This is a genomic window from Corynebacterium pseudodiphtheriticum DSM 44287 (genome assembly GCF_000688415.1).
Classification (GTDB): Bacteria; Actinomycetota; Actinomycetes; order Mycobacteriales; family Mycobacteriaceae; genus Corynebacterium; species Corynebacterium pseudodiphtheriticum.
Genome location: NZ_JIAH01000009.1, coordinates 57,370 through 115,040, shown reverse-complemented (window position 1 = coordinate 115,040; position 57,671 = coordinate 57,370). Strand labels below are relative to the sequence as shown.

43 protein-coding genes and 2 pseudogenes (2 of these 45 only partly in view) are annotated in these 57,671 nt (G+C 55.7%); 23 read left to right on the top strand and 22 right to left on the bottom strand.

Annotation, left to right across the window (positions count from 1 at the left end; genetic code table 11):
• The 6 genes from trpCF to hutH all read right to left on the bottom strand — a co-directional run.
• Nucleotides 1-548: the beginning of a bifunctional indole-3-glycerol-phosphate synthase TrpC/phosphoribosylanthranilate isomerase TrpF gene (trpCF, locus tag O146_RS11560; RefSeq protein ID WP_035000678.1), read on the bottom strand. Its footprint begins 970 nt before the window's first position; the window shows 548 of its 1,518 coding nt (coding positions 1-548); it begins with the start codon at nucleotides 546-548; its stop codon lies beyond the left edge, outside the window.
• Complete coding sequence (gene trpD / locus O146_RS0107970; RefSeq protein ID WP_244266823.1) at nucleotides 538-1,668, bottom strand: anthranilate phosphoribosyltransferase; 1,131 nt, start codon at nucleotides 1,666-1,668, stop codon at nucleotides 538-540. Before trpD ends, trpCF begins: the two co-directional genes overlap by 11 nt.
• Nucleotides 1,668-2,321, bottom strand: coding sequence for an anthranilate synthase component II (locus O146_RS0107965; RefSeq protein ID WP_238632714.1), 654 nt, complete (start codon nucleotides 2,319-2,321; stop codon nucleotides 1,668-1,670). Before O146_RS0107965 ends, trpD begins: the two co-directional genes overlap by 1 nt.
• Nucleotides 2,321-3,928 (bottom strand): anthranilate synthase component 1, encoded by a 1,608-nt coding sequence (locus O146_RS0107960; RefSeq protein ID WP_027018144.1) that lies wholly within the window; start codon nucleotides 3,926-3,928, stop codon nucleotides 2,321-2,323. The genes O146_RS0107965 and O146_RS0107960 overlap by 1 nt, the downstream gene beginning before the upstream one ends.
• 109 nt (nucleotides 3,929-4,037) lie before the next feature.
• Nucleotides 4,038-5,243: an imidazolonepropionase gene (gene hutI, locus O146_RS0107955; RefSeq protein ID WP_027018143.1), complete on the bottom strand. Its 1,206-nt coding sequence runs from the start codon at nucleotides 5,241-5,243 to the stop codon at nucleotides 4,038-4,040.
• A 210-nt stretch (nucleotides 5,244-5,453) separates the two neighbouring features.
• Nucleotides 5,454-7,040: a histidine ammonia-lyase gene (gene hutH / locus O146_RS0107950; RefSeq protein WP_051619349.1), complete on the bottom strand. Its 1,587-nt coding sequence runs from the start codon at nucleotides 7,038-7,040 to the stop codon at nucleotides 5,454-5,456.
• A 289-nt stretch (nucleotides 7,041-7,329) separates the two neighbouring features.
• Here hutH and hutG point away from each other — a divergent pair, with 289 nt between their 5' ends.
• Both hutG and O146_RS0107940 read left to right on the top strand, forming a co-directional pair.
• A complete protein-coding gene (gene hutG, locus O146_RS0107945) occupies nucleotides 7,330-8,286 on the top strand; it encodes a formimidoylglutamase (RefSeq protein ID WP_027018141.1) in 957 nt (318 codons plus the stop codon).
• A 57-nt stretch (nucleotides 8,287-8,343) separates the two neighbouring features.
• Entirely contained in the window at nucleotides 8,344-9,711 is a 1,368-nt protein-coding gene (locus O146_RS0107940) for a Na+/H+ antiporter family protein (protein WP_023018676.1), read from the top strand.
• 44 nt (nucleotides 9,712-9,755) lie between these two features.
• Here O146_RS0107940 and O146_RS0107935 read toward each other — a convergent pair whose 3' ends face one another.
• On the bottom strand, nucleotides 9,756-11,201 hold the full coding sequence (locus O146_RS0107935) for an alanine/glycine:cation symporter family protein (RefSeq protein ID WP_027018140.1): 1,446 nt from the start codon (nucleotides 11,199-11,201) through the stop codon (nucleotides 9,756-9,758).
• 99 nt (nucleotides 11,202-11,300) lie between these two features.
• Between O146_RS0107935 and O146_RS11555 the strand changes: the two genes are divergently transcribed.
• The 11 genes from O146_RS11555 (at nucleotide 11,301) to O146_RS0107880 (ending at nucleotide 29,000) form a co-directional block, all read left to right on the top strand.
• The gene (locus O146_RS11555; RefSeq protein WP_021353350.1) at nucleotides 11,301-12,227 is read left to right on the top strand and encodes an ABC transporter ATP-binding protein; all 927 of its coding nucleotides are present in this window, start codon (nucleotides 11,301-11,303) and stop codon (nucleotides 12,225-12,227) included.
• The gene (locus tag O146_RS0107925) at nucleotides 12,224-13,891 is read left to right on the top strand and encodes a hypothetical protein (protein WP_027018139.1); all 1,668 of its coding nucleotides are present in this window, start codon (nucleotides 12,224-12,226) and stop codon (nucleotides 13,889-13,891) included. Before O146_RS11555 ends, O146_RS0107925 begins: the two co-directional genes overlap by 4 nt.
• Before the next feature lie 266 nt (nucleotides 13,892-14,157).
• Nucleotides 14,158-16,962 carry a choice-of-anchor M domain-containing protein gene (locus tag O146_RS11550; RefSeq protein ID WP_051619348.1) on the top strand — a complete coding sequence of 935 codons (2,805 nt, stop codon included), beginning with the start codon at nucleotides 14,158-14,160 and terminating at the stop codon, nucleotides 16,960-16,962.
• A 161-nt stretch (nucleotides 16,963-17,123) separates the two neighbouring features.
• Nucleotides 17,124-19,808, top strand: a complete 2,685-nt coding sequence (locus tag O146_RS11545) for a choice-of-anchor M domain-containing protein (protein ID WP_027018138.1) — start codon at nucleotides 17,124-17,126, stop codon at nucleotides 19,806-19,808.
• Between the two features lie 6 nt (nucleotides 19,809-19,814).
• Entirely contained in the window at nucleotides 19,815-21,731 is a 1,917-nt protein-coding gene (locus O146_RS0107910; RefSeq protein ID WP_081820614.1) for a TIGR03773 family transporter-associated surface protein, read from the top strand.
• A gap of 31 nt (nucleotides 21,732-21,762) precedes the next feature.
• Nucleotides 21,763-23,358, top strand: coding sequence for an anchored repeat ABC transporter, substrate-binding protein (locus O146_RS11540; RefSeq protein WP_021353345.1), 1,596 nt, complete (start codon nucleotides 21,763-21,765; stop codon nucleotides 23,356-23,358).
• Nucleotides 23,359-23,373: 15 nt separating this feature from the next.
• Entirely contained in the window at nucleotides 23,374-24,285 is a 912-nt protein-coding gene (locus O146_RS0107900) for a choice-of-anchor M domain-containing protein (RefSeq protein WP_081820613.1), read from the top strand.
• Between the two features lie 2 nt (nucleotides 24,286-24,287).
• Nucleotides 24,288-25,022 (top strand): anchored repeat-type ABC transporter ATP-binding subunit, encoded by a 735-nt coding sequence (locus O146_RS0107895; protein ID WP_027018135.1) that lies wholly within the window; start codon nucleotides 24,288-24,290, stop codon nucleotides 25,020-25,022.
• Nucleotides 25,015-25,905 (top strand): anchored repeat-type ABC transporter permease subunit, encoded by an 891-nt coding sequence (locus O146_RS0107890; RefSeq protein WP_021353342.1) that lies wholly within the window; start codon nucleotides 25,015-25,017, stop codon nucleotides 25,903-25,905. Before O146_RS0107895 ends, O146_RS0107890 begins: the two co-directional genes overlap by 8 nt.
• Before the next feature lie 105 nt (nucleotides 25,906-26,010).
• A complete protein-coding gene (locus O146_RS0107885; RefSeq protein WP_027018134.1) occupies nucleotides 26,011-27,474 on the top strand; it encodes a choice-of-anchor M domain-containing protein in 1,464 nt (487 codons plus the stop codon).
• Nucleotides 27,475-27,776: 302 nt separating this feature from the next.
• The gene (locus O146_RS0107880) at nucleotides 27,777-29,000 is read left to right on the top strand and encodes a Fic family protein (RefSeq protein ID WP_027018133.1); all 1,224 of its coding nucleotides are present in this window, start codon (nucleotides 27,777-27,779) and stop codon (nucleotides 28,998-29,000) included.
• Between the two features lie 36 nt (nucleotides 29,001-29,036).
• Here O146_RS0107880 and O146_RS0107875 read toward each other — a convergent pair whose 3' ends face one another.
• Nucleotides 29,037-29,516, bottom strand: coding sequence for a molybdopterin-binding protein (locus O146_RS0107875; RefSeq protein WP_023018687.1), 480 nt, complete (start codon nucleotides 29,514-29,516; stop codon nucleotides 29,037-29,039).
• A 228-nt stretch (nucleotides 29,517-29,744) separates the two neighbouring features.
• Between O146_RS0107875 and O146_RS0107870 the strand changes: the two genes are divergently transcribed.
• From O146_RS0107870 to narI, 5 genes and pseudogenes are all read left to right on the top strand, one after another.
• Nucleotides 29,745-31,070 (top strand): MFS transporter, encoded by a 1,326-nt coding sequence (locus tag O146_RS0107870; RefSeq protein ID WP_027018132.1) that lies wholly within the window; start codon nucleotides 29,745-29,747, stop codon nucleotides 31,068-31,070.
• Between the two features lie 37 nt (nucleotides 31,071-31,107).
• Nucleotides 31,108-34,842 carry a nitrate reductase subunit alpha gene (locus O146_RS0107865; protein ID WP_021353336.1) on the top strand — a complete coding sequence of 1,245 codons (3,735 nt, stop codon included), beginning with the start codon at nucleotides 31,108-31,110 and terminating at the stop codon, nucleotides 34,840-34,842.
• Entirely contained in the window at nucleotides 34,842-36,434 is a 1,593-nt protein-coding gene (gene narH, locus O146_RS0107860) for a nitrate reductase subunit beta (RefSeq protein WP_027018131.1), read from the top strand. Before O146_RS0107865 ends, narH begins: the two co-directional genes overlap by 1 nt.
• A 27-nt stretch (nucleotides 36,435-36,461) precedes the next feature.
• Complete coding sequence (narJ, locus tag O146_RS0107855) at nucleotides 36,462-37,295, top strand: nitrate reductase molybdenum cofactor assembly chaperone (protein WP_018120625.1); 834 nt, start codon at nucleotides 36,462-36,464, stop codon at nucleotides 37,293-37,295.
• Between the two features lie 24 nt (nucleotides 37,296-37,319).
• Nucleotides 37,320-38,100, top strand: a pseudogene (gene narI, locus O146_RS11535) (respiratory nitrate reductase subunit gamma).
• 830 nt (nucleotides 38,101-38,930) lie between these two features.
• Here narI and O146_RS13160 read toward each other — a convergent pair.
• The 3 genes and pseudogenes from O146_RS13160 to O146_RS12215 all read right to left on the bottom strand — a co-directional run bounded on the left by O146_RS13160 (nucleotide 38,931) and on the right by O146_RS12215 (nucleotide 39,991).
• Nucleotides 38,931-39,130, bottom strand: a pseudogene (locus O146_RS13160) (hypothetical protein).
• Between the two features lie 28 nt (nucleotides 39,131-39,158).
• Nucleotides 39,159-39,548 (bottom strand): fluoride efflux transporter FluC, encoded by a 390-nt coding sequence (locus O146_RS0107840; RefSeq protein WP_081820612.1) that lies wholly within the window; start codon nucleotides 39,546-39,548, stop codon nucleotides 39,159-39,161.
• Nucleotides 39,545-39,991 (bottom strand): CrcB family protein, encoded by a 447-nt coding sequence (locus O146_RS12215; protein WP_051619347.1) that lies wholly within the window; start codon nucleotides 39,989-39,991, stop codon nucleotides 39,545-39,547. Before O146_RS12215 ends, O146_RS0107840 begins: the two co-directional genes overlap by 4 nt.
• Before the next feature lie 69 nt (nucleotides 39,992-40,060).
• Here O146_RS12215 and O146_RS0107830 point away from each other — a divergent pair, with 69 nt between their 5' ends.
• Entirely contained in the window at nucleotides 40,061-40,702 is a 642-nt protein-coding gene (locus tag O146_RS0107830) for a methylated-DNA--[protein]-cysteine S-methyltransferase (protein WP_027018128.1), read from the top strand.
• On the opposite strand, the gene O146_RS11525 is transcribed toward O146_RS0107830, so the two are convergent.
• From O146_RS11525 to O146_RS13110, 3 genes are all read right to left on the bottom strand, one after another.
• Complete coding sequence (locus O146_RS11525) at nucleotides 40,694-41,005, bottom strand: DUF2283 domain-containing protein (protein WP_081820611.1); 312 nt, start codon at nucleotides 41,003-41,005, stop codon at nucleotides 40,694-40,696. The genes O146_RS0107830 and O146_RS11525 overlap by 9 nt on opposite strands.
• 383 nt (nucleotides 41,006-41,388) lie before the next feature.
• Nucleotides 41,389-42,411: a S1 family peptidase gene (locus O146_RS0107820; protein WP_027018127.1), complete on the bottom strand. Its 1,023-nt coding sequence runs from the start codon at nucleotides 42,409-42,411 to the stop codon at nucleotides 41,389-41,391.
• Nucleotides 42,411-45,401: a fibronectin type III domain-containing protein gene (locus tag O146_RS13110; RefSeq protein ID WP_155896252.1), complete on the bottom strand. Its 2,991-nt coding sequence runs from the start codon at nucleotides 45,399-45,401 to the stop codon at nucleotides 42,411-42,413. Before O146_RS13110 ends, O146_RS0107820 begins: the two co-directional genes overlap by 1 nt.
• A gap of 544 nt (nucleotides 45,402-45,945) precedes the next feature.
• On the opposite strand from O146_RS13110, the gene O146_RS0107810 reads away from it, so the two are divergent.
• Together O146_RS0107810 and O146_RS0107805 are read left to right on the top strand one after the other, a co-directional pair.
• Nucleotides 45,946-47,085, top strand: coding sequence for a sensor histidine kinase (locus O146_RS0107810; protein ID WP_126849965.1), 1,140 nt, complete (start codon nucleotides 45,946-45,948; stop codon nucleotides 47,083-47,085).
• Nucleotides 47,085-47,759, top strand: coding sequence for a response regulator transcription factor (locus O146_RS0107805; protein ID WP_035000676.1), 675 nt, complete (start codon nucleotides 47,085-47,087; stop codon nucleotides 47,757-47,759). Before O146_RS0107810 ends, O146_RS0107805 begins: the two co-directional genes overlap by 1 nt.
• Nucleotides 47,760-47,880: 121 nt before the next feature.
• On the opposite strand, the gene O146_RS0107800 is transcribed toward O146_RS0107805, so the two are convergent.
• The 5 genes from O146_RS0107800 to O146_RS0107780 all read right to left on the bottom strand — a co-directional run bounded on the left by O146_RS0107800 (nucleotide 47,881) and on the right by O146_RS0107780 (nucleotide 52,500).
• Nucleotides 47,881-48,531, bottom strand: a complete 651-nt coding sequence (locus O146_RS0107800) for a hypothetical protein (protein ID WP_126849964.1) — start codon at nucleotides 48,529-48,531, stop codon at nucleotides 47,881-47,883.
• Between the two features lie 99 nt (nucleotides 48,532-48,630).
• Nucleotides 48,631-49,377, bottom strand: a complete 747-nt coding sequence (locus tag O146_RS0107795) for a hypothetical protein (protein WP_027018122.1) — start codon at nucleotides 49,375-49,377, stop codon at nucleotides 48,631-48,633.
• On the bottom strand, nucleotides 49,367-50,263 hold the full coding sequence (locus tag O146_RS11520) for an ATP-binding cassette domain-containing protein (RefSeq protein ID WP_051619346.1): 897 nt from the start codon (nucleotides 50,261-50,263) through the stop codon (nucleotides 49,367-49,369). The genes O146_RS0107795 and O146_RS11520 overlap by 11 nt, the downstream gene beginning before the upstream one ends.
• 13 nt (nucleotides 50,264-50,276) lie before the next feature.
• On the bottom strand, nucleotides 50,277-50,510 hold the full coding sequence (locus O146_RS0107785; protein WP_027018121.1) for a hypothetical protein: 234 nt from the start codon (nucleotides 50,508-50,510) through the stop codon (nucleotides 50,277-50,279).
• 958 nt (nucleotides 50,511-51,468) lie between these two features.
• On the bottom strand, nucleotides 51,469-52,500 hold the full coding sequence (locus tag O146_RS0107780) for an LLM class flavin-dependent oxidoreductase (RefSeq protein WP_027018120.1): 1,032 nt from the start codon (nucleotides 52,498-52,500) through the stop codon (nucleotides 51,469-51,471).
• Nucleotides 52,501-52,732: 232 nt separating this feature from the next.
• Between O146_RS0107780 and O146_RS0107775 the strand changes: the two genes are divergently transcribed.
• Complete coding sequence (locus tag O146_RS0107775) at nucleotides 52,733-54,124, top strand: aldehyde dehydrogenase family protein (RefSeq protein ID WP_035000696.1); 1,392 nt, start codon at nucleotides 52,733-52,735, stop codon at nucleotides 54,122-54,124.
• Here the strand turns inward: O146_RS0107775 and O146_RS12210 are convergent.
• The 3 genes from O146_RS12210 to O146_RS0107765 form a co-directional block, all read right to left on the bottom strand.
• A complete protein-coding gene (locus tag O146_RS12210; RefSeq protein WP_051619345.1) occupies nucleotides 54,121-54,540 on the bottom strand; it encodes a helix-turn-helix transcriptional regulator in 420 nt (139 codons plus the stop codon). The genes O146_RS0107775 and O146_RS12210 overlap by 4 nt on opposite strands.
• A 5-nt stretch (nucleotides 54,541-54,545) precedes the next feature.
• Nucleotides 54,546-55,442 (bottom strand): ATP-binding protein, encoded by an 897-nt coding sequence (locus tag O146_RS11515; protein ID WP_051619344.1) that lies wholly within the window; start codon nucleotides 55,440-55,442, stop codon nucleotides 54,546-54,548.
• Between the two features lie 240 nt (nucleotides 55,443-55,682).
• Complete coding sequence (locus O146_RS0107765; protein WP_027018118.1) at nucleotides 55,683-57,428, bottom strand: alpha-keto acid decarboxylase family protein; 1,746 nt, start codon at nucleotides 57,426-57,428, stop codon at nucleotides 55,683-55,685.
• A 61-nt stretch (nucleotides 57,429-57,489) separates the two neighbouring features.
• On the opposite strand from O146_RS0107765, the gene leuS reads away from it, so the two are divergent.
• A protein-coding gene (gene leuS, locus O146_RS0107760) for a leucine--tRNA ligase (RefSeq protein WP_027018117.1) crosses the window boundary here: on the top strand, nucleotides 57,490-57,671 show its 5' end (the start). Its footprint extends 2,704 nt past the window's final position; only the first 182 of its 2,886 coding nucleotides appear in the window; its start codon is at nucleotides 57,490-57,492; its stop codon lies beyond the right edge, outside the window.

Here is a 57,671-nt window from a genome sequence, read left to right as displayed (position 1 = left end):
ATCTGTGCACCCAAGCGCAACGCGCGGGCAACCTCGTCCTCATCGATGACTTCCGTGAGCACGTCCAGGCCCAAGTCGCCGGCAAGCGTAGACAGTCGTGCGTACTCGTCATCGTCGAGCACCGAGAGCATCAACAAGATCGCGTCGGCACCGTAATAGCGCGCAGCATAGAGCTGCACGGGGTCGATAATGAAATCCTTGCACAACACCGGAAGGTGCGTGGACATGGCGACGGTTGCTAGGTGGTCATAGTCACCACCGAAATGCTCTGGTTCGCACAATACGGAAATTCCGGCAGCATAACGCGAATACACCCGCGCCAACTCGCCGGGCTGATAATCTGCCCGAATCAGGCCCAGTGACGGTGATGAGGACTTGCACTCCATGATGAATGCCTGCGGGCGCGCCCTGAGTGAATCGTACAAACTGCGTTGTGAGCGTGGCAGCTGTGCACGGTTAACGTGTGTGATTCGCTCGGTGATGGCTGGCAGGTGCGTACGACGCTGGGCAACGATATTTTCTAGCACCGTGGGTAATTTAGCGTTCACCGTAATCGGCCTCCTCGTGGGTAGCTAACCAACGCTTCGCGGTGCCGTCGTTAATGATTTGAGTTGCCAGCGCGGTTCCTTCGGCAATGGAATCTACCTTGCCGATGACGTACAGCATTGCTCCGGCGTTGACGGCGACGGCGTCGTGGTGTGCCTGTGGTGCCGTGCCTTCGAAGATAGCCCGGATTGCAGCGGCATTCGCAGTACCATCTCCGCCTTCCAAGGCAGCTAATTCGTGGCGGGTTACACCGAAATCTTCTGGGGTGAGCTCGTACTGTGCAATTTCGCCGTCGCGCAATTCCCAGATCGTGGTCGGGCCATGCACCGCTACTTCGTCAGTACCGGAGCCATGCACGACGAGTGCTCGTTTGCGGCCGAGCTCGCGGAATACCCGGGCGATGGTTTCTCCGATTTCTGGCCGGGCGATACCCATCATCTGAAACTCTGGACGTGCCGGCGACAACAAGGGGCCCAAGGTATTGAACAGGGTGGGAACCTTCAGTGCCTTGCGCACAGGCATCACGTGCGCAACCGCCGGATGATACGCCGGGGCGAATAAGAAGGTGAAGCCAGAATTCTGGAATTGGGTAACTGCACGATCCACATCCAAGTCCAGCGGGATATTGAGGGCTTCCAGGACATCGGCGGAACCGGAACGTGACGACACCGAACGGTTGCCTCCTTTCACCACCTTTGCTCCCCCGGCGGCGGCAACCAGCGAAGCCGCAGTAGAAATATTAATCGTGTTGGTGCCATCACCACCCGTGCCGGCGGTATCCAGCAAACCGGCACCGGTAATCGGGAACGGGCGCGCGGCATTGATAAACGCTTGCGCGGCACCGGCGATGTCGGCGAAGGTCTCACCACGGGTGCGGATCGTGGCCAGCAGAGCCGCAATGTGTACGTTCTCGTACTCGCCAATGGTCAGTGGCTGGAAAACTTCCCGGGCTTGCTCGACTGTCGGGTCATGATTGTCCAGATAGGCCAGCAGCCGGTCCAGCGGCGCGGGGTTCGCGTCAGCGTTGTCGGAGCCGTGGTCCGCGTTGGCGTTTTCAGCGTTGGCGTTTTCCGCAACGGTGTTTTCAGTGGTGGTTTTTCCGGTGGTGCGCTGGTCAGTCATCAGCACTCCCCTTTCGTCAAAAAGTTGATGCAGCGATTCAACAAGACTGGCCCCTTCGGGCTCAAGATCGACTCCGGGTGGAACTGCAAGCCCATGCACGAGCCATCGGGGGCATAAGCCGCCATGGCCACATCGCCTAAGTCAGTCTTTGTCGTTGCAAGTACCTGTAGCTGTTCCGGCGGGTTCGCGCATCCCAACGAGTGATAGCGAGCCACCGGCACCAAACGGCCGACGTGCTCTGGTTTATCTGGTTCCTCGTCGATTGCCAGCCCAGCAAACAGCGGATGGTGCGCGCCAGCATCCGTCAGCGTCATAGGTACGGAGCGGCCGTGCACCGGTCCACACGGTTCCACTGTGCCGCCGTAGTGTTCCAGGAGGGCTTGGAATCCCAGACAAATTCCAAGCACCGGTATTTCACCATGGATGGCGTCGAGAAGCTCCATCATGTTCCCGGTTTCCCGTGGGTGCCCCGGCCCCGGTGAGAACAACAGCAAATCCGGCTTGGCGGCTAACACCGTCTCCACATCGACCGTGTTGCGGAAAACTGTGCAGTGGTGCCCGCTCAGCGCGTCGACCAGGTTGTAAATGAATGAATCGCGGTTATCAATCACCACGACGTGCGGCTGTGCTGTCATGTGCGGTTGTGCAGTCATTATCGTGCCACCTCCACTGGCGCCCCCAGCGCGACGGCATCGAGCACCGCATACGCTTTGTGTACTGTCTCGTCGGCCTCCGCCTGCGGAATAGAATCCCGCACAACGCCGGCACCGGCCTGAATGATCGTTTCCCCGTTACGAACGAAGGCACTGCGAATGACGATGCAGTTATCCATGCGTCCGTCGCCACCGAGGTACCCGACCGCGCCGCCGTAGGAACCGCGGCGCTTGCCTTCCACCTCCCGTAGCAGGTCCACCGCACGCAGTTTTGGTGCACCAGTCAGCGTGCCCATGTTCATGCACGCGCGGTAGGCATCGAGGGCGTCGAAATCCTCGTGCAAGGTGGCGGTGACGCGGGAGACGAGGTGCATCACCCGCGAATATCGGTCCACTTGCAACAGCTCCGCGACTTTACGCGTGCCAGGTACTGCGACGCGGGCGAGATCGTTACGTGCCAGATCCACCAACATGGTGTGCTCGGCCAGCTCCTTGTGGTCGGTGCGCATCTCCAACTCGTTGCGGATATCGAGTTCGTGATTGACGCTGCCGTCCGGGTTTAAGCCGCGCGGGCGCGTTCCTGCAATCGGATACAGCTGGACTTCGCGCGTATCCGGGGAGAATTTCAGGTTGGATTCTGGCGAGGCGCCAAACAACTCGTAGTCTTCGCCGCGGAAGTAGAACATATACGGTGATGGGTTTGTCTGGAGTAGGCGTCGGTAGGAAGCGAAGGCATCGGTGCACGGCGCGCGGAAGGTGCGCGCGGGCACGACCTGATAAATATCGCCCTGATAAATATTGCCTTTGAGCTGCTCGACGTGGCTGCGGAATTGTTGGTCGTCGATATCTGTGCGGACCCGCAGCGGTTGGCTCTTGTCGACGCCCTGCTCCGGTGGAGCCAGTGGTGTGATCTCAGTTTCGGCTTTCGTGGCATAGGCAGTAAGCCGCTTGTCGACGTCGTCCTGGCTGGTGCCGACGCCGCACACATATGCTGTCTGCGACAGGTGGTCTACTTTTAGTAGTGTTTCTGCGACGACGAATTCGTAATCTGGGTACGTGTTGTCGCCTTCGCTGACCGCGGGTAGGGTTTCGAAGGTTTCTAAAAAGTCGTAGGCGAAGCCGCCAGCCAATAAGGGCAGATCCGGTACTTCTCCGGCGGAGCCCTGTTGAGGGTCGTTGCTGCCATACTGCTCGCTCAATTGCAGCCGACGCAGCACTTCTGCCGGGGAGATCGCCAGCAGGCGTTCGCGTTCATCGGCGGCCCGGGATACTGGGAATTCGAAGACTGCCACTCCCCGATCGTCGCCATTGCCGTCGCCATTGCTCGTGATTTCATGTTCGGAAAGTTCGGCACGTAATTTCGCTATAATCTCTTCGCCGGTAGCTGTGAGCGCCTGCGCGGTAACCCGGCTGCCGTGGCAGCGAACGCGAACAGCGGAGTCGAGAACCGCCAAGCAGAGAAGGTTTTTCTTGGATTCGATATCCGCTGATTCCAGCAGTACTGTATCTGTGCGCTCGAGCCCGCCTAGATGGGCGAAAAGCTGCGCCGCATCCGCGTGGTAGCGCAGATCGCGGCGCGCTGTGGGGAGATGTGCAGCAAAATTCATAGCCCCAACAATACTGTGTGGCAGCCGACATGGGCGGCGTGGCCTAGGCTTAAATTCGCTCCGAGGGTCGGCACCGCCGGGAATGGCAATGTTTCACGTGAAACATTGCTTATTCCGCACCGAAAACGAGCTCGTCGTTTTTATAGGTCCGGTAAGTGGCAGGCATGCCTGGGCGGTAAGCCAGCTCGATTGCGTTGGTGAAGTTGAGCACGTGCAAATCTGCTGCCGCACCGGGGACCAAGCTTCCGCGGCCGGGGCGGCCCTGTGCATCTTCCCCACCTTTGACCGGTTGGCGACGCAGTGCTTTTGCACCGCCCAAGGTTGCGGCTTCGATAGCCTCATCCAAACTGAGGTCTTGCTGCAGCACCGCCGTGGTGACGCAGAAATTCATTGACGAGGTGTACGACGTGCCAGGGTTCAGGTTCGAGGCAATCGCAACGGTGGCTCCGGCATCCAGCAATTTCCGAGCTGGGGCGAGATCTTGTTTCGTCGACAAGTCACAGGCCGGCAACACCGTAGCGACGGTCTCGCTGCCGGCTAGTGCTTGGATATCGTCGTCGGAAAGATAGTTCACGTGGTCCACCGACGCCGCACCGAGCTCAACGGCTAGGCGTACACCGGGGCCCTGCTGCAGCTGATTGCCGTGCACGCGTGGAAGCAGACCCCGCTTCTTACCGGCCTCGAGTACCTTGCGCGATTGTTCCTCGTTAAACGCGCCGGTCTCGCAGAAAACGTCGATCCAGCCAGCGTGCGGCTCTACGGCGTCCAACATCGGGCCGACGACTTCTTGCAGGTATTCGTCGGCATCTGCCCCCGGAGGAACCAGGTGTGCGCCCAGAAAAGTCACGTCGTCGACGCCCTTGCTGGCTACTTCGGCTGCCAAAGCTTCGGATTCCGTGTTCAGACCGTAGCCGGTCTTGGTTTCGATGGTGGTTGTGCCACCCGCGTGACAACCAGCGATGCGTTCTTGCAACAACTGTTCCAAACGCTCACGCCCAGCACTGCGTGTGGCTTCCATGGTGGTGGCGATCCCCCCGGCCGAATAGGATTCGCCTGCCATGCGGGCTTCGAACTCCTCGGCGCGGTTGCCATCGAAAATCATGTGCGTGTGTGAATCCACCCAACCTGGCAGTACTGCACGGCCGCCCAGGTCGATCTTTTTCTCTACGGCCTCGGAGAGGTCCTGTGGCAGGTCATTCAACGCGCCAACCCAGGTGATGACGCCATCACCGTCGGCGAGCAGCGCGCCGTCTTTAATGGTGCCCGCTTCCGAGACCGTGCGTAGTTCGCTGATGTTGTGGAAAAGTGTGCTCATGATGCCTTTCGAATGGTGATATCTCGCGTGCGTGGAGATGCCTGTTTATGTGCAAGCCCTCATGGGTGCTGCCTTCGTGGGCGCTGCCTTCGTTGGTACTGTCGCCGGTGGGTTCTCGGCCCTGTTCTGCTGGGCCGGTGCTCCCCTGCTAGCGCCCTTACGCTAACGCTTTTCCGCTAACGTTTTTCTGCCAGCTCCTTATACCAGCGTCTAATCCAGCGCGCCGACGACGCCTTCGACGCTGGCAACGAGTGCTCCACTGGCAACCAGCTTGTGGGCGTACGCAATTTCTGGAGCCAGGAAGCGGTCGGTGGCAGGCGCTGCTACCCCTTCGCGGAGCAAAGCAACGGCGGCTGTGGTGCCCGGGGCGGATTCGGTCTCAGCATCACGGCAGCGCATGGTAATCGCGCGGGCGGCGGTGAGATATTCAATGGCCAAGACTCGCTGCAGGCCGTCGACGGCGGTGCGAAGCTTGCGGCCAGCGGACCATCCCATGGACACGTGATCTTCTTGCATCGCGGACGACGGAATGGAATCTACCGAGGCCGGATTTGCGGCCCGTTTCAGCTCTGAGACAATTCCGGCTTGGGTGTATTGCGCGATCATGTGGCCGGAGTCGACACCAGGGTCGTCGGCAAGAAACGCTGGCAAGCCCCGGTTGCGTGCAGTATCCAAGAAGCGGTCGGTGCGACGCTCAGAAATCGAGGCTAGGTCCGCCGCGACGATTGCCAAAAAGTCCAGTACATAAGCTACTGGTGCACCGTGGAAATTGCCGTTGGAGCGTACTTCCCCATCGATGACGACTGGGTTGTCGACGGCTGCTGCGAGCTCGCGCTCAGCGACGGTAATGGCGTGGGTGATGGTATCGCGGAAACCGCCGCTGACCTGCGGTGAGCAACGCACTGAATACGCATCCTGGACTTGGGTTTGCCGGAAGTCTTCTTGCGCGGCCGCCAGCAATGGCGAGTCGGCTGCGACGGTGCGGATATTGCGTGCCGACGATGCCTCGCCTGGGTGCGGGCGTAGTTTTTGCAGTTTATCGTCGAACACACTCAGGGTGCCGTGTAGGCCTTCTACGGTCATTGCCGTGGAAATATCGGCGACCTTCGCCAGATCCTGTAGATCGTGGATGGCCAAGCACAGCATGCCGAGCATGCCGTCGGTGCCGTTGATCAACGCCAGACCTTCTTTTTCTTCCAACTCGAGTGGGGTGATGCCGGCGTCGGCAAGCGCACTAGCGGCAGGCACCGGTTTTTCGGAGCCAGGAACGCGCACCTCCCCCTCCCCTAGTAATGCCAGTGCGCAATGCGACAGCGGCGCGAGATCGCCGGAACATCCGAGTGAGCCGTACTCGTACACCACCGGGGTGATGCCCGCGTTGAGAACTGCGGCGTACGTTTCGGCGACGACCGGGCGCACGCCAGTATGTCCAGTGCATAACGTTGACAAGCGAAGCAGCATCAGTGCGCGGATAACCTCTTGTTCTACCTCCGGCCCGGAACCTGCCGCATGCGAACGCACGAGCGAACGCTGTAGCTGGGCACGCATATCGTGCGGGATGTGTCGGCGGGCCAGAGCACCAAATCCGGTGGAGACGCCATAGACCGGGGTTGGTTCATTGGCGAGGTCATCAATGCGCTTGCGGGTGATCGCGATTTGCTCGAGGGAATCCGCAGAAATTTCCACCGCTGCCCCACCGCGTGCGACTGCGACTACGTCCGCAATACTTAATGCGCCGGTGCCTACCGTGATGGTGCGTTTGGCATCGGGGCTACCGTTGGAGGTTCCTGTGTTCATTGTGACTCCTTGTTAGTTGGGTTTTGATGCTTGGCGGTTTTGTCTGGGTTTGCTTAATGTTGGTGCGGTTTAATCGCTTAAGCGTGGGCGTAATTTTATTGTGTACTACAGCACTATTTTAGTGGGTGTCCAACGTACCCGCTAAGTTGTTTGTCTTGGATACCAGACTTCTGAAATTTGTGCAGGGCACTACCTAGCTGCCATTATAAATTCGTCACTGTGATGAAAACACGTTATTGTTTCTACCAAGCCCGGAGAGACCGAAAACAAACTGATTAGACTAGCTGGCATGAGTAAATTTACTTGGAGTGGACGCGTTGATGGACCTGGCCCAGAACATGCCCGTTGGCATTCGGTGATCGATGCAGACTTCACCCTTGGTGACGCAGCGGAGGCCCAACCGGGTGCTGTGTTGCTTGGCTTTGCCTCTGATGAAGGAGTTCGTCGCAATGGTGGCCGACAGGGTGCCGCGGCCGGCCCGGATGAGCTTCGCCGGGCATTGGGCGGATTGGCCATCCACGATGATTTCCCCCGCTACGATGCGGGAACAGTCCGCTATGAAGGCCAAGATTTAGAATCCGGGCAAGAAGAACTTTCGCAATGGGTCGCCGCGGTCGTGCGCGCAGGACACTTGCCGGTAATTTTGGGTGGAGGGCATGAAACCTCATTTGCTTCCCACCGTGGTTTGGTGCGCGGATTAAAAAATGAAAATTCTGCTTCACTGGAATCGCTCGGAATTTTTAATTTAGATGCCCATTTTGATTTGCGTGAGGCAGAAGAACCGACCTCAGGAACTCCATTCCGGCAAATTTCTGAAATCGACGGTAAAGATTTCAATTATGTTGTTTGGGGTATTTCAGCCGCGAACAATACTCGCGTGTTATTTGCAGCCGCAGAGCGGCTTGGCGTGAGCTATTTACTTGATGAAGATCTGGCCCGGCTAACCGTGCAGGAAGTCACCGAGATTGCAATAAAAGAATCTGAAAATTTTAAAAACATACATATTAGTATTGACTTAGATGTACTTCCGGCATCGGTGGCACCGGGTGTATCTGCCCCGGCTGCTCTTGGCGTGGAAGCGTTGAAAATTCATGCGATGGTACTGGCTTTGGCGCAAACCGGAAAGCTTCGTCTCGTGGACGTAGTTGAGCTGAATCCAAAGTATGATGTAGATGCACGGACAGCCAAGCTGGCGGCCCGCATGATTCACGACATCATCGCCGAACACGGCGCAGCCCACAAATAAACCGCAAAACTAGCGGTGGCTATTACTATCTAGGCCCAACGTGTTAAAACTAACACCATGAATGCAGTGATTATTGCCGTGGTGGTCATGCTGGGTCTGGCCGTCGCCCGCGTCCACGTGGTACTTGCGCTCCTTATCGGCGCGATTGTTGGCGGTCTGGTTGGCGGCTTAGGTATCGGTGGTGCCTTCGCAGCTTTCCAGGATGGTATTGGCAATGGTGCGTCCATTGCGCTGAATTATGCCCTGCTGGGTGCTTTCGCTCTCGCGGTCGCGAATGCGGGACTCCCCCGCTTGCTAGCCGAATCCATCATTAATCGGATTGACGCAGACAATGCAGAAAATAATGAGCAAACCAAAGAAAAAGCCGTAGCCGTCGCCAAGTGGCTTACGGTCGCAGGTTTGCTGCTCATGGCGGTCATGTCGCAGAACCTGGTGCCAGTGCACATCGCGTTCATTCCGTTGATTGTGCCTCCGCTGCTTTCCGTTCTCAATAAAATGCAGGTGGACCGCCGACTGATCACCTGTGTGCTGACTTTTGGCCTGGTTACCACCTATTTCTTCATTCCGGTTGGTTTCGGCAATATTTATATGAATGACATTCTCCGCAGCAATATCGTGGATGCGGGAATGCCCGAAGCTAATAATGTTTCCGTGATGCAGGCCATGGCGATCCCTGCCCTCGGCATGCTCACTGGTGTTCTGTTTGCAGTTTTTGTCAGCTACCGCAAAAAACGTACTTATCAAGAAATCCCAATCTCGAAGGACGCAGCCAAAGCCGTCGAGATTTCGCGTTATCGCATCACTATTTCCATCGTCGCACTGATCGCCACCTTCGGCGTGCAGATTGTGCTGCAATACTTAGATTCCGATGCTGATAGCTTGCTGGCTGGTGCCCTCGCTGGCTTGGTAATCATGCTGGCCTTCGGTGGTGTGGAATGGAAACAATCCGACGATATCTACACCGAAGGTATGCGCATGATGGCGTTGATTGGTTTCATCATGATCACCGCGCAAGGCTTTGCTTCGGTTATGGCTGCTACGGGACACGTGGAGACCCTCGTCGAGTCCACCGCTGCTGCTTTCGACGGTAATCGTGCGCTGGCTTCGCTGGCGATGCTGCTGGTCGGCCTTATCGTCACAATGGGTATCGGATCATCCTTTTCGACGTTGCCGATCATCTCCACCATCTACGTCCCTCTGTGTATCTCTCTGGGCTTCTCCCCGCTGGCCACCGTCGCTCTGGTGGGTACTGCAGGTGCGCTGGGTGATGCGGGCTCCCCGGCCTCGGATTCCACGCTGGGGCCAACTTCTGGCCTGAACGTCGACGGCCAGCACGACCACATCCGCGATTCTGTGATCCCGACGTTCCTGCACTTCAACATCCCACTGATCGCTTTTGGCTGGGCGGCCACGATGCTGCTGTAGGTGAGTGGGCGTAGGTGAGTGACTGTAGGTGAGTGAACTGCCCGCTAGAACTTACTGCGCCACGGGTTTTTGCTTGCAATGAGAAATTTTTCGATATCTCGCGGTTGCGCCTGTAGTGTCGGGTCAAAATCCAGATAAGCCTTCGTTTCGCGGGCGACGAGGCCAGAAAGAATGAGTAAGCCAATCAGGTTTGGTATTGCCATCAACCCGTTGGCGATATCCGCGAAGGTCCAGGCCAGGCTGATTTCTGTAGTTGCGCCAATGTAGATAACGCAGGTAAACACCATGCGGTAGGGAATTGAGGCCCAGGCACCGAAGGCACGTTCGGCGCTGCGCTCTCCGTAATAGGACCAGCCAAGAATCGTCGAGAATGCGAAAAATACCACTGACAAAGAAACGATAGTGCCGCCCCAATCAGAGCCAATACCTTCGCTGAAGGCCGCGGCGGTCATGTTGGCGGCATTATTCTGACCGGCTTCCCACACCCCAGTGGTCACGATGACTAGCCCAGTCATGGTGACCACCACGATCGTGTCGATGAAGGTTTGCGTCATGGAAACCAAACCCTGGCGCACCGGGTGGGTGGTTTTGGCAGCCGCGGCTGCAATCGCGGCCGAACCCATGCCGGATTCATTCGAGAAGATACCGCGGGCGACACCCATCTGCATTGCCAGGATTATTCCCGCCCCGAGGAATCCGCCGGTGGCAGAGGTACCAGTGAACGCGTCGTTAAAGATCATGGCGAAAGCTGCAGGAATTTCGCTGGCGTGCATGACCAGCACAATGATCCCGCCGGTGAGGTAAATAATGATCATCAGTGGGACAAAAGCTGAGGTGACTTTGCCGATAGAGCCGATTCCGCCGAGTAGCACCGCGCCGATGAGTACGAACATGATGACGCCGGTGACTGTTGGGCTCACAGCAAAGGTGTTTTCCAAACCTGCGGCAACGGCATTGCCTTGCGTGAGGTTTCCGATACCGAATGATGCGATGATTGCGGAAATCGTGAAGAACCACGCGAGGAATTTACCCAGTCTGCCGGGGATGCCCTGGGAAAGATAACGTTGGGGCCCGCCCGAGACTTTGCCGTGCGCATCGGCTACGCGAAAACGCACCCCCAGGAATGCTTCTGAGTATTTCGAGGCCATACCAAGCAGCCCGGTGATCCACATCCAGAACAGAGCGCCCGGCCCGCCGATGGAAATCGCTGTGGCCACACCGACGATGTTGCCCACACCGACGGTGGCGGCGAGGGCAGTGGTCAGCGCTTGGTATTGGGTGATGTCACCTGCGCCATCCGCGTCATTACCGTCAATGAAGCCGTGGCGCAGCGCCACTCCGAGTTTGCGGAACTGCACACCGCGCAGGCGGATCGTGAGCCACAAGCCGGTGAACAACAGCAGGGGAATGAGGAACCACTGGCTCCAAATAAACTTGTCAATGCCGTCCAGAATGTTCTGGAGCGAATCTGCGAATGAATCGTCTGCCATAAACTACAGAGAATACGCACAGCCCCCTATTTACTTCTCTGCTGGGTTGCTACGCTTTAGGTTGCAGCTATTATCTCAAGTAGAAAGCGTAGCCTAATCATGGTTGACCCAACGGTGTCCTCCAGTCCTGCCTCCGGTGGGCGTTCTTCTGTGCAATCTGAATCATCTGCTTCTCACCTGCGATCTGGAGCTGAGCCACACCCACATGCTGCGCTCCAGCTGCAAGGTTTGGGTAAGTCCTACGGCGACAAGGTCGTCGTGCGGGATATTAACCTTCGGGTTCCGCGCGGTAGCTTTTACGGCCTCGTCGGCCCGAATGGCTCGGGTAAAACTACCACCGTGTTGATGGCTACTGGCCTGCTGCGCCCCGATACCGGCACCGCGTTGGTGTGCGGGCATAACGTGTGGGGTAGTACGGCGGAGGCCAATGCTGCGAAAGCCGCTTACGGGCTGCTTGCCGACGGCTTGCCCGTTTTTGATCGTCTATCCGGACAGGAATACTTGCATTACCTGGGCCTTTTGCGCGGCATCGATGAGCCCACGGTGGCGCAGCGCTCTCGTGAGTTGCTGGATGCGTTGGACCTGGCTGATTCTTCCAGCAAGTTGATCGTCGATTATTCCGCAGGCATGACCAAAAAGATCCTGCTGGCCGGGGCACTGTTGCACCGCCCGGACATTCTGATTCTCGACGAGCCTTTTGAAGCCGTTGATCCGGTTTCTGCGACCACCATCCGGGAGATTTTGCAAGCCTATGTTGCCAGCTCCGGCACGGTGATTATGTCTTCGCACGTGATGGAAACCGTGGAAGCGTTGTGTGATCACGTCGCGGTGATCGGCAAGAACCAGGTGCTTGCCGACGGCACGTTGGATGAGGTGCGTGCTGGTTCTAGCTTGAGCGAGCGTTTTGTGGAACTGGTCGGTGGGCGTCATCTGGCGGAAGGTTCACTGGAATGGCTGGCTGGCGCGGGACAGAAGAGCTCTAGTGCCGACGACGCCTCCGATAGCAATAAGGGGGCGCAGCAGTGACCCGCACAGCACCAAGGACCAACACAGCAGCGACGCAGACAGCAGCGCAACCGTCGCTACGAGTATTTACTAGCTTGCACTGGAAGTTGTGGAAGCGGCATTTCAGTACGAATACTTCGCAAATTTTCATCGCCATAATAGTCGCGTTCTATTCCTTCATTGGGCTGGTTGGCCTCGGCGCACTTACGCTGCTGGGAGCCTCTGTTGGTGATTTCATGCCCATGATCTATAGCCTGGCGGCGGGCACGGTGGGCTACTGGCTGGCAGCGTTGTTTATGCCGGCCGGAGAGAACCAAGTTGATCCTGCACGTCTGGCGGTGCTGCCGCTCACGGAAGCAGTGATGTTACGGGGTGCGGCGGCGACCTCACTGTTGACGGTACGGGGCGTGCTGGCGATATTTAACTCATTGGTGATGATCGTGCTTGGTGCCGTCGGTTTGGTGCAGCACGGCAGTGGGTGGGGCATTGCGGTGTGGATACCGGCTGTGCTGGTTTCACTGGTGATTACGGTTGCTGGTGGGGAAGCCTTGGCGAGGTTGCTGGGAAGTGTAGGAAACCGCAAGAACAGTGAGAAAGCTGCGATGGCTAGCGCCCTGGGCTTCATCGTGGTGGTCTTCGGTTTCAACTTTGTTGTCAACGGCAGTTCGGAATTTTCGCTGCCGTGGGATACTTTGCTGGCACTTGTAGCATGGACGCCGTTCGGTGCGGCACCAGGTGCGGCTGTCGCAGTGCTGCAGGCTCACTGGATAACCGCGCTGGTCCAGACAGCGATTTCGGCGGCGACGGTCGTAGTGGCGTGGCGCGTATGGCACTGGGTGCTGCGACGTAATGCGCAGACCGTGACCGGCGATTCCGGGGCGGCAGCCACCGGTTCTGCAGCGGGAAGCGTGTTATTGCCGGGGGTGCGGGCGTCGGCAAGCGGGGCAGTGTTCTCCCTGACATTGCGGTATTGGCGTCGTGATATTCGCTTTACCTACAGCCTGCTAGTCATGCCATTGTTTTTGGTGATGATGCTGGGCATGGCTGCGGGTGATGGTCAGTCTGGTATGGCCTATGTGGCGGTGCTGTTTTTCGTATTGTTTGCTGCCGGTATGACCTCGAATGCGTTGGGCTATGACGGGCCATCGAACTGGGTGCACATGAGCGCTGGGCTGGCGCCGCGCACGTTATTGTGGGCACGCACGCAGGCGGTGTTGCTGCTTACTTTGCCGACTTTGGTGATTTACCTGGTGGTTTTGGCGATGCTGGGTACCGAGCTGATCACTGTGGTGGTGCTCGCGGTGATCGCGGGCTCGGCGGTGTTGCTGAATGCGGGGTTGGCGGCACTGTTGGCAGTGTGGAATCCGTTTCAGGTTTCCGCGCCGGGCACCAACCCGATGAAGGATAAATCGGGTTTTTCCGTTGGAGCGCTGATCATGATGCTCGTATCTGTGTTGTTGGTGTGGCTGCCGCTCGCGCCGGGGATCATCATGATGATTGTTGGCATGAACCGCGATGACGGTGGTGTCACACGGCTGTCCGGCTTGCCGACGTTGTTCTGGGCTGGGGTTGTTCTGAGTGTGCTTGTTGCGCTGGTGGGGCTTTGGCTGGGGCATGCTGCGGCCGCGAAACGCTTGGAAAAGCGGTGGCCGGAAATCTTTGCCAAGGTGCGGAATTTTTATTAAAACTGTGCGGGTGTAGCAGTTTTCTACAGCACAGCAGCTTTCTACAGCACGATTTTATTTTGAGATGACCGGGCTGATCACGGTGGTGATGGGCCCGGTTTTGTTTTGCCGCATGTCGTGGCTTTTTGCTGGGGGCATGCACAGGTTTTTAGTGGTGAATGAGCATGGTTTAAGCAGGAAAACCAGCCTTGTTGCAACCTATTTTCAGGTAGGTTATTTTTAACTAAACTCATTGGGAATGGGTTTCAATAAGAAAGGTTTTATTAGTGAAAACTTCAGATTTCTCGCGTGCCGACGTGCGCGCTCAGGGGCGACGTCTTACGGTGCCTGGATCGCGTCGTTCGCGGATCCGTATCGCGGTGGCAGTAACCGCGGCGTTGAGCACCGCGTTTGCTGGTCTCCCTGCTGCTCAGGCGGGCCCTGATGATGGCAAACTCATTTTGACCGAACGCCACATTGATTCGCCTTATGTGGTGAGTAAAGATGGGCAGTTTGATGCGCGTACTAAATACAATCAGATTGTCGATGGTGACTATGAGGCCACAACCGCAGCTTTTGCTGATTCTGCCCTGTGGATTGGTAAAGGTTGGGATGATGAAGCGAAAACCAAGCCGAAATATCAAATTACGTTGCCCGATAACGGCGATTTTGCTTTTATTGGCGAGCCTGGCGAGACCTACGTGCAAGCACCCAGTGGTGCAACCGGCAGCAACCACAAGCCGATTTGGTACGGGTTTGGTGCTGAGAGTGGCCTCGACGTCAGCAACGTGCAAAATGGTCGGGTCGCGCTGGATTTGATCGGCATCGACGGCCCTGGGGATATGGAACAGTACAATTACAACCCCAACGACGTTTTCAATCTTGCACGCGTGGTTGGCACAACGCAATCCTCTTCGCATTCTATCTCGATTAAACCTGCTGAGCACACGCACTTAAACACACTGTTTACTAAGCCGGGCCGGTACGAGTTGACCTATCGTGTGAGCTCGCGTACCAACGACGGCAAATTTATCACTTCAGAACCACGCACCCAGGTAATTCAGGTTGGTGGACAGCGGCCACTGGATACTCCAACCGAGTCATTGGAAGATCGTTTTAAAAAAGCTCCACAAGGAGATGCTGCGGCAGCAAATTACCGGCTTACGATTGCTCCGAAATCCGAGCCGAAGGCGGGTGGGGACGACAAACTTTCGACGATCACCTTCGATGCGGGTAAGGAAGGCCTGAATGGTACCGTCACTTTGTTCGTCGACGGATATTTCTTAACGGACCTTGCCGTGGAAAACGGCAAAGCAACCTGGGATGAGCTGTTGAGCCCGAAGCAGTCGAATATTCAGGCTGTTTTCACCCCGGATACTGTGGCCACTGGTGAATCCACTGTTCAGGGCGCTGGTGAGGGCGCTGCGGCTGCTGCAGGAGCGGCTCCGCGGTGGATTTCTGCACCGCTACCGTATTCTGCTGGCGAGTCGAAAGAAACCACCAGTGCACAGCATGCGGATGCTTTGCCGAAGGGTGATAATGAGCGGGATCTGCGAACTCCAGAACCGGGTACCCAGTTGACCAGCAAAGATGTTGACGTACGTTATGTCTCCGGTGATGGGCTAACCGACACGTATTACGTAGAAGCCAAGGACCCGACTTTCCAAGGTGCGTTTACTGGTGGAGTCTATAGCACGATGAAAGATACGGAAGGTGGTTATGCTGACTTACCATTAGAAGGCGCTATCGTTAATGGCAAAGGCTTTGTGACGATCGATAAGACGTATGCACCACGTGAAGGCGTGCTGTTCATGAACGTTATTCCACACCCTGGTTATGGGCTAGCTAATGCTCGCGGGGCAATTACTGAAAAGTTTATCCGCGGCAACTCTTACGAAGGTACCGTGCACTTTGGTGAATCCCCCGGAGTACCGGAAAGCGTTCCAGGTGCTTCCGATGATGCTGGACAGCAGCCTCCCGCAGACAAGCCATCTGAAGCTCCAAACTCCCCGGAGAGCTCTGAGAATCCAGGAGTGCCAGAAGGTCAGACTCCTTCACAGCAAGGGCGCGGGGTGTGCGTCGGCAAGAAATTATTGGACCGGGGACATGTTGATATCTTGGCGAAGCACAACGCCGATGGGTTTGATATTAGTCTGAAAGATGATACCCGCCTGATTGACAAGAAGAGCGTGGAGCGTGCGCTGAACGAGGTTGCTTTGGTGGTGGGTGATAATACCAAGGAGACTCGACGGGCAGCCCACCAGGGTGCGGAGTTTGACTTCCTCGGCAAGCAGGATGACGGTTTTTACCATTTGCCACAAACACAGCGTCCCGGTGTGATTTGGCCAGGTTATAACACTGAAGCGATTGATTTTAACAAGATTGATGGGGACGTCTCGCTCAATCTACAGCCGCGTGATGTGCCGGAAGGCGCAACCTGGGGAACATTTATCGACGGACGATTGGGAGAGGCGCCAACGGTCTTGTCTGATTCAACCAAAAATGATCACTCTATTGAATCGACGTTTGCCTCACACACTCACATTCACTGGGGCTTTTCCAAGCCGGGTGTCTATATCTTCGATGCTAATTACAGTGCGAAAGGTAAAGACGGCCATGAGATGAAGTCCGAAAGCCAAGAGTTTGTCATTACGGTAGGTAAGGATGCAAAGGAGGCCTGCACCGCACCAAAACCAGGGGCAGGGCAGGAGCCTAACCAGCCGGAAGTTCCGGGCAATCCAGACGCTCCGAAACAACCAGAAGAGTCCATTAAGCCGGAAGCTCCGAAAGATCCGGAGACTCCGAAAGATCCGAAGCCGAGCCAGCCGGAAAAGCCGCAACCACCAAAGCAACCGGAAACCCCGAAGAAACCAGAGAAGCCGGAAGCTCCGAAGAAGCCGGGCAACCAATCCAAGCCAGGCGGTTGGTCACCGCAAAACTTCTTCTCGAATTTCAACCCAGTGCACCTGCTAGCACCAGTGTTGGGCATTGTGTTCATCGCGCGGATGGTTGCGCTGTTCTTCGAATTGCAGCCGCAGGTTGCAAACTTCTTTGCACAGGGCATCCCAGGGCTTCCGAAGTGGGGAAAGTAGAGAAGAGCTGAAACGATTTCTCCACGTATTGGGCCTTTCTTCATAATTTCTGTATGACACACGGCAACCTTAAGCCTTGTTGCAAACTGCTTTCAGTTACGGTATTTTGACACCACTCCTGAAAAGCGGATTCATTTTTAATAAAGAAAGGCTTATGAGTCATGGCCCCACAGCTTCGTCGCTCGCGTGCGACAGGGCGGCGTAGTAGCAATATCCGATTAGCAGTTGCAGTTACCGCGGCCCTCAGCACTACTTTTGTTGGGTTGCCAGCAGCAACCGCTGGTCCAGACGACGGCAAAAAGATTCTCACTAAAGAGCACATTGATGCGCCGTATACCGTGCGGGATGAAGCCGGGGTGTTTGACCTGTACGCACATAATAACGAGGGTGCGCACAAGTTCTCGGAGTCTGCGGTATGGATTGGAAAAGGCTATAACAGTGACGGCGCTGATAAGAAGCAGCAATACCAGTTCACGGTGACTGATAATGAGCGCCTGAGCTATTTAGGCACGCCAGGCGACACCTACGTGTATTCGCCAGAAACGCCATTGGGAGGCCGACAAGACCCAGCATGGCTTGGTTATGGTGCAGAAAAAGACTTAAACGTCGACGATATGCTGAACGGCCGGGTATCGCTGGATCTTTTGTCGGTGGATGGCCCAGGCGAGGTAGAGCAACTGCAGTACCGGTCTGGGCAAGCGATCGACGTGCTGCGTCTTTTGGGTACTAGCGCATCGTCGCCACGTTCCATTTCGATTGAGCCCGGCGAGCACAACCACATCGGAACCGTATTTACTAAACCCGGACGATATGAGCTGAAGTTTCAAACCAGCGGTCTGCGCAAAGACGGCACTTATGTGGCCTCCGAACCACGAACTATGGTGATTCAGGCGGGCGGCCAGCAGCCGAAATCAGAGGCCACGAAGCCTTTACAGGAACGCTACAATCAGACGCGCACAGCAAATCTTGCAGAGGCCAATTATCGTTTAAGCGTTGCGAAAAAAGCGGACCCGACCGTCGACGGTGACGATAAACTTTCCACCATCTCGTTCGATGCCGGAAACCCGGAGCTTTCTGGCACCGTGACGTTATTTGTCGACGGATACTTTTTGACCGACCTTGAGGTTGAAAACGGTAAAGCCTCCTGGGATGAATTGTTGAGCGCCCAAGAATCCAATATCCAAGCGGTGTTTACCCCGGATGATGAAACTTCTGCGCACTGGATTTCTGCACCGTTAGCATATTCCGCAGGCCAGGCTGGGGTAGAAACCACCTCGGAAAATCATGCGGAGCAACTGCCCAAGGGCAATAACCTACGGACCTTCAACTTCCCGGCACCGAATACTGCGGTCACGAATGATGAGGTCACGGTGAAATACGTCCCCGGGGCTAATGGGGTCGGAGAAATCGTCGTCGAGGCGAAAGACCCGAAACTACAGGGGCTGATTACGGGTGGAATTTATGAAAATGAAGGTTGGTTAGAAAAAGGTACCGCAGACCGGGAATTGGCGGGCACCTTTCAGGACGGCAAAGGAACGCTCCGGTTTGGAGAAGAGTACCTACCGGAGAATGCGCTCCTAAAAATCGATGTGATTCCACATGCTGGATTTGGCCGTAAGGCTGCATCCGGAATTGTCACAGACAAATTCAACGCTGGAACTAGCGCCGAGGCGACCTTCCGCTTGGGTGAGATCGATGGCTCGCTAGAGCCTGAGCTGCAAAGACCAGGACAAACTGGCCAAGGTGATAGCGGTACCGAAAACTCGGGTGCACAAAACCCAGGCGCAGAACAGCAGGAACCGCCAAAGAACCACGAGCAGCAGGGCAGTGATGAGCAGGCTGGGCACCCAGTTTGTGAGGACAAGGTCCTTCTCAACCGCGGCCACGTCGACATTCTGGGTAAGCGCACTAAAGATGGTCTTGATATTGCGTTGAAAGACGATACGCGGCTGGCCGCAGATAAATCTGTGGAACGTTCCTTGGAGGATGTCGCTTTTGTTATCCGGGACAATGCGCAACGGAAGCGCCCGGAGCAATTGAGCGACGAAAAGTATAACTTCATTGGCGAGAAAGGCAGTGAGTTTTACTATTTGCCGCAGGCTCAGGACAAAGCCGTCTTGTGGCCGGGGTACAACACCGAAGCTATTCCGGTACAGAACGAATTCGACGGCCCAGTATCTCTGAACCTAGTTCCACGTGAAACACCGGAAAACTCCAGCTGGGGTGTGTTCATCGATAAGGGGTCTTTCGGAGGCGATCATGAGATTCTTGCCGACTCCACCAAACAGGATTATTCGATTGAATCTCATTACTCGGCGCACACCCATGTGCACTGGGCTTTCTCTCATCCGGGAATCTACACCTTTGACGCCAGTTACAGCGGCAAGACGAAAGATGGCACAGAATTGAAGTCTGATAGCCACGAGCTCGTCGTCACCGTTGGGGAAGAGGCATTGGAGACGTGCAAGACCGCTCCGGCACCGAAGCCTGATCAACCGGACCAGCCTGCTCAACCGAATCAGCCGAGCAACCCGAATCAGCCGAGCAAACCAAATCCGCCAAGCCAGCCAGGCACCCCAGGCAAACCTGAAACCCCAGAAAAACCCGAGAAGCCAGGTGCCCCGGAAAGCGGCAAGAAGCCAGAATCTCCGAAGGATCCAGACAAGCAGTCCACACCAGGCAGCTCGTCACCAAAGGGCTTCTTCTCTAACTTCAATCCGGTTCACTTGCTAGCACCAGTTCTGGGCATTGTGTTCATTGCCCGCATGGTCGCTCTGTTGGCGGAATTGCAACCGCAAATCGCCAACTTCTTTACTTCAAAAATGCCAAATTTTCCCGGAAAGTAATCCTTCATGACCGCACTGAAAATCCAGTCACCTAGGCAGGACGTGGCTCGACCAGCGTCGGCACGACCGGTCTCATCGCAGCCGGTACAAAAAGCCACCGCGTTGCTTGCTGCCTTGGTGCTGTGTTGGGTAGCCGCGTTTGCTCCACGCGCCATGGCCCAAACTTTTGACCGTGGGCACGTTGACGTCTTCTACGTGACCTCACATGGTGGCGAACTCTCGTTGTCGATGAAAGAAGACATCACTGGTGGCGGAGTACAACGACCTGGCGACGACGTCGTCCTGCACGTCAGCCATGCTGCCTGGTCGGAAGCTACCGCAGGTGTCGATGGCATCGGCCAAGCGACGTACTTCCTGCCACAGTCACAAAACCATGAGGTGATCTGGCCGGGCTGGGATACCCAGCCGGTTGCAGCCGACGGCTACCAATCCATCGATTTCAACTTCCAAGAGGTTTCCGGCCCCGGCGAAGTCTATATTTTCGAAACCGAAGGTTTCGGTGGTATCAAATCTGTCACCGATGATGGCTCATATAACCTGCGTACCGGTTCTGTGATCAACCAGCCATACCCAGCGCATAAGCACATCAACTGGGCATTCACCCACCCGGGTACCTACCAGATGACGGTGTATGCCAGTGCCAATGGGCAATCCAGTAACGCGGTGACTTATACCTGGCAGGTTGGCGGGGAATCCGGCGATGCACCAGCGCCTGCTGCACCCAGTGGAGGCCAAGCAGGTGGCCATGGTGGTGGACACAACAGCGGGGCAGGCCACGCAGGCAACCACCCTGCAGTTCCAGCTCCGCAGGGTGGCGGGGGAACTGCCCCAGGCCCACGTGCTGGTGGGGCACGCCCAGGCCCAGCACCGAAGGCAGCGCCACCGGCTGGATCATCCGGCGGTTCGTCGTCGGCAAGCAATTCCGGTGCCGGAAACGCACAATGCACCCCGGGCCTACAGCCGCAGATCAAAGATGACACCACCAGCCCAGCACAATGGCGTCCTGCACAAGGCGCGACGTTCTACTTGTCGTCGAATGCCGAGGTAAACCTACCCAGCAACGTGGGCACGGTGCCACAGGGTAAAGCTTGGATGATCGGAGCCACGCAGGTTGCCGGTGTTCCGTGGCTGGGTGCCAATACGCAACACGAATCGATGCACGAACACCTGGCATCCAGCGTGCGCTGGGATATTACTGGGTTTAGCGGACCAGGCCCAATGACCGTGTACTCACAAGGCCAATTGGGGCAGATCGTAGGTGAAGAATGGTTCCGCGCGGCTGGTGGCGGATACCAGGGCAGCAAAGCCATCCCGCGCAACACGCACGTGCACCCGAACTGGGTTTTCGGCGCGCCGGGGCATTACCAGGTCAACATCACCCAGTCCGCGCAACTGAACAACGGCAAAAAAGTTTCTGGCAACGCGACGATCAACTTCGTGGTTGGGGGCAACAACCCTGGCGGAGCTTTTAGTGACGGCCACTTCGACCTGGGTGCGGTAGTGAACCCAGAAGGTGGCGAATGTGCCGGCGGTGGAGTTGCCGGTGGAGGAGCAGCCGGCGCTGCCGGTGGTGCAGGTGGAGACGCGGCTGCTGGCCAGGGGCTCAGCGAAGAAGAACTCGCCGCGCAGGGCTTGGCAGCCGACGGCACTCCGCTAGCAGCCGGTGGTTTTGGTGCCGGATTCGCCGGGCAGGATTCAAAATTGTTTAATATCGCTGCGATCGTGCTTGGTCTGGGGCTATTGTTCCTTGGCATCGCGGCAGCACATTATGCCGTGAAAAAGGCTAAATCTGCAGAAAACTCTGCAGAAAACACCGACGACCCCGGTGATGGTTCTGGAGGGCCTGGAACGGATGGTCCGAAACCACCGCAATCACCACAGCCACCACAAGCACCGCAGACCGCGATGATCCCGCAGGTGTAGTACCGCAAACCAGCTTGTAGAAAGATTGAGTATGAAACACCGCCGCACCTCCATATCCGCGCAGCGCACTGGCGTTGCGCGGTGGTCTGGTAGCAAAAAACTGGGCTTGGGCTTGGCTGCAGCTTTGGCGATCACGGTGACTGCAGGTGGTGCCTATGCTTTCAGCGGGGCAAACGAGACTACGCGCACGGTGGGCGCAGCGCAGAATGAACCGCACCAGCACCGCCTGCAGGTTGTGGCCACCACGCCTATTCTCGCGGACCTGGTTTCGCACGTCGCTGGCGAGGACGCACAGGTAACCACATTGATTCCGGCAGGCAAAGACCCGCACGATTTCGAACCGACCTTGCGCACTGTACGTGAGGTCGCCTACGCGGATCTGGCCTTTGCCAATGGTCTGTTGCTGGAGCCACCTGCGCTCGCGGAGACGCTACGGCAATCCACTTCGGGGGAAGTCGTCGAAGTGGCTGACCTTTCGCCGTCCTACGGTGCAGAGTTGATCCCGTTGGTGGAAAACGTGGCCCTGGATGCGGTTTGGTTGGGTTTGCGCGTCCAAGGCGCGGAGCAATCTAACTCAGTGAAATTCCGCATGACTGATGCCCAGGGCCCAGGCGATGTAGCCGCCTATATCGTTTCGACGTTCGGCACCCCGGAACAGATCTTCCCGTCGGATTCCGGCATTGATCTTCCCGCAAATGCCCACACGCACGTGTCCTGGGCATTTAGCGAACCCGGTACCTACAAGCTTAGTTTCGCGGCCCAAGGGCAGCCGGGTACCGAGGCAACACAGGAACAAACCATCACTGTTGCCGTCGGCGTAAACCCGGAAGAAGGCGCCCACGTTATCGATTCCGGTCACGTCGATATCACCGCAGATCTAGCGAACGGCACCATCAGTTTAAAAGACCACGACGCCCACTTTGATCCGGAAACCACCGTGCTCGCGATCCCGTCGTCGACGCTGCAAGCCATTCCCCCGGACCCGGCCTATCGCTTCCTGGGCCGGCCAGGCGCAGAAACCTACTTGCTGCCGCAAGCAGTGCTGGGCAAACACCTCCACGGTGAAATTGACCCCCATCTCTGGCACAACACCCGCAATGCTCGAGCTTACGTCGAGGTTATTGCAGAAAAACTGGCACAAGCCGACCCGTCGAACGGCCACCGCTACCAGCAGCGCGCCGAGGAATATAACCACCAGGTCCAGCTTGTCGACGAGCAACTGCACGCAGCCTACGACGCCATCCCGGAACACCGTCGCCACCTGGTCACTACGCACCATGGCTACACCTACCTTGAGCAGGGCTACGGCATTAATATCGCAGGTTTTGTTACCCCAAATGCCTCGATCGAGCCTTCCCCACGCGATGTCATTGCTCTGCAACGCACGCTGGACAACTTGGATATTCCGGCGGTATTCGTCGAGCCGAACTCTGCTGCCTCCACTTCTACATTGGAAGAAACCGCGCGCCGGGCTGGGGCACAGGTGTGCACGATCTACGGTGACACCTTGGACAAGGACGTGCCGACGTATTTAGATCTGATGCGTTTTAACGCGAATGAAATCAACCGATGTTTGGCCAACAACCCGCCCCAACCAACCCCTCACACCAGTACAGATTCGAAATAACGAAAAGGAACTCTCATGTCACAGAAAACTTCGATGCAAACTTCCCGCAAAGCCGCACTGCGCGCTCGTGCTTTTGGCGTAGCACTCGCTGCAGCCACCAGTATCGCTACTGGGTTTTTCCCGGCGACCCAACCAGCAGCAACAGCGCAGGGAAGCGATCTCTCGCAGGTGGTGAGCGGCGATGAAGCAATCGCTCCGGAAGGCGAAAAAGTGGTCATCGAATCCGGGCACGTTGATATCGGTGCGATGGTGATCGACGGCGAATTAGAAATTTTTGCCCGCGATGATCGGAACCATCCACCAGTGTGGCGACACTTAGACGACATTGTCTTCCAGCTGCGCGAAAACTCGGTGCAGACTCTGCCCGATAACGATGATTTCTCTTTCGTCGGCGCCGGTGCGAATGAACCAGCTTATGTGGTGCCACAAACTGAAATCGTGGATGTGCCGTGGTTGGGTTGGAATACCCAGTCCCCAGCTCTGACAGATAACGTACAAAACGGTGTGACCATGGATTTTGCGGGACATTCCGGTCCGGGTGAATTTGCATTATTCCTACAAAACGGTGGTTTCGAAGCCCCCGATGTGCTCTGGTCGACGGCTGCTGGCAAAGCTGACGACTTTTTTGTAGAACTACACACCCACACCCACGCGAACTGGACGTTTACTGCCCCAGGTGTGCATCAAATTGGTCTGCAGATTTCTGCTACTACTAACGATGGCCAAGAACTTTCTGCACAAGAAGCCGTGACCTTCGCGGTTGGCGAAGGGACCGACCCTGCCGAGGCACACAATGCAGTCTTTGACTGGGAAAATGCCTCCACCGGCTCTGGTGGCTTCCACATTTCTTGGTTGCTGGTCGGTGGCATCGGCATCGTAGTTGTGCTGGTAGCAGTTGGCGTCATTAGTCGCGGAAAGAAGAAATAAACATGCACCCGCTTATTTCCGTCGACAAGCTGCAAGTTTTCCTGGGCGGGCGCCAGGTAATTAGCGATGCCGCAATCGAGATCGCCTCCGGTGAATTCATCGGCCTGCTCGGGCCAAATGGTGCAGGAAAAACCACGTTTATGCGTTCCATTTTGGGGTTGGTCCCGGTGAAATCTGGGAATGTGCAGGTTAATGCTTCGATTGGCTATGTGCCGCAGCGGCACGACGTCGCCTGGGAGTTTCCCTGGAACGTTCGCAAAACTGTGCTTTCTGGGCGCACCGGTTTGATCGGTTGGTTCCGTCGTCCAGGCGCTGAGGATCACGATGCAGTGGAAGCTGCACTTGAGCTGACGAACTTGCAGGATCTAGCTCAGCGACCAATTGCGGAGCTTTCCGGTGGGCAGCGGCAGCGCGTGTTGTTGGCGCGCGCTTTGGCTACCCGCCCGGAGGTGTTGTTTTTGGATGAACCATTCACGGGGCTGGATGCGCCGAATACGGAGGGGCTATTGGAGTTGTTTGAGCACTTGAGTTCACAGGGCACGAGCATCGTGATGTCCAGCCACAATCTGGCTGAAGCCGTGCACACCTGCCACCGCGTGGTGCTGTTTAACAAGGGGATTATGGCCGACGGGCCTGCCGACGAGATCCGCGCGAACCCGCAGATCTGGTCCGAGACCTTCTCGGTTGCGCCGAGTTCGCCACTGCTCTCTGCGATTGGGGTGGGGGCTAATGCCTAATTCTGTGATTTCCTTTCCGGAGTTCCTGATGGATCTCGCGAACCCACAGCTGGATTTTCTGGCGCGTGCAGTGGCGATTTCCGTGATTGCTGCGATTACCTGCGCCGTCGTTGGCTGCTATGTCGTGTTGCGCGGTATGGCCTTTATCGGTGATGCGGTGTCCCATGCTGTGTTTCCGGGCCTGACCATCGCGTTCGCCCTGCAGGTTTCCGTACTGCTGGGTGGTGCGGTGGCCGGTGCGGTGGTTGCGATCCTGATTGCGTTGTTCTCGCAGCGGCAAAACGTCCGCGAGGATTCCGTGATTGGTATTTTCTTCGCTGCTTCCTTCGCGGTGGGCATGGTGATCATCTCCCGAACCGAAGGGTATACCGCCTCGCTGAGCAGCTTCCTCTTCGGCTCGCTCACTGGTGTTTCCAGCACTGATGTGTGGTTAGCCCTGGCGGTATCCGTACTGGTCTTGGCGACGATCGTCGTCATTGGCCCACAATTGAACGTGACCTGCCTGGACCGCGAAACCGCGCGTGCCATGAACATTCCGGTGCTGCTGATGGACATCGTGCTCTACCTGGCTGTCACCGCGGCGGTAGTGATCTCGGTGGGTACCGTCGGTAACATCCTGGTGCTCGCGCTGCTGATCGCGCCACCGGCCACCGCCCGCCTGATCACCGCAAACTTGACCACGATGATGGTGCTTTCGGCAACCTTCGGCGCGCTGGGAAGCTTCTTTGGGCTTTATATTGCCTGGGCATTCGATCTTCCGGCTGGCGCCAGCATCGTGCTGCTGCTTTCGGTCTGGTTCTTGGTGGTTTGGGCATTGATGCCGTCGATAAGAACCCTGCAGACCAGCAGAGCAGCGCGGGTGAGCAGACAGACAGCCAGCTAAAACGACTAATCAACATGAATAGCCAACCAGCTAGCTAAACCAGTCAGCTAATTCACAAAAATTAAAAATTACGAAATTTTATTTCTAACTTCCTTGGGAGGAACCATGAAATCCACGAACAGTGTGCACCGTATTCGCCGTTCGCGCAGCCCGCGCCGGTTCTCGAAGACATCTTTGAGCTTGGGTTTGACCATCGGCTTGGCGACGGCTGGCCTGGGCGCTGGAATGTTGGCGCCGTCGGCAAGCGCGCAAATCCACGAAATCTGCACCGCGTCGGAAGGTTGGACGCCGGATCACAAGATCACGCACGGCCACCAGGACATGACGGTTCTTTCGGGAAACGGATTAGAACCTGCACTGATTGATGATTCCTCCGGCGAGTCGTTGTCCTATGGGTCTGGGCGCAGCGTAGTTGAGGTCTCCAATGACCAGCATGTGAAACTCGATGCTCTGGGCATCAGCGGGCTTCCCGACGAAGGCTGGTACCTGCCACAAACGCAGTTACCCAACGTTCCATGGCTTGGTTTTTCCACGATGTATCTGGGCGACCACCTGGTGGAAGGTGAATCAGTGTCGATGAACCTGAACCTGAAGCAGGGCCCTGGTCGGATGATTGGTTGGCTTCCGGAAGGTTTCGGCAGCAACAAAATTGTGCTGGATTCCGACGATGCGGACGACGCCTGGCCGATCCCGTATAACACGCACGTGCACACCGGATTCGTGTTTGAAAAAGCCGGTGTGTATGAGGTGGGATTTGAATTCAAGTTGCCACGCGGCGGAACTAAGACCTTGGACGTGATGTTCCTGGTCGGTGACTACGACTGTGCTGATCGCGGATCAACGAGCACCGGCACTAATTCTGGTTCGAAGAGCAAGGGTACCAGCGGGAAACCTAAAACCTTTGGTGACCACTTAACCGCGATGGAAAAAGAAATCAGCCAGACGGAAAAGGCGATCTCGGGCATTGAGAAGTCGGTGCGTAAACTCGTTGCGCCTTTCACCAAGGAAGACGACAAGAAAGCGCCGAAGCCGAATGCTTCCGGGAAGCCAGGCGCGCCGGGTGCACCGGGAGCGCCAAACGCTGGTAATAAACCAGCTCCAGCGAAACCAGGTCAGCCGGGTGCTAACGGGGACGCTAAACCGGCCCCAGCCGGTGGGGGACCGAAGCCAGCTCAGGCTGCACCGAACGCTGGTGGAGGAGCAGCCCCAGCACCTGCTCCTGCACCGCGTAGTGGTGGGGCGAACACTGGTGGTTCGAGTGCCGCAATAGTTCCTGCCAAGGCTCCAGCCCCGGCACCAAGTGCTGGTGGTTCCGGGGCAGCTCCGGGCCTGGAAGCAGCTCCGGTAGAAGGTGCTGAAGGCGCAAACCTATCAGGTGTCGATGGTCAGGGTGATGCATTCGCCAGTGCTGATGGTGCTGCACAGCGTGGTGCCACGAGCGCGAACTACAAGCCGACCTCGTCGTCGATGAGCTTCTTCTCCGGCCTGATTCTTGGTTTGGGGGTATTCGCCTTCGCGTTGGGCATCGGTATTTATGTTGTGATGTGGCAGCGTTCCCGCAACAAATAAGTTGTTGGGAGGCGAGTAGCTTGCTGGGCCCGGAAGTAACCGGTGGGAGCACAAAGATTCCTGTCTAAACCCGAGGCCTAAACCTGGGAGCTAAATCAGGGATCTAAACCAGAGGTGTAAATTAAACCCACCCTGCGGCGCGCTATTTTACAAAAACCGCGATTTTTGTAAAATAGCGCGCTATTATTGTCTATATTCTTACAGCGTTCAGTGAAAATACAACGCTGAGCGAAAAGACAACGCCGATTTAACACATGACGCTGATCTAAAGTAGTAACACCGACCCGAAGAAGGCCCGACTCATGGCAAACACAACTGGTTATAAGCCATTAAAGACGGTCTTTCATGCGAGTCGGCACGGTCATTCGGAGTTGGAGAAAGAACACGCGCGAAGACTCGATTCACCTGCGACTTTACAATGGGATTTCACCGTCGTAGGGCACCCGCTATTCCTGATGATGACCGTCGAGCTTGCCGCACTATTGGAAAGAATCTGGCACACTGAACTGCGAATTTCCGAAAAGTGGGCGGCACTTCCGGGCATTGGGCGACAGCACTATTTGCTGGGAATCTTAATCTCTGAAATTCGGGCGACAAATGCCATTGAAGGGATTTTTTCTACGAGGAAAGAAATCGCGTCTGCTTTGGAACGGCCCTCTACTACAGCCCACAAACGATTTCGGGAAATGGCTGGGCTGTACCAATCATTGCTAGTGCCAGATTCCGAGCGCATGGAATTCCCGAAAACCGTGCAGCAGTTGCGAAAGCTTTACGATGAGCTACTTGCGCACGAAATTGCCGCCGAAGACGCACCAGACGGGAAGCATTTCCGTCGGCAGGAAGTCACGATCTTCGATGGAACGAAAACGCTTCATCGGGCGCCGGGGGCGGAAGAAGATATCGAGCATAGAATGGATACTTTTTTGCGCACCCAAGCTAGCACCGAGAATTCTTTGGTGCAGGCAATAGTGGGGCATTTTATGTTCGAATACACCCACCCGTTTTATGACGGCAACGGGAGGCTAGGGCGGTTTTTGTTGGCGTTTCGGCTATTGGATGTTCTGTCGGCGCCGACCGCAATGTCTTTGTCACACCAGTTTTCAGTGCAGCGGGCGAAATACTATTCCGCCTTCCAGCAGGCCGAGCAGTCACTGAACCGTGGGGAAGTCACATTCTTCGTTAAAGCAATCGCCGACCTCATTGGTGATGCTCAATTAGAGCTAGAAGAATCCCTCGACGAGAAGCGGGTGCAGCTTCTTAACTTGGAAGGCAAGATCGGGGGAGCCGAATTCTCGGATTACCAGAAGGCGTTTTTGTCGATTCTTGGGCAGGCGTTTCTGTTCGGCCCCCATGAGCCGGTGTACCTGCAGGAGATTGGGCAATACATGGGCAAACACTGGAATACTGTGCGACCAGTTGCACGCGAACTTGTCGCCCAGGGCGTCGTGCGGGAAGTTTCTAAGAAACCATTGTCCTTTGAATTGACAGAGAACGGGACCGCGATTCTCGGATTGCAGGAAGTCTAATGCGACGGCCGTAGTTTCTTAACCTAACCGTCGGCTTTAGTTCGTGCAGTCCCGAAAAATATCCGGCAAAAGTGGAAACACTACGGACAGCGTGTCGGTGACCGCGCCTGACGACGAGGCGCAGTTGATGATTAGGCTCCCGCCGCCGTGCTCGGTCATGCCGATGATCCCGCGGGACAGACCCGCCTTGGGTGAAGCTTCTAAACCACGCAGCAGCACTTGTGTTTCTAGGCCATGTAGGCGGGCGCTGACATATTTTTCCGTTACCTCTGGCGTGAAATTGGTGGCGCCAATGCCGGTGCCGCCAATGATCACGATGATTTCACAGCCGGCGACGAGGGCTGATTGTACGGCGTTATCGACGGGGGTGTAACCTTCTGTGACAACTTTTGAAAAGTGCAATTGCAATCCGTAATTTTTAATAAAATCTTGTGCAATTTCACCGGATTTATTGGTTTTATCTTTTTGTAAAACTCGGTCGGAGCTGACGATGATGGCAGCTAGTTTTGTACCCATATTCCGCCTCCAATTTCTTGAAAATGGGTGGTGATAAAAGTCATAAGGGAGTGTTATTTCCCCAGCTTAGGGCTACCTTAAGTGCCCTACCTGCAAGATTGTTCGCTATGCGAATTACGCAAGATTTGTGTGTCGTAATTTAATAAAAATTTAGCCGTTTCGGGTTTCCTTGATCGATTCATATACCACTAGATTGGGGGCATAGGCCCTACGACTAATGAGGATACAATGACTACTCTCGATACCTCAGGCAAAGTCATCCAGGGATGGGATCCGGAAAAATCCGATCACTGGGACTCCAAAATAGCCTGGCGAACACTGTGGATTTCCACCTTCGTTCTCGTTATTGGTTTTGCCACTTGGTACCTGGTCTCCGCAATTGCTCCACAGCTTAATGCAATCGGATTCGACCTGACCACTGCTCAGCTTTATTGGCTGACCTCCATTCCAGGCCTGGCCTGCGGTTTATTCCGCTTGTTCTTTATGTTCATGCCTCCCATCATGGGTACCCGCAAGCTAGTTTGGGTTTCTTCTCTGCTGTTCATCATCCCGATGCTCGGCTGGTTCTTCGCTGTACAAGATACTTCCACCCCATATTGGTGGCTGCTGGTTCTTGCCTTTATGTCCGGTGTCGGCGGCGGCGTGTTCTCCGGATTCATGCCCTCGACCGGTTACTTCTTCCCGAAGCGCCTGTCCGGCACCGCACTAGGCCTGCAGGCGGGTATCGGTAACTTCGGTATTTCGTTCATCCAGTTGGTTGCTCCATGGTTGATGGGATTCACCCTGCTGGGTGTTGGTTTCGTCGCACCGCAGCGTACCGCCGACGGCAACATCTTCGTGCACAACCCAGCGATTTTCCTGGTTCCATGGGCCATCGTTGGCGCAGTCTTGGCGTTCACTCTGTTGAAAGACGTTCCGATTGAGGCGAACTTCCGTCAGCAGATCGACATCTTCGGCAACAAAAACACCTGGATTTTGACCGTTGTCTACATGATGACTTTCGGTGGATTCGCGGGATTTGCAGCCCAGCTGCCACTGCTGATCAACCAGACCTTTGGTGCTGGCTCGGAATTTGCTGGTCAATTCGAAGATCTGCCGAACGGTGCTACTTTCGCCTTCCTTGGACCACTCATTGGCGCCCTGGTTCGCGCAATGTGGGGCCCACTGTGCGATAAATTCGGCGGTGCCATCTGGACGTTCATCGGCTGTCTCGGAATGACGATCTTCACTATCGTCGCCACGTTCTTCCTAACACCTACCCACCCGGATCAGATGTGGTGGTTCTTAGGTTCGATGCTGGTGGTCTTCTTCTTCACTGGTTTGGGTAACGCCGGAACCTTCAAGCAGATGCCGATGATTCTGCCGAAGCGGCAGGCTGGTGGTGTGATCGGTTGGACCGGTGCCACGGCAGCCTTCGGACCATTCATCGTCGGTGTCCTGCTTTCGATGCTGGCCCCAACGGTCTTCTTCATTGGCTGCGTTGTGTACTTCTCGATCACCACGGTGCTGGTCTGGATTTTCTACGCCCGCCCGAACGCACCGTACCCAGGATAAAGCGCCGTATACAGGATAAATAGGAGCACATTCCCCCATGACTACTGCTACTTCCGGTTCCCCAAAACCGAATCCGCTGTTTAAGCTCGGTGCTTACCTGCGCAAAGGTGAGGCCACGGAGTCCGGCCAACAGCTGTTCTTAAAAGGCGGCCGCCAAGCGGACGTTTTCTACCGCAACCGCTGGGCCTTCGACAAGATGGTCCGTTCCACCCACGGCGTGAACTGCACTGGTTCCTGCTCGTGGAAGGTCTACGTCAAAGACGGCGTGATCACCTGGGAATCCCAGGCTGTGGATTACCCAACCACCGGCAACGACATGCCAGAATATGAGCCCCGCGGTTGCCCACGTGGCGCGTCGTTCTCCTGGTACACCTACTCGCCAACTCGTGTGCGTTACCCATACGCCCGTGGCGTGCTCGTCGACATGTTCCGTGAGGAAAAGAAAAAGCACGGCGATTCGGTGCTGGCGTGGCGCGCGATCCAAGAAGACCCAGAAAAACGCCGCGCTTATGTTTCGCAGCGCGGTAAGGGCGGCTTGATCCGCATTTCTTACGAAGAGGCCATCGACATTGCTTCGGCGGCACACGTCTACACCATCCGTAAATACGGCCCAGACCGCATCAACGGCTTCACCGTTATCCCGGCCATGTCGCAGGTGTCCTACGGCGCCGGTATGCGCTTCTTGCAGTCCATCGGCGGCGTCGCCCTGTCCTTCTACGACTGGTACGCCGACTTGCCACCGGCATCGCCGCAAACTTTCGGCGACCAAACCGACGTCCCAGAATCCGGCGACTGGTACAACTCGTCCTACCTGATGATGTGGGGCTCGAACATCCCGGTCACCCGTACCCCGGACGCCCACTTCATGGTGGAAGCCCGCTACAAGGGCACCAAGGTTGTCGTGGTTTCCCCGGATTTCGCGGATAACACGAAGTTCGCCGACGAATGGGCCCGCATTCAGCCAGGCACCGACGCCGCGCTGGCGTTCGCCATGGGGCACGTCATCCTGAAGACCTTCCACGTGGATCGTCAGGAGCCGTACTTCCTGAACTACATGCGGAAATACACTGATTCGCCATTCTTGGTGGCTCTGGACAAGCGTGACGACGGCACCTACACCCCAGGTAAGTTCTTGACCGCCTCGCAGGTCAGTGATGACACCCTGAAGGAATCGCCCAACGCGACCCACCGTGGCTTGGTCATGGAAGAAGACGGCCGCGTCGTCGACCCAGGCGGCACGGTTGCTGACCGCTGGGATATGGAATCGTCGAAGTGGAACCTGGGCCTGGATCATGCCGACCCGGTCATGTCCATCGCCGAAACCGATCAATTCGACACCGCAGAGGTGCTGTTCCCACGTTTTGACCTGGACACCAACCCAGAAGACGTCGGAACCGGCAAACCAATCGGTGCTGGTGTCGTACACCGCGGCGTGCCAGTACGCGAGGTTGATGGCAAGCTGGTTACCACAGTCTTCGACGTCATGCTCGCGCACTATGGCGTGAACCGTGAGGAACTCAACCTGCCAGGATCCTGGCCAACAGATTTCCACGACGCCACCGAAGTAGGCACCCCAGCATGGCAAGAAGGCCTGACTGGTGTGGCTGCAGAAACCGCCATCCGCATCGGCCGCGAATTCGCGCAGAACGCCGCTGATTCGCAAGGCCGCTCGCAGATCATCATGGGTGCGGGCGTGAACCACTACTTCCACGCCGACAACATCTACCGCACCTTCTTGGCGCTGACCTCCATGTGCGGCACCCAGGGCGTCAATGGCGGCGGCTGGGCACACTACGTCGGCCAGGAAAAACTGCGTCCGATGAACGGCTGGACCCAGTGGGCCATGTCTGCCGACTGGCAGCGTCCACCGCGTCACATGATCACCACTGGCTTCTACTACTTCGCCACCGAGCAATACCGCTACGACAACTCGCGGGCTTCGCACTTGGGCTCGCCACTGGCTAACAACGACGCCATCGGCGACAAGATGGTCTCCGACACCATGGCTGAGGCCATGCGCCGTGGCTGGATGCCGGCCTACCCGCAGTTCAACCGCAACTCGCTGTTTTTGGCGGATGAAGCCGACGAAGCCGGCATGGAAGTCAACGACTATGTTGTCCAGCAGCTGGAGAAGGGCGACCTGGAGTTTTCCTACGACAACCCGTCGGCAGAAGAAAACTGGCCGCGCATTCTCATCAACTGGCGCACCAACCTGCTGGGATCCTCCGCAAAAGGCACCGAGTTCTTCCTGCGCCACCTGCTGGGCATCGACTCCGACGCCACCGCGCCGGAGCTGAAGGAAGAAGAGCGCCCGCGCAGCATCAAATGGACCGATGAGGCGCCCGTCGGCAAGCTCGATCTGATGATGACCGCCGACTTCCGCAACACCTCCACCACCCTGGTCTCGGACCTGGTGTTCCCGGCGGCCACCTGGTACGAAAAGCACGACATGTCTTCGACGGATATGCACCCGTACCTGCACTCGTTCAACGCTGCCATTAACCCACCATGGGAGGCACGTTCGGACTTCGAGATCTTCCGTGATCTCGCCGCCGACCTGTCGGATAAGGCCACGAAGTGGCTGGGCACGCAGCGCGACGTCGTCACGCAGCCAAGCCACCACGACAGCCCGGACGAGCTGGGTATGCCGAACGGCGTGGTGCCGAACGTGGAAGAGCAAGGCCTGATCCCAGGCGTGACCATGCCGAAGCTGCACGTCGTCGAGCGTGATTACACCAAGATCTACGAGAAGTGGACGCACCTGGGCCCATTACCTGCCAAGGCGGGCACGGGCGTGCATGGCACCAAGTTCAACGTGGAAAAGCAGGTGAAAGAACTCGAGCTGATCTGCGGTACTTCGGAGACCTCCATGGGCGAGCTGGTGGACCTGTCCAAGGACACCAAGGTCATCGACGCCATCTTGCACCTGTCTGGTGTGTCGAATGGCGAGCTGGCCAAGCAGGGATTCGAGTTCCTGTCCTCGCGCACCGGTAAAGACCTCACCCCACTGGGTGCGGCCGACGAAGACGTGCGCATCACCTGGGATGACATCAAGGAACGCCCGAAAGAGGTCATCACCTCGCCGGAGTGGACCGCCGACAAGCGCAACAAGCGCCGCTACACAGCGTTTTCCATCAACGTGGAATTCGAGAAACCATGGCACACCGTCACTGGCCGCATGCAGTACTACATCGACCACGACTGGTACATCGACTACGGCGAAACCCTGCCGATTTTCCGCCCACCGCTGGATCACGTCCACATGCACGGCGAATTCGCGCCGGGCACGGAACTGACCAACGACCGTGGCGAAGCCGAAGTCACGCTACGTTACTTGACGACGCACAACAAGTGGTCGATCCACTCGCAGTACTTCGATAACCTGCATGTTTTGTCCATCTCGCGTGGTGGACAGGTCGTGTGGATGTCAAACAAGGACGCCGAGAAGATCGGGGTTACGGACAACGACTGGGTCGAGGTCTACAACCGCAACGGTGTGGTTTCTGCGCGTGCCATCGTTTCCCACCGCATCCCGGAGGGCACGATGATCTGTAACCACGCCCAGGAACGCACCGTCGGCACGCCGATCAACGAGCACACCGGCCGACGCGGCGGCACGCACAACTCGCTGACCCGCATTTCCATCAAACCGGTACACATCGCTGGCGGTTACGGCCAGCTGACCTACCACTTCAACTACATCGGCCCGACTGGCAACAACCGCGATGAGGTTACTCGCGTCCGTCGCCGTTCACAGGAGGTTTCCTACTAATGAAAGTCATGGCCCAAATTTCCATGATCATGAACCTGGACAAGTGCATTGGCTGCCACACTTGTTCGGTGACCTGTAAGCAGGCATGGACCAACCGTGAAGGCACCGAGTACATCTGGTTCAATAACGTCGAGACCCGCCCGGGTCTGGGTTACCCACGCACATGGGAGGACCAGGAGAAGTGGAAAGGCGGCTGGGAACGCACCAACTCTGGCAAGCTGAAGCCGAAAGCCGGTGGACGCATCAAGAAATTGGCGACGCTGTTCCACAACCCGAACTTGCCGGAACTCAAGGACTACTACGAGCCTTGGACTTACCAGTACGAAGACCTGATGGGTGCGAAGGCTGGGCAGAAAACGCAGCCGACCGCGAAGCCGGTATCGCAGATCGACGGCCGCGACATCAGCAAGATTGAATGGTCGTCCAACTGGGACGATAACCTGGGTGGTTCCACCGCAACCATGGACGATGACCCGATCTTGCACAACATGAACCTCGAGGTGAAAAAGGAAATCGAGGATTCGTTCATGTTCTACCTGCCGCGTATCTGCGAGCACTGCATGAACCCGACCTGTGTTTCCTCGTGCCCATCTGGTGCGATGTACAAGCGCACCGAGGACGGTATCGTTCTGGTGGACCAGGACCGTTGTCGTGGTTGGCGCATGTGCGTGTCCGGCTGCCCGTACAAGAAGGTTTATTTCAACCACAAGACTGGTAAAGCCGAGAAATGTACCTTGTGCTACCCGCGCTTGGAGGTCGGCCAGCCGACGGTCTGCTCCGAGACTTGCGTGGGCCGTCTGCGCTACCTGGGCGTGATTCTTTACGACGCCGACCGCGTCGCCGAAGCTGCTGCCACCGAAAACGAGCAGGATCTGTTTGAGGCACAGAAGTCGATCATGCTGGATCCGCACGACCCAGAGGTGGTGCGTGCCGCGCAAGCAGAAGGCATCCCGCACTCTTGGATTGATGCTGCTCAGCAGTCGCCGATCTATGATCTGATCTTCAAGTACGGTGTTGCTTTGCCGCTGCACCCGGAGTACCGCACCTTGCCTATGGTCTGGTACATCCCGCCGCTGTCCCCAATCGTCGACAGCGTGACTGCTTCCGGCAACGACGGCGAGGATCACAAGATCTTGTTCTCGGCTTTGTCGAATATGCGCATCCCGCTGGATTACCTGGCTGGTTTGTTCACCGCGGGCGATACCGTGCCGGTGGAGAAATCCCTGCGCCGCCTGGTGGCTATGCGTTCCTACATGCGCGATATCAACCTGGGCAACGAGCCGCAGGAAGAAATTGCGCAGGCCGTCGGCATGACCGGCAAGCAGATCGAAGAAATGTACCGTCTGCTGTCCATCGCGAAGTACGACGACCGCTACGTCATTCCGACCGCTTCTCCAGAAACCCCACGCGGTATTTCTAACCTGGACCCATTCGGCGGGGTTGATCCGGCACAGGCCTCCGAGGACGTATTTCACGACCTGGGCATGGGCGCACCGGAAGCCTGCACCAGCAGTGCTGCGCAAGGCGGCAAAGTCTCGCTGTTGTCGTGGAGCGGTGACCGCCCCGATTCGATGTTCCCTCCGAAAAAATAGGGAACAGGGAAGAAGTAGGAGCAACCCTTGAGTATCTTCGACAAGCTGCGCAAACGCCCGACGACTCCGTCGACGAAGCCAAAATTCGCCGCTGCTTCTGCCGACGACGCCGTCGCCGGCTACGGCACCCCGGCGGGTATCGGCACCATGGGTGGCGCCAAGGACGTCGAGCGAACCCTGCGTGCCCACACCGGTAAAGTGCCCACCGAGTTCATTGCTCCGGTGGAGGTCACCGAAGAGCAGCGACGCATCACTGCGATGGCGGTGTCCGTGTTACTGAACTACCCGGGCGAGGACATCATCGATAAGCTCGCCGCCGTCGAAGAGCAGGTAGATCAGCTGCCGTTGGCGATTGCCACAGACTTCGTGAACTTCGCGGAATGGGCCCGCAGTGTGGGCCCACGCGCGCTGGAAGAACACTACGTGGAAACCTTCGATCAGCGTCGTCGCTGCGCGTTGTTCTTGTCTTATTACGCCGTTGGCGATACCCGCCAGCGGGGCATGGCGATTTTGTCGTTCCGTGAGCAGCTGGAGGCCTTGGGGTTCCAGATTTCGGACGACGAGTTGCCAGATCACCTGTGCGTGGTGCTGGAAGCCATGGCAATGACCGAGGGCGAAGAGCACGAACGCGCCGTCGAAATGGTGGCCAGCCACCGCGAAGGCATCGAGGTGTTGCGAGCTGCGCTGAACCAGGTGAGCTCGCCGTATGTCGCGCTGATCGTCGCGTTGTGCAAGGCGCTGCCGCAGGTTGATGCAAAGACTGCGCAGAAATACGTCGATTTGATCCGTACCGGGCCGCCCGCAGAGATGGTCGGCATCGCGGATTTGCCGTTCCCGACCACACAGCCGGGCGTTGTATAAATAAAATTAATTAAGGACCACACCATGTTTGATAACTTCCTCTGGGGCGCGTTCCCGTGGTTAGCGATTGTGGCGTTTGTCGTCGGTATCTTCTGGCGTTGGCGCTCGGACCAATTCGGCTGGACCACCCACTCCTCGCAGATTTACGAATCCAAGCTGCTGCGCTTGTCGTCGCCGCTGTTCCACTGGGGGCATGGTCTTCGTGATCATCGGCCACCTGATGGGCCTGGCCTTTCCGAAGTCCTGGACTCGCGCCGTCGGTATCGACGATCACGCCTACCACCTGATCGCGACCATCCCGGGTTCCATTGCCGCGTTGGCGGTGTTGCTGGGATTCGCCGGGCTGCTCTACCGTCGTTTGAAGAACCGCTCGGTGTTCTTGTCGACGTCCGCCTCCGACAAAGTCATGTACATTTTGTTGGGTGCGGCGCTGATTTCCGGTTCTTTCGCGACGTTTACGCTGCAGTTGTTTGATCTGGCCGGTACCGGCGGATACGACTACCGCGAAACCATCTCGCCGTGGTTGCGTCAGCTATTGATTTTCAATATTGAGCCGGAGCTCATGGCTAATGCTCCGTGGCAGTTCAAAGTACACGTCATTGCTGGTTTCACGCTGATTGCCGTGTGGCCGTTTACCCGCCTGGTGCACGCCTTTTCCGCGCCGGTGGGGTACACCACCCGCCCGTACGTGCTGTACCGTTCCCGCGACGAGCGCACCACCCCGATGCGTTCCAATACCGCTTGGGAGCCGATCCGTTCGCACCGCGAGCAGTTGGAAGGTGAAACCCCAAGCCACGGTGCTTAGGTTTCCCGCGGGTCTAGCGATCTGACGCAATACGCTGCTACGGCAGCGACTGCCGCCAGTCCGGTGCTCAATTGCGAGCATCAGGGCTGGCGGTTTTGTGTTGGCGCATAAAATTGCTCTCTCTAGAGACACACTTCGGTCTTTTCCTCTACATAAACTCAAAGAGTGTCAATTTAGGTTGCATGATAACGGGTTGTCTATTGAGGCCAGCCCTAAATATCACCCCGTATTTACAAATCCCGGTAAAGCGCTAGGTCTATTGGTAGACAAACGATAATATGAGTTAGCTCAAAGCATTTCGGGATCAGGAATATTTGGCGGTCAGGTGAGAAAAACCAAGGCGAAAATCGCGATCGGGCTTATCTCCGTTAATCTATTTCTGGCTGTAATCGGTGGCTTTCTTGTGCAAGATACTGATTTATACCATTGGCCGGTGTGTTTTGTTCTCGGACTCAGTGCAGGAGCCCTAGGTATTGCAGAGAGTAAACCATGGATAGCGGGAATTGGGCTGTTCAGTGCGGTATTTCCAGCGGTTCTCATGTTTGGATCCTGGTTTGTGTATACCGTAATGAATATATCCTGAATGAATATATTGAAGTGTACTAGGTTTTGTTCCTAGGCATTTACCTTATTTTCTATTATTTCCCGAGACGCATCTTGTTCCCAAAACTCGGTTTCAGCCTCGACCGGGGTGTGGTACGCCAAGCTTTGATGCAGTCTTCAGCAGCTCATTAGTATCTCGCAGCTCTTGGTTTTCACGACGTAGTCTGGCGTTTTCAGCAATCACGTCTTCCTCGGCACGAGTAACATCGCCATCCCGGCGAGCGGGCTTAAGTCCATTGACGAGCCGTGTGCCATGAAACCCCCAGCTTTGGGGCTACTGCCTGACACGCGGGGTGGATCGATATATTTTCCGCCACGATGCGATCTTCCACGAGACAGACCACACGGTCCTTCGCATCTTGGTCAAATTTTTTGGGCATGTTCGAAGATTTTCCCATCTACTCAAACGGAACAAAACCTGGGACACTTCAATCCTGATTTTCAGGTTTATCTTGTCAGACTGCCATGCCTAGCAACCATCCCAGCCAGACTGCGCCCAGTCCGCCGAGCACCGTGAACACGGTATAGAGGCTCAAGCGGATCCACGCCCGTTCGTAGGTCAGATTCCCCAGTTCGCGGGCCAGGGTTGCCAGGGTTGAAAGCGCACCACAAAAACCTGTACCAAAAGCGATTTCCCAATACGGCAGGTGCACGAGCGCGCCCAAGTCGACGCGCGCCAACATGATCCCGAGTGCGAAACACGCCAGCATATTAGAACTCGCGGTTCCGGTGTACCGGCCGCGCAGCTTGCTTAACAAGCCGCGCACTAGTCCTCCGGCAAAGGCACCGGCGGCGACGGAAGCCGTCGACAAGAGTGCTTCGGTGAGGCTGATATCGAGATTCATTCGCTCTCACCGTCCTTGCCGCCTGCAGCGCCTTCAGCGGCACGGAAATCTGGGTTTACGCGGGGGTTCGTCTCCGGGTGCGCCCAGGGACCATGGGTGAGCACGAAGTGCGTCGTTTTTTCGCGCAGATCCAACACGTTGCGCAGCTGATCGCCGCCGAGCCAGCAAATCGTGCAGGCAATGATAATCCCGGCGACGTAAAACACCTGGTGGCTGCCCAATTCTGTGAAGGCGAGCCCGACGAAGGCGGAATACGTCGAAAAGCCGCCCAGCATGCCAGCACCGCCAAACGGGCCGGGTGCGAGGTAGCCCATCAGGAAGCACGCGAGCATGTCTAAAACGGCGACCGGAAACAGCTCTTCGCCGAAAATCGCGAGGGTGACGAACCGGACGAGCGCACCAATGGCGGCACCGATCCCGATCATCAAGGCCTCGCGAAACACACCGCCGATCCTACTGACGACGCCGCTACAGGCGGAAATGCTGCCAGCAGATCGCCCTAGAATGGGTTTATGAACGATTCCCAGCCGCAGATGCGGGATGCACACAGTAAATATTCGCCTGCTGGAAAGACGCACGGCGGCGTGCAACACACGAGTTTTTCCGCGCCGGGTAAGAACCCGGTTGGTGAGGTAGTGCTGGTTGCTACTGCCGACGGACTAGTCGGGGTGTATTTCAGCGGCGGTAAGCATGTGCCAGATATTGCGGAGTGCGGGCCACGGTGTGAACTGGAAAGCGCAGCGGACGGCGGTGATAACAGCGATGAAAGCATCCGCCGGATACTGTGCCAGGCGCGGGCAGAATTAAGCGAGTATTTCGTCGGCAAGCGTCAGGATTTCACGGTGCCTTTGGATTGGGCGCATGTGGCAGCTGAGTCCAGCGAGTTTTCGGTGCAGGTCTGGCGGCTGCTGCAGGGGATTGCGTATGGTGCAACCACGACGTACGGTGCGTTGGCGCGTGAGATGGGCAGCGTGGGGCTATCGCAGCGGGTTGGGCAGGTGGTGGGGCGGAATCCGTGGAGTGTGATTGTGCCGTGTCACCGGGTGCTTGGTGCTGATGGTAGCTTGACCGGTTATGCCGGTGGCTTGGACCGAAAGCGCTGGTTGTTGCAGCATGAAGAGCCAAGCGCGGCGGAAGCGGGGCGGTTATTTTAGTTGCTTAGGGCAGTTGGAGTTTGGTTTAACCGTCGTTTGAGCAGGCTCTTTCGGAGGAATAAACTCGCGGTGACGATGATGCCTATGATATCCGGTTTGCTTTTTTAGGAAGTCTGACGGAAGAATCAAGGAGGCATTCACGAACTCGATACCAATAACTTTTCCATTTTCGTCGATATCTATCTCTATTTCTCCTTCCATTTTTTCTGTAGTTATTCCTGATATCTGCCGTTCAGAGAGGGCGCCTGGCTGCACTATGGCTAGATAGGCTGCATCAGCTTCTGGGTCATAATCAAAATTCATAATTACCCTTTCGTGACAGTAATCACATTTCCGCTCTTATTGTCTACAATAACTCTGATGCCGTTGCCTTTAAATACTGTATTGTTCGCATTGCCCTTGCTTATTCTGCGGGACTGTCCCCCGGAAAGTGGACACGTCGGGGGTGAACTATTCGACTTTAGCCAGTGTAGCTGAAGTCTCAGCTTCAAAAGCATCAGGAGCCACAAGATTGCACCAGGAGTGTCGTCTGCGCGTGTTGCAGCATGAAGAGCCGAGCGCGGCGGAGGCCGGGCGGTTGTTTTAGTTGCCACCCGGCATCATGGTGTGGCCGGTACTGGAATCGGGGTGGGGCTGGGAAGGATCTACCCCAATTTTAATTACAACCCTAAAGCTTCTGCGCTGAGTTAGAGCAGCGTGTAGCCGCCGTCGTTAAGGAATTGCGCAATCGGTTGAGCAACCTGATGGATAGCATCTTCTTTCAGGCCACCGGAAACGATTCCGATGGGAAAGGCATGCCCGTTGTGGGTGGCAAAAACCGGTCCGCCGGAGTCGCCGGGCAGAGAGATCGCGTTGTAAATCAACTGCCCGTCAGCGCCTACTCCGTAATATGGTCCGCAGGAAAGCCCGGTCCGTGCACCCATGCGGCAGAGCCTCGGCTTGTGCTCTTCTGTCCAATCCGTATTCTGCACCGCAGCGGTGATCATTTTTTGGTTCTTCCAGAAAAGCTGCAGGCTAGCGTCGACCATCGCAGGATTGTCGATTTTGATCAGCCCTTTGTCGTAGCGTCCAATGTCGCCATGATTCTGAAACTCTGAATAGGTCATCGTTCCCACTACATGGTGCCGGCCCTCGGGGTCTTCGATGCTGAAGACGTCGCCTTCGCGGCCACAATGCCCGGCTGTGAGGATGAACTGTTCGCCGTTCTTTTCGACGATCCATCCCACCGAGCAGTATGAACCCAACCGGGTGTTCGTAATCCGGGCACCTGGTGTGATTTTTCCGGGGCGCTCCAGGAACTGAAAAGCCTCGCCTTCGGCATAGATTTTCTGGCCGGTGACCTCGTGCCACTCGATGTTTTCTTCCCGGCTGAAAATAGGAACCTTGGTGATCTTTTCGACGATCTGCGGTGGCCCTTGTGGCGGCTGCTGTGGTTGCTCCGGTTGTTGGACAGGCGGAAGCTTCGGCATCTTGGGCAGCGGCTGCGGCTGTGGTGCCGTATCTTGCGGCTTCGGTGCCGGTGCAGGCTGTGGCGCTGGCTGTGGTTTTGGTGCGGGACCTGGGGCATTGCTGGAACCAAAGCTGGATTGCGCGGCAGCGACTCCTGGTCCGCTTATGCTCAGTGGTCCGATGGCGAAACCAAGTGTTAGGCACGCAGCGACAGCGAGTACGCCACGGCGTTTGCGGGGGTTGAATGCGGGAGAAATCATTAGCGACGCCCACCGAAGAAGTTCTGGATGGTGCGTTCCAGGTTGGTCAGGAAGTCATTGATTACAGGGACGTTGTGGCGTAGCCCCTGCAATGCAGCACCGATGCCGGCAAAGACAAGACCAATTCCGCCCACTGCGGCGATCGCCTTGAACCAAGGGCTGGAGGTGATTGTGTCTGGTGTGGTTGTGCTCGGTGGGGTAGGTGCGCTTGGTGGAGTGGCGTTTGGCGGCGTCACCTGTGGGGTTTGGTTTGGCTGCTCGCCTGGAGCTTCTGGAGCAGGCTGTTCACTGGGGTTGCCAGGGGCAGGGTGTGCACCTGGACCTTCTGGGGCATCTGCCGCTCCTGGAACATTCGGGGCTTGTGGTGCTTCTGGCATTGCTGGGGCAGTCGGGCCGTTAGTGACGACGAGATCTTGGGCTGTATCCAGCTCACGGTTGGTTTGCGACAAAGCATGCGCGGCCAGCGTGCCGATCACGTACTGCTCATTCGGATCCAAAGCGTTGGCCGGAATGTTGATTCGCTTGATGAAGCTGCCATTGTTCAGCTCATTCATTCGTACCCATTCGGCGGCAACTGGACGGCCCACTGGCGCAGACTTGCCGACGTTCCATTGTGATTTCTTGTACACCGCAACGTAGACACCCTGTGAGGCGCCTTCGCCGACGAACCCCGCACCGCGGACAGTAATGTCACCACCCGTGGCAGCATTTACCGTCGTTGTAGAAACATCTAGCGTCGGAGTGGCAACTGCCCCGTTTTTGACTTTGAGCAGAACAGCGTAGTCGTATTCGTGGTTGCCGTGCTTGTCGACGCTTGCCACGAAGTATTTTTTCTTCGGGTTCAGCGTGTTAGCCGGGATTTCCAGGTTCTGCGAGAATTTGCCGTCGGTGACTTTGGCAGTTGTGGAAGCCAGGGCTTTCTTGGCGGTGTCGGCGGTGAACCTACCGTCGTCAGGCACATCGGTGTTTTCCAGCACATAGAGATTCATCTCTTTGCCGTTTAGGTAGCCGGTGCCGTTGACGGTGATCGTATTTGCTTTCCGGCTATCCAATGGAGTGCCTGGGAACAAGGTCAGGTCAGGGTCGATGCCTTGTTCTGGTGTCTGCGACAAGAAAATGCTGGAGTAGTCAGACCAGGCTGTTTCGCCCTTTTCCGTGATCACCTTGATTTGGCCGCGGTAGCGCTGGCCTTTCTTTAGGCCGGTGAATTCAGCGTACCCATTAGCCATTTCGCTTGGGGTGATGAAGGCGTCGCTTTCCTGGTTGCCTTTGTCGTCAACGGGAACCAGACGGGCTTCGACCTTTTTGATGTCCTCGTATCCCGCGAGTGAGTAGAACAAGCCTGCCTTAGAGTAGTCCGTAGCGGATGCAGGGCTGATGCGCGGGGCATCAGGGGTTTTCAGGGCGTTGTTTTCTGGTGTTTGCTTCCCAGGCTTTGCTGGGGTTGACGGTTTTGCTGGCTTGGACGGTTTTTGATCCTGGGACGGCGCAGGCGCAGGAGCTGGTTTCGACGGTGCTGGAACCTCTGGTTTAGCTGGATTTGCAGGCTTCGCTGCTGGTGGCTGCGGTGCGTCAGGGTCGACGACGGTGACGGTCTCGCTGAATTTTTCTTCGGTCCATTCTGGAGTACCGAATTCATCGCGGTTCAGGTTCGCTTTCACGCCTATGCGGTACGTTCCTGGCTGGCGGCCAACAAAATCAGCGGTGGAAACTTGCGGGCCACGGTCGAGGTGGTTGACGTAAGTGTTCTGTCCGTCGTTTTCGCGGTACAACGTAATGCGAATACTTGAGCCGCGTTTGTCATTTTCTGCTAGCTTCCATCGCGCGGTCACCGTGTCATTATTGGCGCTTGCTTGGACTTCTGCGAGTGATTGGGAAGCGAGTTTGACTGGTTTTGCGAGGTCCAGTCGACGATCAATAGGCAGCATCTTTCCGCCAGCAAGGGTGCCTATTTGATAGGAATCGCCTTGTACGAGGCTGATTTCACCCGGATTAATCTGAATCTTTTTGGTGAAGGTACCATTGACAATCTCCTCGGGTTTGATGTGCACCGAGACGCCTTTTTTCTCAATGTCACGCGGTAACTCTCCTGGAGTCCACTTAGAAGCAGCCCAAAATACGAGGTAGACGCCTTCTTGTGCAGCCGGACCGGTGTATCCTTTACCGGATACTGTGAATTCGCCCCCTTTGGCGAGGTCGATTGTGTCGGTATCGACTGTGAATTGTGGATTGGGATCTTCACTGACGGCAAGCGGTTCACTGGTTTCGGATGGACGTGAGTTTCCAGTTGCGCTTTGCGCTTCTACGGTGGCGGTGTATTGAACACCTGGTTTCAGATTTGGGAATTCTGCGAAATTGTCGGGATACGTGCTTGTGCCCGTAACTTTTTGTTCGAGAGGGCCAGAACCATCATTAGGCTGCAATTTCACAACGTAGGTGTGAATCCGGGTGCTGCCCGTTGAGCGACGATCCCATTCGACCCGTGCAGTCTTATTCTTTTTCAGTTGGAGATATGGCTTGTGGGGTGCTTCGGGGGCTTGTGGTTGATCGCTGATGCTGAGTACGTGTGATTGGCTGAACTGGGAATTTTCCACACCTCGCACCGCAAACACGCGGACCACATAATCACCAGGTTCTACGTTAGTGAATTGATAATGTGTGGCGTTACCAGCAACAAATTGGTCGATGACAGGTTTACTGGTGACAGGTTTTCCACCTTGAACTTTCAGAAGCTGAACTTGGTGATAAGTAGTGCCAAATTCAGCTGGAGCAAGTTTCCATTCAGCAGTGATCAAACGGCCTTCGGCAAGCACACCTGTGAGTTCTGGTCCTTTGGGCCTAGAGAGGTCTTGGTCGTCTGCTGGAGCTTGAGGTGCCGGTGGCGCCGAAAAATCTTGTGCGTGTGCAGGAGTGAGTGTGCCGAAACCAAGCGACAGAGAGGTCAAACCTGCCACCGTTACCTGCATCCATAGACGTCGATTGTTATTCACGGAGTGGATTCCTTTCAGGGAAGTGGAAATAGAGTGAAACTCTATTGAAAATCAGTTAAAGGTTAGCCTTGACTGTTTAATGTAAGCCAGACAAACCTTAGTGATATTGAGCACTCTGTGAAGGGTGCTGAATTTATCTCTGTGCACTAGATGTCTGATGGTGAATAGCTGGGCGTAGGGGCACTGTGATGGCAGTCAGTTTCGTCTGTAAATCACGTGTCGGGTGATATCGAACCTGAATTCAGAAGCAATATTCCCTGGCATGGCCGTTCTTATTGCGGAGGGGTAGTTCGGATGCGCTTCGGTTTGTTCTCTTCCTAAGCGAATTGAACTATGGCAAACTTCGTGTTGTTAAGTGAGGGTGACGTCAGTCAGCCAGGTATATTTCTTGGTGATAGTTATGATCACCAAAGCCTACTAGCTCGAGGTATCCCAGCACTGTCAAGTGAATGAGAATGCGGCCAAGATTTTGAACATATGGCAAGTAGTCCCAAACCAATTCTGTAAAAGGCTGCTTTATGCGGAAGGTCGAACTCTTTTAGTTATGCGCTATAAATTAATTCCGGTGACGGTGTGGTATTTCACGCTCGTTATCTTGACTTTAACAGTTTTCGTGAGTGCTGCTGCCGACAGCTCACTAGCCGAAATCGCAATTGTGCTAGCAAGTATTTGCGCTGTAGTCGCTGTGCCCCGAACTCCAGCCATATCAGCTTTGACCATGGTTTGCATTACCGTCGCAATCTCGTTGTTCAACGACCTTGGAACCATTATTACGCCAGTGAGCATCGGAATTGTCGCGGGCGTACTTGGCTACAAAGGGTACCCCCGCTGGGGTATCGCGTATGCACTCGTGATCCTAGTATTCGCAACTATCGACCTCGAGAACAAGAAAGTCGTTTTCGAAGCCCTTATGGGTAGTGCTTTGTTAGCTGTATTTCTCTTCGCTCCACTACTAGGAGGATACATTCATGGTGCTAGAGAGCGTAACCACGAAGCTGAACGCGTCCGCTTCGAAGCAGCGTTACATCGTCACCGTCGGGCAACTATTCGTTCTTTGCATGACTCAGTAGCAAGCACGCTCACGTCGTCAATTCTGCGGGCCGAAAGTCTTGCTCTCGAACCCGATATCAGCCCCACCATCAAAGAGAACATTCAACTTATCTCGCAAGAAAACCGCAAAGCAATCACCCAAATCCGCGAACTTATCCAAGTTCTCCACTCAGAAAATATCGAGGATACTTACCTTCAGGTGGACACCACTTTTGAGAAGCAACTCAGGGAATTCGAGACTCTATTAGGTAGCCATAATTTCAATGTTGAAATGGCTAATTGCGCACTCACCCGGGAGGTAATCGCTTCTGTTCCGGTGCTCACAATGCCTGTCATGAGGGAACTAGCCGCAAACATTATCAAGTACGGTGCCGCAGGTAGTACGGTGTATATCGACATCACCGTGTCAGAAAAAAGTCTTTTCGTTGAAGTTCGTAGCATGATTGGCACAGAACAATCCCCAACTTATCTCAGCACTGGCTTAGGGCTGAAAGAAATTCAAAAAGAAATGAAACTTCACGACGGCGAATTTACTTGGGGCTCTCAAGGAAGCGAATGGTTCTCGCATTGGACTATTCCCCGAAAAGGAAAAAGTCGTGGTGCACATAAGTCAGAAAGAAAGTATCGTCTATAATGCCTCACTCTCCGTACCGGCTACTCATCGTTGATGACGACCAACTTGCCCTTCAAGCGCTTTCGCGTTATTTCTCAAATGCAGAAGACTTCGTCGTCGTAGCAACAGTCTCCAGTGGCGAACAAGCACTCGCGGAGCTTCGCCAGGGGCCTGTCAATGTTGTGTTGGCAGACATCCATATGCCCAATATGAATGGTTTGGCTTTACTCGATGAAATAATGGCTCTGCCAAGTCCACCAGTGTTTATTGCCATTACTGCACTCGACAATGACGAGATACTTATGAAGGTTCTAGGTAACGGAGGATCGGGATACATCCTCAAAAGCCAGACCCCAGATTCCGTTATCCAATCCGTTCGTGACGCGGTTTCTGGAGGTTTAGTGGTTTCTCCCAACGCGATGCAACATCTCATCAGTAAAATTCCTAGCGCACAATCTGAAACTACACGTCCTATGACTTTGCTAGAAAAACTGACATCTCCATCCTCGCAGCTTCCCCCGGCAGACCAAGAAACTCTCAGGTTGCTTTGTCGAGGTAAATCTAATATAGAGATCGCGCAAGAAATGCACTACTCAGAATCTGCAACGAAAAAACGAGTATCTAAGCTCATTCATCAGTTCGGTGCTAGCTCTCGACTTGATTTGGTGGTGGCTTTGCTCAATCCAGATGAATAATAGTCCGATGAAAGCGAGGGAGTGGGCTTGACCCCCCGACGTCCACTTTCCGGGGGCAGGCCCGGCCAATAGGCAATCAGTCTCGGTCTGCTGATAGACAGTTCGAGGTTTTGGGCAGCATTTATGACACCTCATTTTGCGCCAGAGTTAGGGTCTTGTGCCACATGGAGATCGTGCTAACCCCTCCAAGGGCAAGGCTGGCAGCCAAGATCAGCCACGAACCTACAGATAGGTCGAGGAAGGGGTAGCCGACCGCGGAAGTGATAGCGCCGAGAGGGTTGTAGGTTGCCAACCGAGCAAACTTAACCAGCATGACAGCGCTGAGTATGGTAAGTGCCAGGCAGGCAGCAAAACCGAGGCTGAAATCGCCGACACTTATGTAGATCGCAGCGCAGATTAAGCCCCATGCGACTACCGCGATAATGTTGCGCAGCGCCAATACCGCGATGGTGGGTGCGGCGAATTGTGGGGCTACATCGCTAAGCGTTGTGGCAATCAGCCAGCCTGCAACTAACGCCGCAGAGAGTATGACACCCAACGCGGCGAGGGAGACGATGAGCGCAGCGATCTTGTAGCCTGCGTGTTGGCCGCGTGATCGAAGCATGTCGACCATCTGGCTATGGAACTCTGCTTTGATAAGAGTGCCAGTCAAGATCGCGACGATGACGGGCCCAATGAACAAGGCATAAAGCTGTGTTGCTGCGGAGGCCCAGGCACTTTCGGCTAGCTGCTCCGGGTGTATAACATCACCGTTTGTTTTGATAAAAGACATGGATGTAATGGTTGCCACGCATGTAATGAGTGCTGATCCTGCGAGGTAGCCCCATAGAGGTTTAGCCTTTTTAAGTTCTAACCAGTAAAAATTCATGATTTACTTCTCTTTTCCAAGTTGGATTTTCAGATATCCAAAGAGACTAAGTCCGACTAGAATTGCGGCGACGAGTGAGAGTTCGAGCCCAAATGTGGAATCGGGGTTCGGCTCATAACCCAAGAGTGGTTGTGTCACATCTACATCTTTGAACGGGTTGCCTGAGACTAATCCTCCCATTGGCAATGCAGCCAATGCCAGGGTGGTTTTACCGATGAGAGAAACACCAACCACCGATAACGCGAGAGCAGCAGTAGCAGCAGGAACCAATCCTCCTAATCTCAAGTGCACGCTGGCGACGGTGAATGCGGTGCTGATTACGGAAATCAACAAGCCAAAAAACACGGGAATAACGTCAAAGACATCAGCGGATGAGTAATGAAAGGCGACGAGTGCTCCTAGCGCGCCGACATAGCCTAGCGCCCACATGACGAGGAATAGGAACGCTGAGCTGAGGCGGAAAGCCAAAAGACGCCCAATTTTTCCGTTCCGTGCTCGGAGGACACCCCAAATCCCGTTTTCTTGCTCTTCTGATACGTATAGGTGAACTATGGCGAACACTACCAGTGGCATTGTGAACAGTGCGACTGCAACTGCTTGACTGATCATGCCCGCCGCGCTGTCTACTGCGGCATTTTCGCCACCGCGTAGACCGACGTTGGCAACCATCATCCAGACCACAGTGGCGACGATGCTGAGCACGGTAGTGATGGATGCTTTTCTCAGGAGGAGCGATTGCTTATCCAACATGCGCCGTCCCTAGGGTCATTTCGAAGAATTTTTCTTCCAGCGACGGTGCTTTCACGCAGGCTGACTGCAGGGGAACTCCAGCGGCACTGGCTTCGGCGATAAGGCTCGGCATGTCCACTTCCGATTGGAGTGAAAAGCAGCCGTTGTCTTCTGAAGTGAAGTTCAGGTTATGATCCAGCAACCAGCTACGGAGTTCTTCGGGAGCGGGAGATTCTAATAACGTCTTTTCGTCGGCAAGCAGATCTGCAATGCGACCGGAGTAACGGATGGTGCCTTGGTCAAGGATACCTACATGTGTCGCAACGTTTTGCATTTCTGACAAAATGTGACTGGACACCATAATCGTGACATCTCGGGTTGCGGGGAGCTGTTGTATAAGCTTGCGAATTTCAACGACACCATTTGGGTCGAGTCCATTAGTCGGCTCGTCGAGAATAAGAAATTCTGGCTTCCCCAGCAATGCGAGTGCAATACCAAAGCGCTGTTTCATACCAAGGGAATAATTTTTCATCGGTCTTGTCAACGATGGATCAAGCCCTACAGTATCCAGAAGGTCACGAGTGTTAGAAGCATCTACTCCAAACAGTCGTGCCAAGTAGTAGAGATTTTCGAGTGCACTCAACGATGGGTAAAACTTCGGGCTTTCGATAAGCGAGCCAATGTTTGTGGGCTTGCCAGGCAGACCATCGTGGGAGGAGAATGCAAAGGCACCATTGTTGAACGGCTGTATGCCGACTAACCCTTTCATGAGAGTACTCTTGCCTGAACCGTTGACGCCTAGCAGCGCGTATATTGCGTGCGACGGTACAGTCATGTCGATATTTTTGAGGACGCGGTGGGCACCGAACGACTTGCTTACACCTGTCACGTTAAGTTGATATGCCATGGAGAATTTTCCTTTACCACTCGGGAGTTACTATGCCGACGGAATTGTTGGGCTCTAGTGCGCAGAGGATGCCCGTTGAACCGACCAGGAGTCCTTTGGAATGTTGCGACATTCCGGTTGCGTTGAGTGCACCGGTAGTCATAATCTGCTGCGCAAGTTCTTTTCGGAATGAAGCAGTAGCGATAGCTAGTTGCTTTCGGTACACAAGAAGTTCGGCACGGAGATCCTGAATTTGTTCTGAGGACATGGTCGGAGCTCTCTTTTTAAGAAAATTTGGTGAGTTTAGTCAACGACAGGATCCGCTGCATGCACCATTTGGCGTGTGCAGCTTTCGTAATGAGGTATGTTTTAGCAGCAGCCGAACCAACGAGTTTTGGCATTGGTGTGGCAGTCCTTAGTTAAGGTGACAACCAACCTTTCTTGCGGGCGCCGAGAACATCATCGAGTTCCGCGTCGGTCATTGGAGTGATGTCAAAGACGGTCTTTTTTCCATGGTTGTGCTCCTTCAAGCAATTAGGGATTGGATTTGGGTACCCAGGGGTGGTGTCTTTGTCTCTGCCAACTGGCTTCGACAAGACAAACGTTACGGAGCATTCGGGATACTGGGAAGTTAAAAAATGACTGCTAAGCAATATTTGCGGTGAGTTTTTTCAGAATGGTGTTCTTAAGTTCCCGTGAGGTACTAACAAGTCACGGTAAAATTCGCTTTTTCTGTCGCCTGCTGGCAAAAGGACTTCTATTGCTTGTGCTAACTGCACTGCTAAATAGGCCTGACGATGCTCTAGCTGTGACTAGCCCATTTTATCTCGTTTGTCTGGCTGTTTGTCGAGAGGGGTCGAAAGTTCATAAACTCTCGGATCCGGTTGTGTGGGTAATTTTGTGCGCAGAGCGGGGGTACTGATAGAGGGGTACGTAGAGCTCGCTGCAAGAGGCTGCGGTTTAGTTAACCGCCGAGGTGTGACAGGCAGGTATCGTCTTCGTGTTTGAGCTCAAGGTTTCTTGGTGGGCGTGGGAAGCTCGCACCGTACCGTTTCACTACCGCAGGGTGAATGCTCCGGAATGGGCACCAGCATCAACGATGGAATGGGGCTCTTAGAGGTAAAGATTGCTTGTATACGCCCTGCTGGTTGTCTAGGGGCTTACCGGCTACTTCGGCATAGTGCCCAGCTACTGCCGGGCCGCAGCCCCAAAAAAGAAGCACAAAACTAACGGTTCGCCGGCTCCCAGCCCAAAGCAGGGGCCACATGCTCGGCGAAATTCTGCAGAAGCCGCAGGTTCAGATCCACACCCAGCTGGTTCGGGATCGTCAGCATCAAAGTATCCGCCTCCATCACGGCGGCGTCGTCCTTGAGCTGCTCGATCAATTGCTCCGGCTCGCCGGCATAAGTACGACCAAACGTCGACTCATAACCATCAATAATGCCGATCTGGTCATTACCACCGCTCATACCAAACAACGCCCGATCCCGGTCGCTGACAATCGGGAACACGCTGCGGCTCACCGACGTCCGCGGCGTCCAATCATGCCCAGCCTGCTTCCACGCCTCGTGATAAGCCTGCAACTGCGCCGCCTGCAAATCACCAAACGCCTCACCAGTGGCCTCCGTCAGCAACGTGGAACTCATCAGGTTCACGCCCTGCTCAGCGGCCCACTCGGCAGTTTTCTTCGTTCCAGCACCCCACCAGATATTGCGCTGCAAACCAGGCGAATGTGGCATCACTGGTAGCGGAGTATCTGGCTGGTAAATCGGTGGATACGGATCCTGTGCAGACTTGACGACGGCCTCACCGCGCACGCCCTGCATAAACTTCGCGAACTTCTCCCGGGCAAGATCTGCCCCGCGCGGATCGTCGGAACCGGTGTAGCCGAAAGCCTCCCAACCACGGTGCGCAGGCTCCGGTGATCCCCGTGAAACCCCCAACGCGACCCGGCCGTCGGCAAGCAAATCCAGTGCAGCGGCCTCTTCTGCCAAGTACAACGGGTTTTCGTAACGCATATCGATCACGCCGGTACCGACCTCAATGTGCTTGGTGCGCGCGGCAATCGCAGAAAGCAACGGCATCGGCGCCGCCCCCTGCGGGGCAAAGTGGTGCACGCGGAAATACGCGCCATTCACGCCAATCTTGTCTGCCTCCACGGCTAGCTCCAGCCCCTGCTTGAGGGTCTGCTGGGCATTAGGCCCGCGCTGGCCGGGGAACTTGTAATGTCCGAAGCTAAGGAATCCGAATTTCTTCATGACACCATGATAGATGATGTGTCAACTAACCGGTGGTGGTTGTGTGGCCCGTTTAATTTTCTCGCCCAGGTGGAAAATTGTAGACCGGTAATTAATTTTAGTGACTCGCGGCACTATCCCTGGGAAAGGCGGTTGTATATGCTGGCACTCAGATCACAACAGAAACTTCTGTAACAGACACTAAGGAGTTCCCGTGTCCGAAACCCATACCCTGACCACCTACGACGCCATTATGGACGCCATCACCACCGACGGTGACAGCGATGGCAGCGCCGAGATCCACAACCCCGCCACCGGCGAGCTCGTCGGCACCTACCAGGTCCAAAACGAAAGCGATCTCAACGATGCCATTGCTGCTGCGCGTGCTGCGCAACCAGACTGGGAAGCACAAGGCGATCACGCTCGCTGCGAACTGCTGAACAAATTCGCTGATGCCATTGAAGAAGCCGCAGAACCACTGGCTAAGTTGCTTTCGCAAGAACAAGGCAAACCACTTAACGGACCCAATGCCCGCTTCGAGGTCGGCGCGTGTGCCGCGTGGCTGCGGGCAACCGCCTCGTTTGAATCCCCGGATTACACCGCCGTTGATGATGACATCACCGCTACCGTGCACTACCGGCCGCTGGGTGTTGTCGGTGCGATTGGTCCATGGAACTGGCCGATGATGATCACCATCTGGCAAATCGCACCAGCACTACGCATGGGCAACACCGTCGTGGTTAAACCATCCGGGTATACCCCGCTATCAGTCAGCGCGCTGGTGGCCATCGCGAATACTGTGTTGCCGAAAGATGTTCTCCACATCGTTACCGGTGATGGTGGGGTTGGTGCAGCACTGACAACCCACCCAGGTATCGACAAGATCATGTTTACTGGTTCGACGGAAACCGGCAAGAAAATCATCGAGGCTTCTGCCAATAACGTCACCCGCCTGACCCTGGAACTCGGCGGTAACGATGCTGCCGTGGTGCTTGATGATGTCGACCCGCAGGCGATTGCCGAAGATCTGTTCTGGGGTGCGTTCATCAATACCGGGCAGACGTGTGCCGCAGCCAAGCGTATCTATGTTCCGGATGCGATTTATGATGAGGTCGCTGAAGCCTTGGTGGCTATTGCGAAAAAGATGCCGATGGGCAATGGTCTGGATGAGAACAACGTGCTAGGCCCGCTGCAGAACAAAGCGCAGTTCGACATTGTTGATGGTTTGGTCAAAGCCGCCAAAGATGGTGGTGGGCGTGTGCTTGTTGGTGGTGACCCGGATTATGATGCACCGGGTTATTTTTATCCGGTAACGATCGTGGCTGATATTGATCCAGATAACCCATTGGTTGCGGAAGAGCAGTTCGGTCCGGCTGTGCCGCTGATTCGTTATTCCGAATTGGATCAGGCGATTGCGTGGGCTAATAGCTTGGATGTGGGGTTGGGTGCTTCGGTGTGGTCGGCGGATGCGGGCAAAGCTCGTGAGGTTGCTGGTCGTTTGCAGGCTGGGACGGTGTGGATTAATAAGCATGGTGCGGTGGATCCGCGGGTGCCTTTTGGTGGTATTAAATCCTCCGGTTATGGCGTGGAGTTTGGTACTGAGGGGTTGAAGGGGCTGGCTTATCCGCAGGCGATTAACGCTTAGCGGGGAGTGTTTGGTGCTGTTGCGATCCAGCGGGTTCCCGAGCCGCGTTGTGGACCAGCTGGATCGATTTGTGCTCGACCCAATGTGCGCAGATGGCGCAGCACGTTGGTGATTTCACCACGCGATATGCCGAAACGTTCTGCTAATTCCGCTGCAGCAACGGAGTTGCCGTCCTGGAGCTGCGCCTCAATGCGCTCTTGGACGCTGGCAGCCGCGGTGGGCAGATCCTTGCCAGACAATTGTGCCACCTGCGCGGATAACACCCATTCATCTGCATTATTTATGCGCTGAACAACGCCGTAGTCTTCGAGTGCATTTAATAGTTCACTAGCTTCGAGCTGAGATGTTTGGGTGCTATGAGCAGTTTGCTTGAGAGTTATAAGCGGTGCGTGCCAGAGCTTCCACAGCACGAGCATCGTGTTTAAATTATGGATGATTTCATCGCCGAATCTCGCTGTGAGTTCGTGAATTGCTTGGATGAATGCGACGTCGGGAGTTCCGGCTGCGAAAATGATCTCGACAAATTCGTCGAAGTGATGACTTCTGGAACTTCGCGCCCAGTGCTCAGCATTGCTAGCCACATTCGATCGAACCCACGTGATGACTCTTCTGCCATACCAATTGAACGCATGCTCGCCATTAACCGTCCGTTTCGGGGGACGGATTGTGTTGTGAGGAGACGGTTTTCGTCGACACCAGGGACCAATGGACCGGGTGACCACACTTTCAAGATGCGTGGCGACTGGTCGATGACGACCGGCTTCTCCGTGCGCCAGTCGCGATGGATGATGGCATTGGTGATGGCTTCGTCGATAGCCTGCGCAGGAAAACGAGGGATCGCCGATTCTTGCCCGCTGTCGAATTGCACCCGGACCATTTCTTGATCAGCTCGTTCTAGAATGAGCCGACGCAACGCTGGCAGTGCCTCAAGTAATGGAGTAGAAAACTCTGTGGCTTTTGGGTCTGCTCCGGGTAATGCTCGCCATAGGTGGCGAATTGTGACTTGGGTTGTGGATGCAGGCGTAAGCAGAATTTCACCTGCACGTTTGAGGCTGCCATCGTCGCTGAGTAGCCCGACCTCGCGCAAGAGTGCCTGGGCGCCGGTTGGGGTGGCAGCGTCGATGCCGCGACGTTGGCGGTGTGAGCGTAACAGTCGCCGCAATTCAGTGAGGACTTCATGAGACAAATCCTCCACCGGATAGGAAGAAATACGATTTGAATAGTCATCATCCTCTCGGATGCGACGGATCAGGCGGCGTTCTTCTTCCGACATCGCACGGCAATTAGTGCCATCACGTTTTGTGGGCGTGACATCCATAGCGTCGAATATAGGCAAAATCCCAGAAAGTTGTTTTCTGCGCGGTTTTTCTTCTTCTAAAACAACTAGCAAACAACTTGGAAACAACTTGCGCGATGCCAAAGTGGGGAAAGTCGTATATTTTCGCAGCTCAGAATAGTTGTTGCTAGTTGTTTAGAGTTGTTGTTAGTTGTTTCAATAAATAACAACAACTGCAATTCCTGACCTCTTAATTCCGCGGCGCCTTAGTTCCGTGACCTCTTAGTTCCTAGGCCCGCGTGGTCCGTAATCGAATTCCGCGGTCATCGGGCCGAAGGCCTGCAGGCCAGCTGGGGCGTCTTCTGGGTCCAAGTGGATTTCCAGGAACGCACCCTTGTCGCTGTTATTAATAGCGGTGAAGGCGTCGGCAAGCTCGTCTTCAGTGCGTGCGGTATAGGAAACCATCTCGGTTCCGGGGACAAAAACCTCCGGTAACTTGTGATAAGCCCAATCGGCGATGTCGTTGTACTCGCGGTCCATGCCCAGGATGTAGCGCTCGATGGTGTAGCCACGGTTGTTCAACAATACGATGATTGGCTTTTGATTCTCTCGCAGAATCGTCGACAATTCCTGGGCGGTCAGCTGGAAAGAACCATCACCGATGAACAACAGGTGGCGTGTGTCCGCATCCGCCATTTGGCTGCCCAGCAAAGCGGGCAGGGTATAACCAATCGAACCCCAAATGGCACTGTTGATGTAGCGAACATTTTCCGGCATGCGCTGTGGGCCCAAACCAATATTAGAGGTTCCGGCCTCCGCAATAACCGTGTCACCAGGGCGGATGAACTCCTGAACCTGCGGCCACAAGCGCGCCTGCGTCAGCTCGGCACCAGCGCGTACCTCGAATGGCTCCGGCAGTACTGCCTCCGGGTTCACGCTGCTTGGCTGCTTGGCCGTGCTGTCTCCGGCGCTCTCTCCAGCGCTCTCTCCGGTGGCGCTAGTGCCCGAGCCAGCTCCGTCGGCAGCAGGCAGCCGCTTCAGCAATTTGGCCAACACTTCTGTGGTGTCCAAGCCCACGATGTGCTCGCCGTAAATATTGACGTGCTGGTCACCGAAATCCACGATATTTTCTTCGTGCAACTCATGCGAGAAGCTACCCGAATTCACCTCAATGAACCGTGGGGTGCAGGTGAGCAAGAAATCCGAGCCTTCTACGCGCTCGCGCACACCCGGCCACGAGGCCTTGCCGTTATAGGTGCCCAAAAACAGTGGGTGCTGCTCACTCAGTAAAGCTTTGCCGGAAGCCATCTGGGCATAAGGCAGCTGAATCTTGTCGACGATCTGGGCAAACAAATCCAAAAACCCGTGGCGCTGTGCATCCTGGTCGACGAGCAATACCGGGTTTTCCGCCGCCGCGAATTCCTGCACCAGCCGGTCCAACACTGCCTCGAGTTGCACCGGATCCGACGGTTCGAGCGAGGTATCCAGTGGTTCGTCGGGCACGGTGATGCTCAGGTGGGAAATATCGGAGGGCAGCTGCAGGTGCACTGGCCGCTTTTCCCGCAGGCAGGTCCGCAGCGCGCGATCAATTTCGGTAACCGCATTCATGGGGCTGATGCGCTCGGCCAGCGCGGTGAAGGGGCGCAGCGAATCGAGCATATTGCCGAAGTTGCCGTCGGCAAGCGTATGGTGCAGCAACCAGCGTTTTTCCGTGGCAAACAGCGGGGGAGCACCGGCGATCGAGACCATGGGGATGTGCTCGCAGGTGGCGCCGGCCAGGCCGTTGAGCGCGGAGAGTTCACCGACACCGTAGGTGGTCAAAAGGCACGAGACCCCGCGGGCACGCGCATAGCCGTCGGCAGCATACGCGGCGTTGAGCTCATTGGTGCTGCCCACAAAGCGGATGCCGTCGGCAGCTTCAATTTGCTCCAACCAGTTCAAGTTGAAATCACCCGGCACACCAATAACTTCAGTGATGCCGATTTCTTGCAAGCGGCGGATGAGAAAATCGCCAATCGTCATGCGCACGTTGTATTAGCCCTTCTGTGAAAACGGGACGGATCCCGTAAAGCTATTAGACTATAAAACCATGACCGAAGCGCGCGAAAACACAGAAAATCTTAGTGCTGAAAATGTCAGCAACACTGGCCCGGAACACCGTTATACTCCGCAGCTTGCCAACCAGATTGAGTCGCGTTGGCAGCAGTACTGGGACGACAACGGCACGTTTCATGCGCCAAACCCGACCGGTGATTTAGCTCTTGCCGACGG

Bases quoted from the DNA above. Each gene is read 5' to 3' on its own strand.
- O146_RS0107820 (WP_027018127.1), bottom strand. From the start codon at position 42,411: ATGATTTCTCCCGCATTCAACCCCCGCAAACGCCGTGGCGTACTCGCT.
- O146_RS0107875 (WP_023018687.1), bottom strand. From the start codon at position 29,516: ATGGGTACAAAACTAGCTGCCATCATCGTCAGCTCCGACCGAGTTTTA.
- O146_RS0107885 (WP_027018134.1), top strand. From the start codon at position 26,011: ATGAAATCCACGAACAGTGTGCACCGTATTCGCCGTTCGCGCAGCCCG.
- O146_RS0107810 (WP_126849965.1), top strand. From the start codon at position 45,946: ATGCGCTATAAATTAATTCCGGTGACGGTGTGGTATTTCACGCTCGTT.
- O146_RS11545 (WP_027018138.1), top strand. From the start codon at position 17,124: ATGGCCCCACAGCTTCGTCGCTCGCGTGCGACAGGGCGGCGTAGTAGC.
- O146_RS0107800 (WP_126849964.1), bottom strand. From the start codon at position 48,531: ATGTCTTTTATCAAAACAAACGGTGATGTTATACACCCGGAGCAGCTA.
- O146_RS11555 (WP_021353350.1), top strand. From the start codon at position 11,301: ATGGTTGACCCAACGGTGTCCTCCAGTCCTGCCTCCGGTGGGCGTTCT.
- O146_RS0107870 (WP_027018132.1), top strand. From the start codon at position 29,745: ATGACTACTCTCGATACCTCAGGCAAAGTCATCCAGGGATGGGATCCG.
- O146_RS11525 (WP_081820611.1), bottom strand. From the start codon at position 41,005: ATGAATTTTGATTATGACCCAGAAGCTGATGCAGCCTATCTAGCCATA.
- O146_RS0107805 (WP_035000676.1), top strand. From the start codon at position 47,085: ATGCCTCACTCTCCGTACCGGCTACTCATCGTTGATGACGACCAACTT.
- O146_RS0107780 (WP_027018120.1), bottom strand. From the start codon at position 52,500: ATGAAGAAATTCGGATTCCTTAGCTTCGGACATTACAAGTTCCCCGGC.
- O146_RS0107775 (WP_035000696.1), top strand. From the start codon at position 52,733: ATGGACGCCATCACCACCGACGGTGACAGCGATGGCAGCGCCGAGATC.
- O146_RS0107785 (WP_027018121.1), bottom strand. From the start codon at position 50,510: ATGTCCTCAGAACAAATTCAGGATCTCCGTGCCGAACTTCTTGTGTAC.
- O146_RS0107795 (WP_027018122.1), bottom strand. From the start codon at position 49,377: ATGTTGGATAAGCAATCGCTCCTCCTGAGAAAAGCATCCATCACTACC.
- O146_RS0107940 (WP_023018676.1), top strand. From the start codon at position 8,344: ATGAATGCAGTGATTATTGCCGTGGTGGTCATGCTGGGTCTGGCCGTC.
- O146_RS11515 (WP_051619344.1), bottom strand. From the start codon at position 55,442: ATGGATGTCACGCCCACAAAACGTGATGGCACTAATTGCCGTGCGATG.
- O146_RS0107840 (WP_081820612.1), bottom strand. From the start codon at position 39,548: ATGAATCTCGATATCAGCCTCACCGAAGCACTCTTGTCGACGGCTTCC.
- O146_RS0107960 (WP_027018144.1), bottom strand. From the start codon at position 3,928: ATGAATTTTGCTGCACATCTCCCCACAGCGCGCCGCGATCTGCGCTAC.
- hutH (WP_051619349.1), bottom strand. From the start codon at position 7,040: ATGAACACAGGAACCTCCAACGGTAGCCCCGATGCCAAACGCACCATC.
- trpD (WP_244266823.1), bottom strand. From the start codon at position 1,668: ATGACTGACCAGCGCACCACCGGAAAAACCACCACTGAAAACACCGTT.
- O146_RS0107830 (WP_027018128.1), top strand. From the start codon at position 40,061: ATGAACGATTCCCAGCCGCAGATGCGGGATGCACACAGTAAATATTCG.
- O146_RS0107910 (WP_081820614.1), top strand. From the start codon at position 19,815: ATGACCGCACTGAAAATCCAGTCACCTAGGCAGGACGTGGCTCGACCA.
- O146_RS0107890 (WP_021353342.1), top strand. From the start codon at position 25,015: ATGCCTAATTCTGTGATTTCCTTTCCGGAGTTCCTGATGGATCTCGCG.
- O146_RS11540 (WP_021353345.1), top strand. From the start codon at position 21,763: ATGAAACACCGCCGCACCTCCATATCCGCGCAGCGCACTGGCGTTGCG.
- hutI (WP_027018143.1), bottom strand. From the start codon at position 5,243: ATGAGCACACTTTTCCACAACATCAGCGAACTACGCACGGTCTCGGAA.
- O146_RS0107865 (WP_021353336.1), top strand. From the start codon at position 31,108: ATGACTACTGCTACTTCCGGTTCCCCAAAACCGAATCCGCTGTTTAAG.
- O146_RS12210 (WP_051619345.1), bottom strand. From the start codon at position 54,540: ATGCTCGTGCTGTGGAAGCTCTGGCACGCACCGCTTATAACTCTCAAG.
- O146_RS11520 (WP_051619346.1), bottom strand. From the start codon at position 50,263: ATGGCATATCAACTTAACGTGACAGGTGTAAGCAAGTCGTTCGGTGCC.
- O146_RS0107900 (WP_081820613.1), top strand. From the start codon at position 23,374: ATGTCACAGAAAACTTCGATGCAAACTTCCCGCAAAGCCGCACTGCGC.
- hutG (WP_027018141.1), top strand. From the start codon at position 7,330: ATGAGTAAATTTACTTGGAGTGGACGCGTTGATGGACCTGGCCCAGAA.
- O146_RS0107880 (WP_027018133.1), top strand. From the start codon at position 27,777: ATGGCAAACACAACTGGTTATAAGCCATTAAAGACGGTCTTTCATGCG.
- O146_RS0107935 (WP_027018140.1), bottom strand. From the start codon at position 11,201: ATGGCAGACGATTCATTCGCAGATTCGCTCCAGAACATTCTGGACGGC.
- narH (WP_027018131.1), top strand. From the start codon at position 34,842: ATGAAAGTCATGGCCCAAATTTCCATGATCATGAACCTGGACAAGTGC.
- O146_RS0107895 (WP_027018135.1), top strand. From the start codon at position 24,288: ATGCACCCGCTTATTTCCGTCGACAAGCTGCAAGTTTTCCTGGGCGGG.
- O146_RS0107965 (WP_238632714.1), bottom strand. From the start codon at position 2,321: ATGACTGCACAACCGCACATGACAGCACAGCCGCACGTCGTGGTGATT.